The sequence below is a fragment of the Clostridium sartagoforme genome, assembly GCF_004794105.1.
Taxonomy (GTDB): domain Bacteria; phylum Bacillota; class Clostridia; order Clostridiales; family Clostridiaceae; genus Clostridium; species Clostridium sartagoforme_B.
In genome coordinates, this window is record NZ_SRYR01000013.1 from 1 (window position 1) to 57671 (window position 57671).

The window sequence follows — 57671 nt, forward strand, 5'->3', positions numbered from 1 at the left end:
ATATTTAGCTGACTGATACTAATAGGTCGAGGGCTTGACCAATAAATTTTGGAAATGTTAAAAATTATTCATATGCAATTTTCAGAGAACACTCTGAAATCTGGTGATGATGGCGTAGAGGAAACACTCCTTTCCATTCCGAACAGGAAAGTTAAGCTCTACAGCGTCGATGGTACTGCACGGGCGACTGTGTGGGAGAGTAGAACGTTGCCAGGTTTTTTTATATGGGGGTATAGCTCAGTTGGGAGAGCACTTGCCTTGCACGCAAGGGGTCAAGGGTTCGAATCCCTTTACCTCCACCAAGAAGTTATGTATGACATAGCTTCTTTTTTTTATAAAAATTTATATTCTCATGAGGAAGTAAATAAAAGGCATATATAATTGATAATAAAAAAATATAATGTTATTATTTTTATTATAGTAAGTATAGTAAAATATATTTATAAGGATTAAATAATATATTTTGGATTACTTATTATAGTAAATATTAATAAAAAAGGTGAAAAGATGTCTTTTTATAGAGTGAAACAATTTATTTGGGGATTTTCTTCTTTATTTAAAGAAATAGATTATACATATGTAACTAAATTTTTAAATGAAAAGGAAATAAATATTTTTAATAAATTAAAACATAATGATAAGCATCATTGTATTAGGGTTTGTAAAGATTCTATAAAGATGAGAAATGATTTAAATATAAATGTAGATATGTATAGGCTAGGAAGAGCTGCACTATTACATGATGTAGGAAAAAGTTATAGGCATTTATCATTAGTAGAAAAATCAGCCGTTGTTTTGCTAGATAAAGCTACTAAGGGGAAAATAAAAAGGTATAATAATATAAAACAGATAAATGTATACTATAATCATCCTAAGATAGGAACTGATATACTTAAGAGTAATGGGTTTGAGAATGATAAAGAATTACTTCAAGTAGTAAGATATCATCATAATAAAATAATTGATGAGAACAATGAAATTCTTAAAATAATAAAAACATGTGATGATAAAAATTAAATTTAAAGAGGTGAGGTTATGACTTCTAAAAAAAGAAGAGAAGAGATAATAAAGTTGTTAATTAATAATAATTCTGCTATTAAAGGAACAAAGCTTGCAGAATTATTTTCTGTAACTAGGCAGATAATAGTTAAGGACATTGCAATTTTAAGGGCAGAAGGAAAAAATATTATTGCTACTCCTGATGGATATATACTTAATAAAGATATAAATAAAGTTAAAACAATAATAGCAGTTAATCATAATAGTAAAGAGACTATGGAAGAACTAGAGATAGTAGTTAAGTACGGTGGAATGATAGAAGATGTTATTATAGAACATCCTCTTTATGGAGAATTAAGAGGAAACTTAATGATTAAAAACTTAAATGATTTATATAAATTTGAAAAGAAATATAACAATAATAATGCTAAACCTCTTTCAAACTTAACTAATGGTGTACATCTTCACACTATTGCGGCAGATAGTGAAGATAATATTGAAGAAATAAAAAGGGAGCTAAAAGAAAGAGGATTTTTACTATAGGGGGTTTTGAATTATGGATTATGATATTCTAATCTTAGGTGGAGGCATAATAGGATGTGCTGTAGCTTATGAGTTATCAAAATATAATTTTAATATTGCACTAATTGAAAGAGATTATGATATTGCAGATGATATTTCTTTTGTAAACACCTCTATTGTTTATGATGGCTCTGAAACATCAGATGATATTATGGCTGGTCTTGAGTATATAGGAAACTATATAATGGAAGAGACTTGTGAAAAGTTTAATGTGCCTTTTAAAAAGATTGGAGCATTAAGAGTGGTTAATGATGATAATGGTGTTAAAAAGCTTGAAGAGATGTATGAAAGAGCAAAAAGAAGAGGCATTAATGGAGTATATTTAATAGATGATAATGATGCATATGATATAGAGCCAAATATAAAGCATAATATAAAGAAAGGGCTTTATTCTGAGAATATTGGAATTGTTGCACCTTATGACTTAGCAATAGCCTATGCGGAAGTTGCTGCAGATAATGGGGCTATATTTAGACTAGAAGAGGAAGTATTAAATATACAAAGTTTAACTAAAGGATTTAGAGTTACTACAAACAGAAATAAGTTTACTTGTAAGGTTGTAATAAATACTATACCCCATGAAATCTACATTAGAGAAAATGGAAAAGTAGAAGATAAGGAACTTAAAGGTGAAGGTAGCAAATTTAAAAATATGAGCTATTTATTAGTTGATGATAATTATAAGAATAAATTCAATAAAATTGTTATCGAGACTTTTGATAAAGATACTTTTGTTTTAAGCACTCCAACAACAACTACTGGATCATTAATTGGAATAAAAAGCACTGAGAGAACAAGCTTAAGTGATAATTTAGAGTATGCAAATCAATTACTTGAAGATCTAGAAAAAAGTAATATTAATAATTTATTTAGAGAAAGTTATAATAAGGATTCAATGCTTATAGATGAGAGTGAAATAGATAAGGGATATATAAGAGTTACTGGAACTCATTATGGAAAGATAACTATAGCTCCAGCAATAGCAAAAATGCTTTGTGATACTATTGCTAACAATTTAAACTGTACATTAAAGAAGAATTTCATAGATAAGAGAAGAGAAGTATATAAATTTAGAGAATTAAGTAAAAAAGAAGCAAATGAAATAATTGCATTAGACAAAAGATATGGAAAGATAATATGTGTATGTAATAATATTTCAGAGGGAGAGATAGTTGACTGCATAAGAAGGCCATTAGGAGCAAGAACTGTTGAAGGAATTAAGAGAAGAACTGGATCTGGATTTGGCAATTGTCATGGTTCTTATTGTTATGACAAGATAGTGAATATACTTGCTAGAGAGTTAGATAAAAAAGTAACTGAAATAGTAGACGACTCAAAGAATTCTAAAATAATTTCTAGTAGAATAAAGGAGTTTGATGATGTGTAATTTGGATTGTAAGAATAACAGTAAAGATATATTTACATCTATAGTAAGAGTAAAAGGAAGCCCAAAATATAAAGTAGTGCCAGTAAAATCAAGTGAAGAGGTAGACAGAAGCCTTTGGATAGAATTATCAAAGGTTCTTGCTAGAATATACGTAAGTACTCCTATAAAGGTAGGAAATATAATATGTAAAAATATATTAAATACGGGTATAGATATTATTTGTACAAGGGAGTTAACTGATTAACAAATAATGTTGACATAAATATTTTTTTATAATATATTAAGATTAATATAATAAAAACTATTGAAGAGGCTAGTAATATTAATAATTATTTTTAGAGAGTCGATGGTTGGTGTAAATCGATAATAATGTTATATGAATCCACCTCAGAGGGACTGTGATGAGCAGTACGGTATAAACCGTTAAATTTTTGAGTGAATAGCAATTTTTTTGTTATTAATTAGGGTGGCAACGCGGAATCTTTCGTCCCTTTATAGGGAAGATAGGTTCTTTTTTTATTTAAAAAAACAAATCCAGGGAGGAGATATAAAATGTTAGATATAAAATTTGTAAGAGAAAATCCAGATAAGGTTAAGGAAAATATAAAAAATAAGTTTCAGGATAATAAACTTCCATTAGTAGATGAAGTAATAGAATTAGATAAAAAACTTAGAGAAGCTAAACAAGAAGCAGAAGCTTTAAGGGCTAACAGAAATAAGTTCTCAAAGCAAATTGGAGCTTTAATGGCTCAAGGAAAGAGAGAAGAAGCAGAAGAAATGAAGAAGAAGGTAACTGCAAATTCAGAGCGTTTATCTGAATTAGAAGTTATCGAGAATGATTTATCTGAAAAAGTTAATAAAATAATGATGACTATACCAAATATAATAGATCCAAGTGTTCCAATTGGTAAAGATGATAGTGAAAATGTAGAAGTAGAACGTTTTGGAGAGCCAAGAGTTCCAGACTTTGAAATTCCATATCACACAGAGATAATGGAAAAGTTAAGTGGATTAGATTTAGATAGTGCTAGAAAGGTAGCAGGAAGTGGATTTTATTATTTAATGGGTAATGTTGCAAGACTTCACTCTGCAATAATATCATATGCTAGAGATTTTATGATAGAACGTGGTTTTACTTACTGTATTCCTCCATACATGATTCGTAGTGAAGTTGTAACAGGTGTAATGAGTTTTGCAGAAATGGATGCTATGATGTATAAAATCGAAGGCGAAGATTTATACTTAATTGGAACAAGTGAACATTCTATGATAGGTAAGTATATTGATACTATATTACCTGAAGAATTACTACCACACACTTTAACAAGTTATTCTCCTTGTTTTAGAAAAGAAAAGGGAGCACATGGAATAGAAGAAAGAGGAGTTTATAGAATTCATCAATTTGAAAAGCAAGAAATGATAGTTGTATGTAAGCCAGAAGAAAGTATGGAATGGTATGAAAAGTTATGGGTAAATACTGTAGATTTATTCCGTTCTTTAGATATACCAGTTAGAACTTTAGAATGTTGTTCTGGAGACTTAGCAGATCTTAAAGTTAAGTCAGTAGATGTTGAAGCTTGGTCACCAAGACAAAAGAAGTATTTCGAAGTAGGAAGTTGTTCAAACTTAGGAGATGCACAAGCTCGTCGTTTAAAAATCCGTGTAAATTCTAAGGACTCAAAATACTTTGCTCATACATTAAATAATACAGTTGTTGCACCACCAAGAATGTTAATAGCATTCTTAGAAAATAATTTAAATGAAGATGGTTCAGTTAATATTCCAACTGCACTTCAACCATATATGGGAAATTTAAAAGTAATTAAATAAAATGTGAATATAATGACAAAAGTAAATAGAATATGTGAAATAAGCATATTCTATTTATTTTGCTAGTAGTTAGCTATTTAAAAAGAAATAATTCAATAATTAAGAGGATCTTTGCTAGGTAAAACTCTTTTTTATTTATATGGATATGTCTTTATAAAGATTTTTCTAAGTAAAAGATCACTTTGCAATCTTTTACTTATTCTTATAAAAATAATTTATAAAAATGTTGACATAATATTTTTATGTTGATATAATCATATTTGTCGAAAGACGGAATGAGGAGAGATGGTCGAGCTGGCTTAAGGCACCGGTCTTGAAAACCGGCGTACCTTTGCGGGTACCGTGGGTTCAAATCCCACTCTCTCCGCCAATTAAAGAACATCTAAATTAGGTGTTCTTTTTTAATAAAAATATGAAGTTTAGTAATATATAATTTATGGAATAAGCTATATATTATTAATGAAATACTATTTTAAATATAAGTATAAATGTAGAAAATTTTTATATAAGTTTAAAATAATAAAATTTATTAAAAAAAATTAAAAATAATAATTGACAATATATATAGTGGTTGCTATAATAATATTTGTCGCAAGACGGAATATGGAGAGATGGTCGAGCTGGCTTAAGGCACCGGTCTTGAAAACCGGCGTACCTTTGCGGGTACCGTGGGTTCAAATCCCACTCTCTCCGCCAATTAAAGAACATCTAAATTAGGTGTTCTTTTTTAATAAAAATATGAAGTTTAGTAATATATAATTTATGGAATAAGCTATATATTATTAATGAAATACTATTTTAAATATAAGTATAAATGTAGAAAATTTTTATATAAGTTTAAAATAATAAAATTTATTAAAAAAAATTAAAAATAATAATTGACAATATATATAGTGGTTGCTATAATAATATTTGTCGCAAGACGGAATATGGAGAGATGGTCGAGCTGGCTTAAGGCACCGGTCTTGAAAACCGGCGTACCTTTGCGGGTACCGTGGGTTCAAATCCCACTCTCTCCGCCATATAACCTTTATAGAAGGCACATGGAGAAATACTCAAGTGGCTGAAGAGGCGCCCCTGCTAAGGGCGTAGGTCGGGCAACTGGCGCCCGGGTTCAAATCCCGGTTTCTCCGCCAAAAGCATCTAATTTATTAGATGCTTTTTTTTATTGTATTTAAAATTATAAATTTATTGAATTTATACAAATATGCTTCTTTATGGGAGTGTAAAATATATAATTATATAAATTCAAAATAATATATAAATTAGGATAAAAAATATAATTTGAGATTAAATAATATAAGATATAGAAACTGAGATTAAATAATATAATATATATAAAATGAGATTTAACAATATAAAATATATAAATTGGAATGAAGTAATATAGGATAAATAAATTTATATGAATTAAAAATAATATGGATAAAGCAATTATATAGTTAGTCTTCAATAAAGTACATATAACAAAATAATTCAATGATGTTGTAAGCAATATACTAAAATGATATACTGTCCTTATTAAAAGAGAAATTTAAAATGCTATATAGGGGGATTAAAATGGATAAGAAGTATGTAGTTGGTGTTGATTTAGGCGGAACAAAAATATATACTGCGCTAGTTGACTTAGATGGAAACATGATAAATGAAATAACAGTAAAAACTGAAGCTCATAAAGGGGATAAAGCAGTATTAGAGAAATTAATAAGCACTATAGATACAGTTTTAGAAGGTATAGATATTAATGAAGTTAAGGCTATAGGAGTTGGTTCTCCAGGACCATTAGACATAAAAAAAGGATTAATTGTTTATACTCCTAATCTACCTTTTAAGAATTTTAATATAGTTAAGCCTATAAAGGAAAAATATAATATACCTACTTATTTAGATAATGATGCAAATGCAGCTACATTAGGAGAGTTTATGTTTGGTGCAGGAAAAGGAAGCACAAATATGGTTTATGTAACTGTAAGTACTGGAATAGGCGGCGGAGCTATAATAAATGGTAGCTTATTCAGAGGAAGCACTGCTAATGCATTAGAAATAGGCCATACAACTGTTATGAAGGGCGGTCCAAGATGTGGATGCGGTAACACTGGATGTGCTGAAGCAGTAGCATCAGGAACGGCTATAATGAAAAGAGGAAGAGAAGCTGTAGAGAGTAAGGTAGAAACATCATTAAAAGATTATGATGAAGTTACAGCAAAAGAAGTTTTCATAGAAGCTGAAAAGGGAGATAAAGTATCTCAAGATATACTAAATGACGCATTATCTTATTTAGGAATTACAATTGCAAATATAGCTAACTCATTTGATCCAGACAAGATAGTTATGGGGGGCGGAGTTAGTCAAGCTGGTAATATAGTTTTTGAAAAGATAGATTATGAAATGGAAAGAAGATGTCTAAAAATAATCTATGATAACTGTAAAATTGAAAAAGCTGTTTTAGGTAGTAAGGCAGGAGTATTAGGAGCTGCTGCATTAGCAATTTTAGAAAGCAAATAAGGATATTAACTTCCAATAATATACTTAATTCATTAGATACATAGAATATTTAATGGATTTATATTATTGGAAGTTTTATTTTCATATAACCTTTTCTAATTTCAATTTCATAATAAAAGAACTATAATAAAATAGAAAACGATAATTTGGATATAATTTAGATATAATTTAGATATAAAATAAATAGGAGAGTAAATATGGGTATTAGATTTATTTTTGGTAGGGCAGGTACTGGAAAAAGTCGATTTTGTTTAGAGCAAATTAAGAAAAAAATAGATAGAAATGATAACAATAATAAGCTTATATTACTAGTTCCAGAGCAATACACCTTTGATACAGAGAAAAAGTTTTTAGAGGTAGTAACAGAAAAAGGTTTCTTAAGAGGTGAAGTATTAAGCTTTAAGAGAATGGCACATAGGGTATTTGAAGAATGTGGGGGAAGAACTGATATAAGAATAAGTGATTCTGGAAGGAATATGCTTATATATAAAATATTAAAGAATAAAACAGAAGAACTTGAATATTTTAATAGAATGACTAAAGAGCAGGGTTTTTCTTCAGTAGTATCTAAACTTATAACAGAATTTAAGAAATATAACATTTCCACGGAAATATTAAATCTTAAAGAGGAAGAAATAAATGATGATGAGTTAAAGAAAAAACTTAAGGATTTAGGTTTAATATATAGTGAGTTTAATAATGCTCTTCATAAGCAATTTATTGATGGCGATGATGAATTAACCCTGTTATATCATAAGCTTATAGACTGTAACATATACGATGATGCAGAAATATGGATAGATGAATTTACTACATTTACGCCTCAACAATTAGAAGTAATAAAAATACTTGCTAAGAGGGCTAAGACAGTAAATATAACTTTATGTAGTGATAGTCTAAGTAATGGAGTAGATATCGATTATACAGATGTATTTGATGCAATAAAGAATACTGAAAATTCTATTTTAAATATAATGAAAGAAGGAAACATATCTTATTTAGAGCCTATTAATTTAAATAAAGGAACTCCATATAGATTTTTAAAAAATGATACATTAAGTCATTTAGAAAAACACTTTTTTACTTATCCATTTAAACCTTATAAGGAAGAACCTAATAATATAAGATTATATAAGGCTAATAATAGCTATGAAGAAGTTGAGACTGTTGCTAAGGATATTTTAGAGATGGTAAGGGATAAGGGTTATAGATTTAAAGATATAGCCGTAGTATGTAGAAATATCTCTGAATATGAAAAAATAACTACAGTAATATTTAATGATTATAATATACCGTTTTTTATAGATAAGAAGAGAGAAATTTTAGATAATCCGCTAGTTGTACTTATTATTTCATCTTTAGAAATATTAATAAATAATTGGTCTTATGAAAGTGTATTTAAATTTTTAAAAAGTGGATTAATTAATATAGAAGAAAGATATATAGATGTATTAGAAAACTATGTATTAGCAAATGGAATTAAGGGATATAAATGGACCAGAGACTTCTATGATAAAGAAGAGATATCTGATGAGGAAAATACATTATTCGAAATTATGGAAGAGGTTAGAGAACCTTTAATAAGTCTCCATAATAAAATAAGAGGAAAGAAAACTGTTAAGGAGATAACTACAAGTCTTTATAACTTTTTAGTTGAACTTAAGGTTTTTGATACCCTTGAATCATGGCTTGAAGAGTTTGAAAGTATAGGACTTCAAGATAAGATAAAAGAATATATACAAGTACCAGAAATGGTAATAGAAATATTAGATCAAGTAGTTGATGTATTAGGTGATGAAGTAATAGATATAAAAGAATTTACGAAGATATTAATATCAGGTTTTGAAGAAAAAGAGGTTGGTGTTATTCCAATGGCCTTAGATCAAATAAATATTGGAGATATATCTAGAGTAAAAGGAAGAGAAGTAAAAGCTTTATACTTAATAGGAGTAAATGATGGAGTATTGCCTTCTGTTAATAAAGAAGAGGGAATAATAAGTGATAGAGAAAGAGATATTCTTAGAGATATTGGGCTAAGATTGGCATCTGATACTAAAAGTAGAGCCTTTGAAGAGCAATTTATAGTATATACAGCTCTAACTATTGCGTCTGAATACTTAATGGTTACTTTCCCTATGGCAGATTTTGAGGGAAAGTCTTTAAGACCATCTATAATAATACCTAGGCTTAAAAAGATTTTACCAAAGCTAGTTGAGGAAAGTGAAATATATAATTTAAAAGAAAATAATGATAAGTTTAGTAAAATAACAGCTCCTATACCTACATTTAATGAGCTTATTTCTGCCTTAAGAATGGAATTTGAAAAAGAAGAAATAGATGAATATTGGGCTGAAGCTTTTAAATGGTTTGAAGAGAATGAAGAATTTAAATCTAAATCAAGTAGGATGTTTAAAGGATTAACATATACAAACTTAGTAGAAAAGGTTCCTAGGGAGAAAATAAGAAGACTTTATCAGGCCGAAAATAAAAAGCTTATATTTAATGTTTCTAGGATTGAGAAATATGCACAGTGCCCATTTTCTTATTATGTTCAATATGGATTAAAGGCAAAGGATAGAAAGGTCTATGAATTTTCAGCACCTGACTTAGGTTCCTTTATGCATAATATATTAGATGATTTTACTAATAAAATAAGAAATGAAAAAATATCTTGGTCAGAGCTAAATAAAGAAAGATGTAAGGTAATAGTAAATGAATTAGTAGATAAGAAGTTAGAAAGTGATACTAATTCAATTTTAAATAGTACCAAAAAGTACAAATATTTTGCTGATAGATTTAAAAGAACTATAACTAAATCTGTTATGGTAATTTCTGAACAAATGAGAAAAGGAAGCTTTGAGATATTTAGGAATGAATTTGAATTTGGTGGATTTAAGGATGGTGAACCTATAAAAATAGATTTACCTTCAAAGGAAACTGTTTATTTAGTAGGTAGGGTAGATAGAATAGATACTCTAGATTTAGATGGGAATACTTATATTAAGATAGTTGATTATAAGTCAGGAGCAAAGAAATTTAACTTAACAGAAGTATATTATGGTCTACAAATACAACTGTTAGTGTATTTAGATGCTCTAATTAAAAATTCAAAATATATATTAAAGAATCAAGCTATGCCAGGAGCAATTTTATACTTTAGAATAGACGATCCTATAATAAAGTCAAAGAAGCAATTATCAGAAGAGGAAATCAAGGAAAATATATTAAAAGAGTTAAAGATGAGCGGGTTATTATTAAAGAATATCGATGTAGTTAAAGCTATGGATAATGATATGGAAACATATTCGTTAATAATTCCAGCAAGTATAAAAAAGGATGGAGATTTTTCTTCTAATAGCTCAGTAGTTACAGAAGATCAATTTAACATATTAAGAAAATATGTTAATGATAAGATGGCAGATTTATGTGAAGAAATGTTAAGTGGAGATATTAAGATAACTCCTTGTAAAAATAATAATACTCCATATTGTAATTACTGTGATTATTCATCAGTTTGCCAATTCGATACTTCAATTGAAAATAATAAATATAAGATAATATTAAAAAAGAATAATAATGATGCATGGAAGTTAATAAAGGATGAGGTTGAGAAAGGGGGAAAAGCATAGGATATGGGTAGTACAAAATGGACTGAAGATCAATTAAAGGCTATTACTACTAGAGAATGTAACCTTTTAGTTGCAGCTGCAGCAGGTTCAGGTAAAACAGCTGTATTAGTAGAAAGAATTATAAGGATAATAACAAATGAAGAGAATCCTGTAGATATAGATAGGCTATTAGTAGTTACATTTACTTCAGCAGCTGCTGCTGAAATGAGAGAAAGAATTGCAGATGCAATATCTAAGGCTTTAGAAGTTAATCCTAATTCAAAGGTATTACAAAGACAACTTACATTATTAAGTAGAGCTAATATTACAACTATGCACTCCTTTTGCTTAGATGTAATAAAAAATAATTATCATGTAATTAATTTAGATCCAACCTTTAGGATTTCTGACGAAACAGAAAATACACTTTTAAAGCTTGAAGTAATAAATGATTTATTTGAAGATTATTATGAAAGTGAAGATGAAGGCTTTAGGAATTTAATTGAAGCTTATAGTTCTTCAAAAAATGATGATAGATTAAAGGATATAATTCTAGATTTATATAGATTTTCTATGAGTGGACCATGGCCAGAAAAGTGGCTTATAGATAGTGCTGAAGGCTTTAATATAAATAATATTGAGGATTTAGATAATACACCATGGATACAGATACTTAAAGAAAGTATATGGATTGAGATCGATGGTTATATTAAGACCTTAGAAAAGGCAATAGTATTAATAGAAGAAACAGAAGGGTTAGAATCATACCTTCCTACCTTTTCTGATGAACTAGAAATGTTTAAAAGAGTATTGAATTCATTAGATAATGGAATACAAGAAATTTATAAGGAAGTAAGTAATGTATCCTTTGGTAAACTAAAAGCTGTAAGAAAAAATAATGTTAGTGATTTAGATGCATTAGAAATAGTTAAATCTATAAGAGATAGTATAAAAAAGAAAACTGCTAAGCTCATAGAAGATAGTTTTTCTATGCCAATTGAAGGTGCATTAGAAGGATTAAAAAATTCTTATCCTTATATGAAGATGCTTAGTAAATTAACTTTAGAATTTATAAGTAGATTTAAAGATAAAAAGAGGGAAAAGAATATTTTAGATTTCAATGACCTTGAACACTTATGCCTAAAGATATTAATTAATAATGATGAATTAGCAGATTCAGAAGAAAATGTAAGTAAAGATTATATGGAAACTTTAGTACCATCTAACGTAGCTATAAGTTTTAGGGATTATTTTGATGAAGTATTAGTAGATGAATATCAAGATTCTAATAATGTCCAAGAAGCTATTATTGAATTAGTATCTAGAAAGAATTTAGAGAATCCAAATGTATTTATGGTTGGAGATGTAAAACAAAGTATATATAGATTTAGGCAAGCAAAGCCAGAATTGTTTTTAGATAAGTATAATAATTACTCATTAGAAGCTGGTGGTAGAGATAGAAAGATACAGCTTTATAAGAATTTTAGAAGTAGAGAAGAAGTAATTAATGGAGTAAACTATATCTTCAAAATGGTAATGTCTAAAACAGTAGGAGAGCTTGAGTACAATGATGAAGAATCCTTAAATTTAGGTGCTAGCTTTAAAGAAAATGAAGATGATAATGTAGAAATAGCAGGTCCTATAGAACTTCATATATTAGATAAATCAGGTATTGAAGATGAAGGTATAAATGAAGAAAATTCAATAGAAGATAATGAGGGGTCTAATGAAGAAGAGGAAGACGTTGACTCAATAACATTAGAAGCAAGAATTGTAGCATCTAGAATAAAGGAACTTATGCTAACAGAGAATAATGATAAAGTTTTTAAGGTATTAGATAAAGAAACAGGAGAATATAGGGAATTAAAATATAAGGATATAGTTATATTACTAAGAGCAACTAGAAATTGGTCAGAAATATTCTTAGAGGAACTAGGATCCTTTGGAATACCTGTCTATGCTGATACTGGTAGTGGATATTTTGAGACTATAGAAATAAGAACTATAATGTCACTATTAAAAGTAATAGATAATCCTATGCAAGATGTTCCTATGATTTCTATATTAAGATCTCCTATTGTTGGATTTTCTGCTGAAGAATTAGGTGATATAAGATTACTAAGTAAAGATAAATACTTCTATGAAATTATAAAAGAAGTAACTGAAGATATACATGAAGTTAATGAGGAGCTTAAAAATAAATGCAAAATATTTATAGAAAGTCTTAAAAAGTGGAGAAGAAAATCAATATATACTCCTATAGATGAGTTTATTTGGTATTTGTATATGGATACAGCTTATTATGGATATGTAGGTGCAATGCCTAATGGTAAGCTAAGACAAGCAAATTTAAAAATTCTATTCCAAAGAGCTAAGCAATTTGAGAATACTAGCTTTAAAGGATTATTTAACTTTATTAATTTTGTTAATAAGTTAAGAAATTCTTCAGGGGATATGGGTAGTGCTAAAGTCCTTGGAGAAAATGAAGATGTAGTTAGAATAATGAGTATCCATAAAAGTAAGGGACTTGAGTTTCCAGTAGTATTCACTTCAGGATTTGGAAAGCAATTTAATCTTATGGATTTAAATAAATCAATATTGTACCATGATGATTTAGGCTTTGGTCCAGATTATGTAGATTTAGAGAAAAGAAATTCTTATAGTACTCTGGCAAAGGAAGCAATAAAGAAAAAGATTCTATATGAAACACTATCAGAAGAAATGAGAATATTATATGTTGCTTTTACTAGAGCTAAAGAAAAATTAATAATAACAGGGGCAGTTAAAGACTTAGAAAAATCAATTAATAAATGGATGACTGCAGCTGCCTTAGATAATGATATTATTCCTGCTTCAGAAGTGCTAAAGGGTAAAAACTATTTAGACTGGGTTGGTATGGCTTTATGTAAACATAGAGATGGAGAAGAATTAAGAAAAGTTCTTGGGAATAAGAGTAGCTTAATAATTAATGATGAATCCATATGGAAAGTGAATTTGTGGACTAAAAATAAATTAATTGTGGATAAAGATGAAGTGGCTGTTGATGAAAATTCAGAAGATGAGTTATTTATTAATTCTCATATAGATTATATTGATAAAGAAATTGAAAGAAGATTAGGCTATAACTATAAGTATAGCTTAGCAGGAGGATTGCCTAGTAATGTTTCTGTATCTGATTTAAAAAGGGCCTTATATGAGCATGAGGATGATAGTATAATGACGGTAAATATATTTAAAGATAAAGAAGTATTAAAGCCTAAGTTCCTTCAAGAAAAAAGAGGATTATCAGCTTCTGAGAGGGGTACAGCAGTTCACTTTGTAATGCAAAGGTTAGATCTAAGCAAGGTATCTACTAAAGAAGAAATAGATAATCAAATATATGAAATGAAGGAATCTAGCTTACTTTCAGAAGAGGAAGTTAAGGTAATAGAAAAGGTTAATTTCTTAGGATTCTTTGAAAGTGAGTTAGGAAACAGAATGCTATCAGCATTTAAATCAGGTAGTTTAGTAAAAAGAGAATTAGCCTTTTATACTGAAATAAGCAGTTTAAATGTAGATAACTCATTACCAGAAGAAGTTTATGAAAATGAAAAGGTAAGACTTCAAGGGATAATAGACTGTATATTCGAAGAAGAGGATGGAATAGTTTTATTAGACTATAAAACAGACTATGTGGAAATTGGAAATGAAAATAAAGTTATTGATAAGTATAGAGTCCAACTTAAATATTATAAAGAAGCGGTTGAAAAAATAACTGGTAAGAAGGTTAAAGAGAGTTATTTATATCTATTTGGTATAGGTAAGGAAGTTTTATTATAATACAAATAATAAAGGAAAGTATTAATAGCCATATCAATATTCTTAAGAATTTGATATGGCTATTACTCTCTATATATTTATTTTATGATATCATTTATAGACATATTAAATAGAAAAATGTTATATTAAAAAATAATTTTATAGCTAAATATTTAATTAAGGTGGTTGAATTATGAAAAAAGAATGCGCTATATGTAATATAAAGATTGGATTATTTAAACCAAAATTTAATTTGATTGATGGAATTATTTGTCCAGCCTGTGCAAGTAACGCCATGGCTAAAGATAGAGTTGCCTTAAGATCTGGAAGACTAAGTAGTGAAGAAGCTAAGGCAAGTATATTAAGCAATAAAATACATAGAGATAATATTAATAAATTTATACCAACTTCAAATCCTCATCCTAATATTGAAGTAGACATAAATAATAAGAAGATTAAGTTAGCAAGTAAAATAAATGGAGAGCATTTTGAGGAGATATTAGATTTTGATAAGATAATTTCTTGGGAAGTCCTAAAAGATTCTGAAACAATATATAAAAAAGAAGGGGTAGGTAGAGCAGTAGTTGGTGGAATACTATTTGGTGAAACTGGAGCTGTAATTGGTGCAGTAACTGGAGATTCTAAAAATAAAACAATGATAAAAAGTATTAAGCTTAGGATAACTATCTCTGATATGGATAATCCCATAAGATTTATTCATATTCATGAGGGGACAGATTTAGAGGTGGGAAGTGAAAAATATAAACATATTGTTGATAGTACGCAGAAACTTATAGGTATAATTGAAAATATACAAAACTATTAAAATAGTAATATGAAATAAAAATATAATAAGTACCAATAATTAATCTAATTTATTTGATAAATTATGTAGTAAGGAGGAAAGAGAGTTACTCTTCCTCTTTATTTAAGAAGTTTTTAGCTAAAGTCAATAGTGTTTCTTTTGAATTAAGATCAGGTTTTTCTAAAACTATATTTAAGAGATGGTTTAAAACATCACCTAATATTTTGCCAGGTTTCAAGTTAAGATTAGAGATTAAATCTCCACCACTAATATTTAAATCTTTTATGATTAATGGTTCCCTATTATTAATTATTTCATTAACTAAGTTCTCAGTATATTTTACTTTTTCTAAAAATACTTTTGGATTATCTAGAGAGTTTATATCAGCTCTTTGAAGAGAAAATAATAAGTTTATATTATTAACTCCCATTTCATTTAATAATATTTTCACCTCATATTTAGTTGGCATTGTAGTTGCGTTTAATACTAGATGATGTTCTATAAGTTTTGATATTACTTTAATAGTGTTATTATCAAATCTCAATCTAGATAATATTTTTTTCACCATTATTGAACCTTCGAGGCAGTGTCCAGGAAAGCCGTAGAAGGTTCCATTATTAAGTGGTGTTAAAGTATTCAGTTTACCTACATCATGGAAAAGAGCAGATAACCTTAATAATAAATCATTTTCTGTATTATCTATAACTTTTAAAGTATGAGCAAAAATATTTCTATTATGATTAGTACACTTAGGTGAAAAATTATATAATGCATTAATTTCAGGTAATATAATTTCTAGTAATTTCGTATCTCTTAGAATTTCTAGTCCTTTAGATGGATTTTCTGAAATTAATATTTTACATAGCTCATCTCTTATTCTTTCTGAACTTATATTTTTAATTAATTTATAATTATTCTTAATTGCAGTATAAGTATTTTCCTCTATATCAAAGTTTAGTTGACAGCTAAATCTAACTGCCCTAAGCATTCTCAATGCGTCTTCTTTAAAGCGTTTATCAGCATTTCCTACACATCTTATAATTTTATTTTTAATATCATCAGTTCCATTAAAGTAATCAATAAGTCCTACTTTTTGGTTATATGCTAAGGAGTTTATTGTAAAATCTCTTCGAGATAGGTCTTCTTTAATATCTGTGACGAAATCTACAGAGGATGGACGTCTATTATCTATATATTTTCCTTCTGTTCTGTAAGTTGTAACTTCATAAGGCTCATTATTTATAAGGACGGTAACAGTACCATGCTTTAATCCAGTAGGTATTGTTTTATCAAATAAAGATATAGTTATTTCAGGCTTAGCAGAGGTAGTTATATCATAATCTTTAGGTAGATTACCTAATAATATATCCCTAACACATCCACCTACCATAAAGGCTTCAAAATTATTTTTATAAAAAGTGTCAATAATAAGTTTAACTTCCTTTGGAGTATTTATATTCATTGCTTATCCTACCTTTAAAAAAATATATATATGTTTCAATAAATAACCTATATCTTGAGTAATTATTTTATCTTTAGTGAAAAACAGTTTTGAAAGTAAATTACATCAATTGAAAGCATATATTTTTTAATTTTTATATAAGTTGTTTGTGTAATTTCCTAACTAAAATATTTTGAGTATAAAATATAACTGAATAAAATGTAAAAACTTTATTACAACTTATATATAAATAAATGATACCATAAAATAAAATTAGTCAAAAGTTCCTAGAAATTAATATGATATAATATTCATTAAAGTATAAATAGGGGGAAATAGATATGAGAAAGAAAAAAGTTATAATTTCAATAACAGCTATTTTATCAGTTTTATTCTTACTTTTTCTTAGTAATTCTATGTATAAATCTAACAAAGAAAAGTTGAAAATAGAAACTGTAGAAAATCTTATAATAAATGGAGATTATGAAGAAGCTTTAGAGAAAATAAATGATGATAAAGATAATGAAAATTTAATATCTTATAAGAATTTAATTGAGGATTTCTTAAACTTAAGAGATTATGAGGATATTGAAGATAAGAAGGAAGTACTAGAAATCTTTAAAGAAAAATATAAAGATGATATAACAGGTGATATTTTTGAAAGCTTAAATAAAGATCTTTCAAAAATAGAGGAGAGTATTAGTAATTACTATAAGGAAATTACTATTGAAAAAGAGAAAATTAATAAAGCTATAGAAGAGGATATAGATAGTGTAGGAGATTTAATCAAATCCTTTAAGGAGAAATATCCTAAAGAAAATATTACTGAAATAGAAGATACATATAATAAAAAATTAGAAGAAATAAATAATAGTATTGAACATAATAATAGTGATGTTACATCAGAAAATAGCAGTTCACCTAATATTACGTCAAATAGTAATAGTAATAGTGGAGTAGTGGGAATAGGCAGTACAAATGCAGCTAAAAACTCAAGTCAAATTGTAACTGTAGTAAGTACTGGAGGATCATATGGTGAATTAGTAGTTTGGGAAAAAGATAGACTAGGTAACTGGATTGAAGTAGATAGGGTAGCAGCTAGATTAGGACAAAATGGATTAAAAAGTGCTAGTGAAGTCTATGAAATGGATAAATGTACACCTACAGGAATTTATACTTTAACAGAAGCATTTGGAATTAATTCTAATCCAGGAAGTGGAGTTACATATAGGCAACTTGATGGAACAGAGTATTGGGTTGATGATGAAAATTCTCAATATTATAATACTATGCAATTTGGTGATCCTAATGGAAGATGGTCATCAGCAGAGAAGCTTACAGATTATCCTGGATATTATAATTATTCATTAGTAATTGATTATAATAGATGGCCTGTAGTTCCTGGTAAAAGTTCTGCAATATTTATACATTGTGATATGGGAATATATACTTATGGGTGCGTAGCGATTCCACAACAAAATTTAGTTAATCTATTAAAAAGATTAGATCCAGCTAAAAACCCAGTAGTTATTTTAGATTTTAGTTATGATAGTATCTATAATAATTATTAATATAGGATAAATAAGTTAGAAGTTTAAGAGAATTAGAAGCTTAAAATAATTAGATATAAATATATTAAAAGGGTCTGTTGTACAATGGAAAATACAACAGACCTTTGATTTTTAGATTAATTTATTATAACTTTTGTATCATCGTCTATATTATCATATATCCATTTAGAGTCCTCGACTTCAAGTCTTATACAACCGTGAGAGGCAGGCGCGCCAAGGGTATAATCTACTATTTCACTTTGATCTTCGTTAAATGGAAGTGAGTGAAATAAGTAATCACCCATAAATTGAACCCAGTACTTTCCTCCTTGCTCATAATCAGGGGAGTAAAACCAATCGCCCCTACCAGTTACAGAAAAAATACCCTTAGGAGTTTCCTCACCCTCAATTCCAGTTGAACTAGAGAATTCTTTTAGTAGAGACCAATTATTTTTTTCACCACTATAAATATAAGTCATCTGCTTATTTAAGTTTAAGTAAATTAAATAAGGGGTTTTACTAGCTATAGATAAGGTGTTTATATTGCTAGGTGTTATTTCTTGGAGTATGGCATTTGAAGTATACTCTGAATCCTCACCTTGATATTCTTCTCTAAATTGTCTTATTGAATTAATTTTATTATCAATTTCAGTTATATCATCTTTAGTTAATTTACTTTTATCATAATCAGATAATATTTCCAAAGCCTTAGTGTAATATTTATTAGCGACTAATTCTTCAACACTATCTAATAAGTAATCCTTATAATTTGAATAATAATCATTAATATAATCCTGGGCCATTTCATAGTCTTTAGGAGTATCCTTTGATACTAAATTAAAATAGGAAATAGCAGTACTATAATCTTTAGAATTAAAGGCTAATATTCCTAAATTTAAATAGCTATTTTCATTTTGAGCACTATTAGTTTTAGGGGGCTTATATTCTTCTGGGGAATTTGTATTAGCTACAGCTGTATTCTTAGGGGATTCTAAAACTGAAATCAATTTATTTAATGAATCTCCAAGAATATTATAGCTATCAACTTCCTTTAGTACTTCTAATGCACTAGAATTATTAATTTCACTATTAGATAAAGCTATAAGTACTTTATTTACTACATCAGTAAAGTAATTTTCTAAATCGGTATTTAGCTTATTTTTAGAAACTAATAGTAATTTACTATCTAATAAAGATTTAGCATTTGAGTAATCTTTATTATTAAAGGATAAATAGAACTTAGAAGTTGTTTCTCTATAGTTTGAATTAATATATATATTAGTTGTAAATCCTACTAACATAATGAAAATAATAATTGACATTAATTTAAATATAGAGAACTTTTTCTCTCTACCTTTATTGATTTTAAACATAAATTCTCCTCCTTGACTTATATTATAATCATTAACCAAATTCACAAAAAATAAACTTATTCATAGAAAATTTAAAAATTGGCTTTGTTTATAAAACCTATTTTCTATGATAGAATAGGTAGTAATTACTAAAATAGAAGGAGTTATAAATATGAAGGATAGAATAGGCTTCTTTAATAAAATTATAATTAGTGTAGCCAATGTAAAGAGATATAAAGAGTTAATAAATGAAAAATTATCAAGAGCTATAATATACTCCATACTTTTTTCCCTTATAATAGGTTCAGCTATTGGTGGGTTCAGTTATGCAGCCATTGCTTCTATGCAAAAGAGTATAGAAAATATAATGTCTACAGAGGAGCTTAAGTTTACTTTAGAAAATGGAGTTTTAGATTTTGAAAATTCACCACTTAAATATGAAGAAGGGCAAAATATTATTTATATAGATACTAGTCTATCGTTAAGTGATGTTAACAATATTAGAAAAATAGTTGTACATAAGGATTTTTCAGTATCCTTTTTAAAGGATGGTATTTCATATAGAGCTAATGGAGAAGAATATAACTATAAATATACAGAAATGAACTTAGTAGATAAGATTGATAATAATGATTTTATAAACTCACTTGGTATTTTTAGTATTATTAAATATATAGTGTTTATACTTAGTATATTAATGACTTATCTTAACTTTATGTTTAATGCTTTTATATTATCAATTCTTGGAGTTATTTTAAATAAGATAAATTATTTAAATTTAGGATATGGTAATATACTCAAGATATGTATTTATGCAACGACACTTTCGACAATTTTAGGTTCGTTTATAAATCTAGGGGCATTCTCTATGCTTATATCTGGAACTTATTTAACAATGGTAATTAACAATTTAAGAAGAGAAGTGGAATTATAAACAGATAAATACCCTTAAGAATATAAAACATGAGTATTCTTAAGGGTATTTTTGCATATTTTAATAAGTAGATATAAAAATATAAATAAATATATAATTAAAAAGGTAAAAATATCATAAAGATGCATAGAAAAATTGGAAAAAACTGCAAAATATGTTGTTAGAAAAATTTTCATATGGTACACTTATAATATGGGTTAAAAAATGCTAAGGCTGGTATGAAAGGAAATATGAAGATGATTAACAATGAATTTATCACTAGGGAATTGTTACTTAAAAAAGATAATTTAAATGATTTTTTTTCAAAAAAAAATAATAGCCTTACAAATGATGAGTTAATAATGGTCATAACTGAATTATTAAATAAAAGTAGTAGGCAAGATAATTTTCTATCAAACATATCACATGACTTAAGAGGACATCTAAATGTTATCTTAAGTATAATGCAGTGCATAGACTATGGAAGCGTATCCATAACTGATAAAAAAGTATTAGAGTATATGAAGATGGTTAAAAGAAATAGCTTAAAAATGCTAAAGCTTATAAATAATCTTATAGATACTACAAAGCTTGAAAATAATTATTATGTTTTAAATATGAAAAATATAGATGTTATTTCAATAATAGAAAGCACAATAAATTGCATAGATAAATATGCAAAGCAAAAAAACATTCAGTTAACTTTTGATACTAATGAGGAACAGTGTATAATGGCAGTGGATCCAGAGGTCTTAGATAGGATAATTATGAATTTACTATCTAATGCAATAAAATTCTCATATAGTAATTCAGATATATATATATATATTAATGTTTTAGGAGACTCAATATCAATATCTATAAAAGATGAAGGGCCTGGAATATCAAAGGAAAATCAAGGGAAAATATTTAGCAGGTTCTATCAGATATCAAATGATAATAATAGGGAATCTTCAGGAAGTGGTATAGGACTTGATTTAGTAAATTATCTTGTTAAGTCCATGGGGGGAGAGATAATTTTAAATAGTGAAGAAAATAAAGGGTGTGAATTTATAATTACATTTCCAATAACATTGGTTGAAGAAAGAGAAGACTATTGTTTAAGAGGTGATGAAGGAAAAATTCAAATGTTAGAAATAGAGTTTTCAGATTTATATAATAATTAGCATATTTACCTAATAGAGATAAGTTACTTGATTTATTTATGGACTTATGATAATATAGTTTTGTTAAAATTTAATATGCGGTGGTAGCTCAGTTGGATAGAGTAGCTGGCTACGAACCAGTTGGTCGGGGGTTCGAATCCTCTCCGCCGTACCATAGAAAGCCTTGTAAATACTAAGTTTACAAGGTTTTTTTATTTTACTTAAAATCAGTTGACTTATAAGTTTTACTTCTTATTTTCTCCCTTATAGCATTTTTAAAGAAAGAAGAACATTAATTAGAGGCTATTTTGCATTCTAAGAAAACAACTTTATTTTTTCATCATAATAGTAAAAATTTAGAGTCTTTAAAATCTATAAAAAAATATATGAGGGGAATAATAAAATTAATAAGAAAAGATAAAAAGGATAAAATTATGAAAATAGATTTACTTATCAATCAGATAGATAATCATAATGAAGCAAATATTTTAGCAACAAAAAAATATAGGCCAAGAGAAGTGATACTTATATATAGAAAAGAAGATAAAGAAAAATTAAACTCCCTTATAGATTATTATAAGAATAATTTTAATGAAGTTACTTTAAAAGACATAAATATAGAAGAGGGGAATATGGAATTATTAGAAAATCTAATAAAAAATAATAAAGATAAAGAGATATTAGTTAATTTAACGGGTGGAAGTAGAATTAACTCCTTACTATTATTAAATATAATAAAGGAACTGGATATTAAATCTGTTTATTTAGATATCAAAAATAGAGATATATATACTTTTCATAGAGGTGTAAATATAGATAAAGAAGATTTTGAGGATATGGAGTTAAATACTATTCTTAAAGCTTCTGGGGGAGAGTTTATAAATGACAGTACTGATTTCTCTAAAAAAGAAGATTTAAAGTTGTTTACAAAATCCATATATAAGAACCTTGAACTTTGGCATAAACATAAACAAAAGTTATATGATAGTAATATTTTTACTCATGATATTAATAATCCAAAGAGTATAAAAATAAAAGTAGGCTTATTTAATAAGGATGAAAAGAAGTTATTAAATCAGATATTGTTAAAGCTTAAAAGTATGGGAGAAATACAGTATATAGAAGATAGAAATGAAATAAATGTAGAGTTTATGAATGACTATTTAAAATCCTTTATTTTTAAAAGTGGAACATGGCTAGAAATTGCAACAAATAATATGATAAAGGAAATTAAGGAAATAGATGAAGTTAAAAGTGGAGTTATGTTTTTATGGAATGATAAAAGTAAGGTAGTGAGAAATGAAGTAGATGTAATAGCTATAAAAGACTCTATTCCTATATGTATTTCATGTAAAGATAGTGATAAATATAATGAAGATACTTTAAATGAATTAGAAGTTTATAGTAAACAGATTGGAGGTGATAATTCTTATAAGGTATTAGTTGCAACTAAGGAACCAATAAAGCTTTCTGTGAAGGAGAGAGCAAAAGAAATGAATATTAATATTATTATTTTTGAAGGAGATGAAGAAAAATTTAAAAAAACCATTAAAAATATAATATTTAAGAATTAATTTGAATTTTCAAAATTTGAAATTGTTTAATCTTTTATGTAAGTATAATAAAGTTATAAGCTAAATAAAATAATGAAATTAGGGGGTCATTTGTATGGGAAAGAAACCTTTAAAGATTGTTACAATAGGTGGAGGATCAAGTTATACACCTGAGTTAGTAGAAGGATTAATTAAAAGATATGATGAAATGCCAGTAAGTGATTATTGGTTAGTAGATATTGAAGAAGGTAAAGAAAAACTAGAAATAGTAGGAGCACTTGCTAGAAGAATGGTTGAAAAAGCAGGAGTTCCAATGAATATACATTTAACATTAGATAGAAGAGAAGCATTAAAAGATGCAGACTTTGTTACTACTCAATTAAGAGTTGGATTATTAAAGTCTAGATGTAAGGATGAAAGAATTCCTTTAAGTCATGGATTCTTAGGTCAAGAAACTAATGGAGCTGGTGGGTTATTTAAAGCTTTAAGAACAGTTCCAGTAATTCTAGATATAGCTAAGGATATTCAAGAATTATGTCCTAATGCTTGGTTAATTAACTTTACAAACCCAGCAGGAATAGTAACAGAAGCCTTATTAAGATATGGAGTTCATAAGAAGGTAATTGGAGTATGTAATGTTCCAATAGGATTACAATTCTCATTTGCAGATATATTAGGGGTGGATAGAGATAAGGTAACAGTGGATTTTGCTGGATTAAACCATATGGTTTACGCTGAAAGAGTCTATAATGATGGAAAAGATGTTACAGCAGAAATTATTGATAGATTAACTGCTCCAGACACTAAGAGTCAAACAATGGCAAATATAAAAGACTTAGACTGGGATGTTGCTACAATAAGGGCATTTGGAGTAATACCTTGTCCATATCACAGATATTACTATAAGACTAAGGATATGCTTAATGATGAGTTAGAAGAATTCAAGAAGGGCAGAACTAGAGCTGAAGTAGTAATGGATGTTGAAAAGAAATTATTTGAAATGTACAAAGACGTTGATTTAAAAGAAAAACCAGAAGAATTATCTAAGCGTGGTGGAGCACACTATTCAGATGTTGCTTGTAATGTAATCAACGGTATATATAATGATAAAAACACTATAATTGCAGTAAATACAAAGAATAATGGAACTTTAAAGCAATTTGAAGATGAGTCAGCAGTTGAAGTAAGTTGTTATATTGGGAAGAATGGTCCAGTGCCAGTAGAAACTGTTACTGACCTACCAGTATTTGCTCAAGGCTTAGTTGGTCAAATTAAATCATTTGAAAGATTAGCAGCTGAAGCAGCTTATACAGGAGATTATAACACTGCATTATTAGCAATGGTAACCAATCCATTAGTAGCTGATGATGTAAGAGGTAGAAAGTTATTAAATGAAATGTTAGTTGCTAATAAAGAACATTTACCACAATTTAAAAATGTTATAGAAAAGATAGAAGCTGTAGAAAGAGCTGAATTCTAAAATTATTAAAAAGCCCTTAGTTCATAGCTCATCTTAAATATGAGCTATGAATTTAAATAAATTTACCCTTGAAAAAATTGTGAACTACAAAAGAATTAAACAAAAGAAGAAATGAGAAACAAAGGATAACATAATAATTAATATAGCGAAATATTAACCTCTTTAATTTTATGTAACTAATTAAAGTTAATATTTCGCTATATTTTTTATAGATTCTTATATAGAATCCCATATCGTAAATAAATATACTCAATTAAGAAGCTTAAATCATGGGTATGAGTTTGAATATATTCAGTAGTAGCTTCTCGCTTTGGTAAATAAATTATGTAATTGCTTCTCTTAGTATACTTTGGATTTTCTTGTTCAGTAATAACTACTAAGGTAGCAGGACTAGCCGCAATTTTTTTCCAAAGCCTTTCATGATAAATAGTAAATCTCCCGGTAGGGGATATTAATATTGCAAGAGAAGACTCATCCATTTCTGCTGCAAGTTTTTCTTGTTCTTGTACATCATTTGCATGATATATTAATTTAGATAATCTAGCTAAATTATTTTGAAGATTTTGAGCCATAAGTTGAGAGTATTGAGTACCAAAAATATATACATTTTTAGAACTATATATAAGTTCAATAATGCTATCAATTAATTTTAAGTCTACAGTATTCTTAAATGAATTTACCTCATCAGCAATCTCATTAGACATATTATTTAATAAATCTTCTCTATCAATATCATAGTTAATTGCTCTTGGCCTTATAAGGCTTTGATTATAATTATTAATATTAATCTTCATATTTTCTTTAAATTCTATAAAGCTTGAATAGCCAAGTTTATGGCAAAATCTAGTTATAGCAGCTGGAGAAGTATAGCATAAATCAGCTAATTTATTTATGGACATATTAGGTATAATACGTACATTTCTAAGCAATGTAATAGCTATACTATGATTGATATCATTTGATTTGCTACTATTTAAAAATAATAATAATCTGTAAATTAAATCCCCCATAAAAACTCACTCCTTACTATAGATTATATAGTGTAATTATATCTACATTAAGTTATTTTTTCTTACCAATTACTTCTCCTAATAACACCATAGATTCATATCCAAGGTTTGATTGTTCTACTATATCTTTGTCAATTTCTATAGCATCTTTTTCAAATACAAGAATAGTTGTAGAACCTCCAAATTTGAAATAACCTTTTTCTTCTCCTCTAGATACTTTCTTATTTTCCTTATAACTTTGAATAATTGTACCAACACAAGTTGCACCAACTTCAATATGAAGAATATCACCAAAGTTTTCTGATTTAAACTCACACCATTCCCTTTTATTTTGGCAGTATAACTTAGGAATTCTCTCTAAGGCTACTGGATTTACAGAATAGTAGTTACCTTTAATAAAGTGATTTTCTAAAGGAATCCCATTATCAACGAAGTGGAATCTATGATAATCAGTAGGGCACAGTCTTAAAACTAAACAGGTTCCCCCTTCATACTTTTTAGCAATATCTTTATTTGCAAGTAACTCTTCTAAACTATAGTTAATCCCCTTAACTTGGATCAATTTATCTATAGAAATATTTTCGTAAGCAAATAATCTACCATCTCCAGGAGACATAAGTAAATTATTATCCCTAGGAATGGGCCTAGCATCAGCTTTTAAAGTTCTAATAAAGAAGTCATTAAAACTAGAAAAACTATCAATTGAATTCATACTTATATCCATATCTATATTAAAGCCATCTATAAACTTCTTAATCTTCTTTTTACTTAAAGGTGAATCACAGAAAGCACCATAAAGTCTTGAAAATATTTTTTTCTTTACTAAGAGTTCAGTAAAGCCTTTTCCAATAGGAGATTCATAAGACCATTTTATATAATTTTCTCCTGCAACTTTTTCTATTTCATATTTTTTAGATTTTCTATTATATATGCGTATCATTTGAAACCTCTTATTCTTAATTATTAAACTACAGAATTCTATTAATAATTCATATAATTATGATTTAGTAAAATCATAATTTAATAGAATCGATTAAGAAAAATATCAAAATTAAACTGTAATTTTTTATGAAGGTAGTATAAGTAATATCATTATTTAAAAATCATTAAATTAAATATGACTGTATATAAAATAGCTACTACAACTTCTATATTATATTATCATAAAATACGAATAAAAATCCCTCTATTTATTAATTTTGCTTTACTTATTATAAATTATACAAGATAATAAGTATGTTGGATTAATACATTTATGGGAGGGATTATCATGGAAGGTTTTGTAGAACTAATAACGCCATTAGCCATACATAGTTTAGAAGCTATGGGTATAATAATTATTATAATCGGGGCAATTAAAGGCTTTTATAAGTTTATTTTAAACATAATTACTAAAAATGATTATCCCATTAAAGTAGAATTTGCTCAATCTTTAACCTTAGCGTTAGAATTTAAATTAGGAGCAGAAATATTAAAAACAGTAATAGTAAGATCTTTAGATGAAATGTACATATTAGCAGCAATAATTGTATTAAGAGCTATTTTAGCTTTTGTAATCCATTGGGAAATGAAAGCAGATACCAAAAATGGTCATTAAATATGCAAATAAAAAATAGGCATTAGGAAGTAATGTCTATTTTATTATAATTTTAACTAAAGGATAGTAATTATTTATAAATTATAGTACAATAATAATTGTTAATAATGTAACAATTATTACATTCTTTACAAAGTAATATAGGAGGCAAAAATGATTAAAGTAACTATAAATGGAAAAGAAGTTTTAGTAAATAATGAGGATAACTTATTAAAAGCTGCAAAAAGTAATGGAATAGATATTCCAGCATTATGCTTTTTAGAGGACTGTGGAAATGTAGGGCAATGTGGAGTTTGCCTTGTTGAAATAGAAGGTCAAGATGATTTAGTTAAAGCCTGTTGTGTAACTCCTGAAGAAGGAATGGTTATTAATACAAATACTGAAAGAGTTCAAGAAGCTGTTAAAGCTACAGTTGCAAGCTTATTAGATAAGCATGAATTTAAGTGTGGACCATGTAAAAGAAGAGAAAACTGTGAGTTTCTGAAGCTAGTTATTAAAACTAGGGCTAAGGCTACTAAACCTTTTGTTGTTGCAGATAAATCAGAGTATGTTGATGATAGAAGTAAGTCTATTGTAATAGATAGAACAAAGTGTGTTACTTGTGGAAGATGTGTCGCAGCTTGTAAGACTAAGACAGGCACAGAATCTATTAAGTTTATTGAAGTAGATGGAGAGAAAATAATTGGACCTGAAAACTTAAAATGTTTTGATGATACTAATTGCTTACTATGTGGGCAATGCGTAGCGGCATGTCCAGTTGATGCGTTATCTGAAAAATCTCATATGGATAGAGTTAAGGATGCATTAGAAGATGAAGAAAAGCATGTTATAGTTGCTATGGCACCTTCAGTAAGAACTGCTATGGGAGAGCTATTTAAGATGGGTTACGGGGTAGACGTAACAGGAAAGACATATACTGCTTTAAGACAATTAGGATTTGATAAGATATTTGATATAAATTTTGGGGCAGATATGACAATAATGGAAGAGGCTACTGAATTAATTGAAAGAATTAAAACTGGTGGACCATTCCCTATGTTTACATCTTGTTGTCCAGCATGGGTAAGACAAGTAGAAAACTACTATCCAAATCTTTTAGGGAACTTATCTACGGCTAAGTCACCTCAACAAATATTTGGAGCAGCTAGTAAAACTTATTATCCAATAATATCAGACATAGATCCAAAGAATGTATTCACTGTAACTATAATGCCTTGTACTGCTAAAAAATATGAAGCAGATAGAGCTGAAATGGAGAACAATGGATTAAGAAACATAGATGCTGTAATCACTACTAGAGAATTAGCTAAGATGATTAAGGATGCTAAGATTGACTTTGCAAAGCTTGAGGATAGTGAAGCTGATCCAGCTATGGGAGAATATACTGGAGCAGGTGCTATATTCGGAGCTACTGGTGGAGTTATGGAAGCAGCACTAAGAACAGCTAAGGACTTCGTAGAAGGAAAAGACTTAGAAAATATAGAATATGAAGAGGTAAGAGGATTAGCTGGAATTAAAGAAGCTACAGTAGAAATAGGTGGAGAAAACTATAATGTAGCTGTAATTAATGGTTCATCTAGTTTATTTGATTTTATAAATAGCGGAAAGCTAGAAGAGAAGAAATATCACTTTATTGAAGTAATGGCTTGTCCTGGTGGATGTGTAAATGGCGGAGGACAACCTCATGTTAATCCTTCAGATAGATTAACTATGGATATTAGAAGCGTTAGAGCATCAGTATTATACAATCAAGATAAGAATTTAAAGAAGAGAAAATCTCACGAAAATGGTGCTTTAAATAAGATGTATGATACTTACATGGGTGAACCAGGACATGGTAAAGCTCATGAATTACTTCATATGAGTTATAAAAATAAGTAGTGTAAAACTAAAACTTAATATATTAAATAGAAAAGTGTGAAGTATAATATTATATTTCACACTTTTTTATAAATTTTATACATAATATTAATCTATAGATTGCTCTTCAAATATAGAAAGGCAAGCTATTACCTAAATTATTAGAGAATTTCTTTGATTTCTTGGACTATAAAAACACTATTTTCAAAGTATTGTAAGGTACATAATTATAGTTACTGTAAATAGTCTAAATTGAGAAAAAAAGGGCGAATTTAATATAAATAGTAAAATTGATAGTAAATATAATTATCCATATAATATGAATTATTATGTTCTTTGAATAAAAAGTGGATGGTGTATTATGGATATTACAATTATTATTAGTCTTATTTTTTCTTTTGCTTGTATAATATTAGGATTTACATTAGAGGGGGGAGCTTTAGGTGCGTTATTACAACATACCGCAGCAATTATAGTACTTGGTGGTACCATTGGAGCAGTAGGTATTTCTACCCCAGGAAAGATTCTGAAGAGATTTCCAAAGGTGTTATCAGCAGCTTTTAAGAAAAGAGAAAGTAATACTATAGAAAATATCAAGTTTTTTAAGGAAATTGCTACAAAGACAAGAAAAGATGGACTACTTAGCATAGAATCAGATGTAAATGATACGAGTATGGATCCTTTTATTAGAAAGGGGCTACAAATGATTGTAGATGGAGTTAATCCTGATATAATAAAGAGTTCCTTAGAGACAAGACTCGAACAAATATCAGAAAGACATCATCAAGGTATTGCTATATTTGAAGCAGCAGGTGGATATGCACCTACTATGGGTATTATAGGTACGGTTATGGGACTAGTTCAGGTATTAGGAAGCCTGGATGACCCTGATGAGCTTGGACCTAAAATAGCAGTAGCATTTATAGCAACGCTTTATGGTATAGCAACTGCTAACTTAATCTGGTTACCTATAGCAAATAAATTAAAGGCTTTAAATGATGAAGAAATAATTGAAAAGGAAATGTGTATAGAAGCATTATTACTTATTCAAGAGGGTGTCAGCCCTACAGCTATAATGGGCAAGCTGGAAGGATATTTAACTGAAAGTGAAATAGAAACACTGTACTTGGGTGAGGAAGTTTAAAATGAAGAAGAGAAAAGAAAAACCAGAAAATAGTGAAAGATGGCTTCTTACATACTCTGATCTTATAACATTACTTATGGTATTCTTTGTAGTTTTATATTCAGCATCGAATATAAATCAAAAGAAATATGAGAAGTTAGCGAGCTCTATGAACTCTGCTTTTACTGGAGGTACGGGAATTGGTGATTCTGGGGAAGGAGGCGCTAATGAAGGTTCTAGTGATGAAGGAGAATTAAAACCTTTAGTTCAAAGTGAAGAAGAAAAGCTTCAAGGAATAGAGGGACAAGTTGATGAGATGATTAAAGAAATGGGTTTAGAAGGAAGTGTATCTACAAGTATAGAAGAAAGGGGATTAGTAATAAGTTTCAATGATAGTATATTCTTTGAGAGTGCAAAGGCAGAGATAATGGAAGATATGAAATTAAAATTAGTTTCGCTATCTACAGTATTAAATAAAATTGATAATTATATTAGGATAGAGGGACATACAGATAATGTTCCAATAAGAAATGAATATTTTAGTTCAAATTGGCAATTATCTTCTACTAGAGCATCTAATGTAGTTGAATATTTAATTAATAATGGAGGAATATCTCCAGATAGGTTGTCTGCAGTTGGTTATGGAGAATATAGACCTGTTGCAGATAATAGTACTAATCAGGGAAGATCTAAAAATAGAAGAGTAGATATACTTATATTAAATAATAAGTATGACAATATAGAAAATAATAATTAAATTAAAAGGATTGCCTATACAGGCAACCCTTTTAATTTTATCTTATCCAATGCCTTGGTTTAGTTATGTTAAGTGGTAGTTTAGTGTTTTTATCACCTTTAGCTGAATTAATTTGTGATTGAGTAAGAAATATACTTCTGCTAAGATCGGCGCCACTGAAATCAGCATCACGTAAATCCGCACCAATAAAGTCAGCTCCAGTTAGATTCATACCTTTAAGATTTGCTGCTATAAGAAATGCTCCTCTAAGGTCAGCTCCTCTGAGATCAAAGTTTCTAAGGTCTTTACCAAAATAAGATTTTGATTTAGGACTATTACTTGATTTTGATGATTTTCTACGAATAATATCACTAGTTTTTCTAATAAAAACATTAACCTTATCTCTATGGTTATCAATATTAATTTGTAAGAGTGAATCTGCATCTAATAATGTTAAGTTATTAGTGGAATCTATTAGACTCTTAATTTCTTCTTTTAAGGTTGTATCCTTTTGTAAATTAAAAGCTTCATTAAGATACCATAGCATTTCATGAAGTTGTCTCATTACATAAAATGATTCAAACATTTTTTTACTATGCTCAGAATTACCTTTCCAGTCCTCACCATTAAAGGTTATTTGGGAAATTTTTTGGCCTGCTCCAAAACAATCATAGCCGATACAGCCCTTTAAGCCATTAGTATAAAGACTATTATGAACAGAGCATTTAAAATCACTTTTTAAATTTATACAAGGCTTACCTGCATCTTTATTATGAGGAAATCCATCTGACTTTGAGAAGTATAGTGATACACAGCATAGACCAAAGCACTTTTCACAATCTATTTTTAAATTTTTAATATAATCATTTTCGTTATTCATATTTATTTACTCCATAGTTTTATTTTTAGTCTTTTTATATACAAGATAAGTTGGAATCAAGGATATGGGTAAAGATAAAGATATATTAGAACTAAAGGTCCTTATATAGTATTCTCTTAATTTATCTGCTATTGTTACTCCTTCAATCCAGTCAATGATAACAAATAAGTTAGAATTTAAGTAATCTATAATTAGGTATGAGATAATAAGAGAAAATATAAATATAAAAATTACCTTTTTATTAACCATAAAACTCTCCTTGTTAAATACACTATTATAGTTTAATTATATATTAGTATGGATAAAAATTACATATTTACTTACTTAAATGAGTTAATTTTATATATTAAAAATCTTATCCTAATTATTATGTTATAATCTTTAAGGAATAATTATTGGGAGAGTGGAATTTAATGAAGTATTTAGCTTGCGATTTAGACGGAACATTATTAAATGAAAACCATGGTATTAATGAGGGAAATATAAAGGGGATTATTGAATTTAAGGAAGCAGGAAATAAATTCATTATTTCAACAGGAAGAAGTTTATCTTCAATATATGACTTATTTAGTGAATACCCAGAAATAGAATATGATTATATAGTAGCTTGTAATGGAGCTATAGTATTAGATAAGGATAAGAATGTAATACATAGTAAGTTTATAGGAAGTGAGGTAGCTGAAGGCATATTTAAGGAGTTTTTAGACAATGAAGATGTATGTGTACATTTTGAATCTGAGGGGGAGCATTATCTAGTTGATTCTAATGTACCTAACTTAGAAGAGGTGCCTGAAGATATGAGGGGACTATATAGTCATTTTAAAGATAGAGTTTCTATAGAAGATTTATTTAAAAGTATAAATGAAAGAAATTACTCAATAATAAGTTTGTTTTCTAAAAATGGAGATAGAAATGTTGCAGAAAAAGCAAAGGATAAACTAGTTAAAAGTTTAGGTGATGATCTAGAGGCATTTAGAAACCAATTTTTTGTTGATATAGCTCCAAAAGGTTGCACTAAGGGAAGTGGATTAAAAAAGATACTTGAATTAAATAATGTAAATGAGGACAAGTTATATGCAATTGGAGACTCATTTAATGATATTTCTATGTTTAATTTAACAGAAAATAGTTTTACTTTTCATTATGCTGAGGATGGTGTAAAGGATATAGCAAATAATCATGTTTCTAGTGTTGAGGAATGCATTAGAAAGATTATGGATTAATTATAAAAAATATTGACAGTATCAATATATTATTATAAGATTTTATAAAATGAAGAGTTTTAAATAATAGTATCGCCGGATATATTATTTGTATAACAAGCATTAGAAATTTATACCGTTAGGCCTTGGGTATAAGTTATCTAGTGCTTTTTTATTCTTTATTTAGTGAATTTATTAGATATTATAGGAGGATATTTTCTTGAAAGTAGAAGCTAAGAATAATATTTTAAATGATTTTATAAAATATGTATCTCTAAATGTGTTTAGTATGATAGGACTTTCTTTTTATATACTTGCAGATACATTTTTTATAGCTAATGGGGTAGGAAGTATAGGACTTACAGCTCTTAATATAGTTTTACCATTATGGAGTTTAATAAGTGGTATTGGATTGATGATTGGAGCAGGAGGCGGAATAAAGTATTCTATCCAAAGGGGTAGGAATAATGAAAGTGGAGCTAATAAGGTCTTTACCCACTCTATAGTAATAGGAACAGTAGTAGGTGCAATAATAACTATAGTTGGAGTGTTTTTTTCTTATGATATTGTAAGAATATTAGGTGCAGATAATGAGGTAATACCATTAGCAGGGAAGTATTTAAAAACATTATTATCTTTTTCCTGTGTGTTTATATTAAACAATATATTAACATCATTTATTAGAAATGATGATGAGCCTAACTTAGCTATGATTGCAATGATTGTAGGGAGTTTAAGTAATGTAGTATTAGACTATATTTTTGTTTATCCTCTTGGAATGGGTATGTTTGGAGCAGCTCTTGCAACAGGAGCAACACCTATATTAAGCATATGTATTCTATCACTTCACTTTGTAAGAAAGAAGAATAAATTTAAGCTTATAAAGTGTAAAATTAAATTAGGATATATTAGAAATATTATATCCTTAGGATTACCATCCTTTGTTACTGAGTTTTCATCAGGAATAATTATATTATTATTTAATTTCACTATATTAAATATATCTAACAATACAGGGGTAGCAGCATATGGGATTATTACTAATATAGCATTAATAGTAGTTGCAATATTTACAGGTGTAGCACAAGGAATTCAGCCAATTATAAGTAAGAGTTTTGGAGAAGGTAATACTCATGATATAAAAGTTATATATAGGTATGGATTAATAACAGCTGTAGCGCTTGGACTAAGCTGCTATGCAATATCTTTTGCATTTTCCCAGGAAATAGTAAACTTATTCAACAATGAAGGAGATGTTTTACTTTCATCAATGGCAGTTGAAGGAATGAAAATTTATTTTATAGGATTTATTATAATGGGAATTAATATAGTTACAACATCATTACTAGCATCTATAAGCAAAGCTAAAGAATCTTTTACTATTTCAATATTAAGAGGATTTTTAGCAATAGTACCTTTAATATTAATTCTACCTAGATTTATAGGAATGACTGGTGTTTGGCTTACTATTCCTTTAGCAGAGGCTATTACTATTTTAATTATTATATTTGTTTTTAGAAAAACTATTTTATTGAAGAATTGAAAGAGTAAATAGTAGATGTTAAAATTTACAATATGGGATAAAATAAACATAATAGGAATATGACAAATATATAAATGAAATTGATAGTAGGATTTTATATAATTAAAAAAGAATATATAAGGAGGGGTATATATGGCGATTAAAAGCTGTGAAGATTGCTCAAATAAGTTTACTTATGCTGATTCTTTTAAAGCTGCATGGGGATTAGGGATAGTTCAGTGTGATACTTGCAACACCAAATATATTATGGGAAAAGGGTGGAGACTATTAACATATGTACTACTTATATTGCCATTGATATTACAAGGATTTTTAAAGACTTATTTAAAATCAGCTACACTAGTAGTTATTATGGTTTATTTAGTAACAGTTCTAATAGTAGTTCCACTTCTAACTAGTTTTAATAGAAAATTAAATTAAGAATAAGTATAGATATATTAGTATAAGAAAATTGACTGTAGATTTAGAATAGTCTATAGGTAATTGATTATGGAGGCAAAATGGATAATCTTGAATTTGTAACTGGGGCTAAGGAGTTAATTGATTTAGTAAAGCCATTATGGGAAAAATTAAATAAGCATCATGAGGTTAACTCAATTTATTTTTCTGATAAATATAAAAACAATACTTTTGAAAAAAGAAAAGTTAAGTTTTTAAGTGATAAGACTTCAAAGGTTAAAGTTGATTTAATAAGAGATATAGAGAAAGACATATATGTAGGATATTGTGTTAGTACTGTAGATGTAGACTTAGTTGGAGAAATTGATTCTTTATTTATTGAAAAGGAATATCGTAAGTATGGATTAGGAGACAAGCTGATGCAGAGAGCTATAGAGTGGCTTGATGATAATAAAGTAAAGTCCAAGATTTTAGGGGTAGTAGAGGGAAATGAAAATGTATTAGAATTTTATAAGAGACATGGATTCTACAAAAGAACAATAGTTTTAGAGAGAATTTGATATATGGAAGGCGATTAGATTAATCAAAGGGGATTAGGGATGAATATAGAATTTGGAGAGATTGATAGAAATAATTATAATGAATGTATAGAATTAAAAATAAGTGAGGATCAAAAGATGTTTGTTGCTTCAAATATGTATTCTTTAGTACAAGCAGCCTATGAGCCTAATTTATATCCACTTGGTATCTATAAGGATGATAACATGGTAGGATTTATTTTATATGATTTCGATGATGATATTAATGGATGGTCAATGAGTAGGTTTATGATAGATAAAAAATATCAAAATCAAGGAATTGGAAAGATAGCAGTACAGAAATTTTTAGATTTCTTCGTAGATAAATATGGACATATAGAACTTTATACAAGTGCTGAAGTTGATAATATAATTGCAATTAATTTGTATGAAAAAAGTGGCTTTGAAAAAAGAGAAGCATTTGAGTATGAGGCCTCAGGAGTAAAATATAGAGAAATTAGAATGGTTATTCAACTATAAACAAGTAATTGAATAGATTTTGAAGTATATAGAGAGTTTTATTAAAATATAGTTATCTGCTTATATAAAAAAACAGTAGGTAGTTTTGATATTAAACAAAACTACCTACTGTTTTTATTTAAGATCCTATAAAGGAATCATCAATACATTTTTAGTAATTCTAAAAGAATTACATCCTAAATTGTTAATTATTAATTGCCAATTATTAATTGTACTAGGCTATTTAGTTTTACCTGCAAACTCTAGGTATTCATCGTAGCTCATAGTTCTATCTACAATTGATCCATCTGCTTTTATATCAATTATCCTATTAGCTATAGTTTGAATAAATTGATGGTCATGAGAAGCAAATAAAACAACGCTCTTATAATCTCTTAATCCGTTATTTACAGCAGTGATTGATTCAAGGTCTAAGTGGTTAGTAGGTTGATCTAAAACTAATACATTAGCATTTGTAAGCATCATTCTAGATAACATACATCTAACCTTTTCTCCCCCTGATAATACGCTAGCCTTCTTTAAAGCTTCTTCTCCTGAGAATAACATTCTTCCAAGGAAACCTCTTAAGTAAGATTCAGATTGTTCTTCTACAGTAGTACCTGAATATTGTCTAAGCCAGTCTACTAAGCTTAAATCACTACCATCAAAGAATTCATTATTATCTTTAGGGAAGTAAGCCTTAGTTATAGTAATTCCCCATTTGAATTCTCCTGAATCAGCTTCCATTTCTCCATTTATTATTTTAAATAGAGTTGTTATAGCAATTTCATTATCTCCAACGAAAGCAATCTTATCATCTTTGTTAACTCTAAAGCTAACGTTATCTAAAACCTTAACTCCATCAATAGTCTTAGTTAAGCCTTCAACAGTTAGTATTTCGTTACCAACTTCTCTGTCAGGTTTAAATCCAACGAAAGGATACTTTCTGCTTGAAGGTTGAATATCATCTAAAGTGATTTTATCTAATAACTTCTTACGAGAAGTTGCTTGCTTAGATTTAGAAGCATTAGCACTAAATCTTGCGATAAATTCTTGTAATTCCTTGATTTTTTCTTCTTTCTTCTTGTTTTGATCTTTAGCCATTTGTGATGCTAATTGGCTTGATTCATACCAGAAATCATAGTTACCAACGTATAATTTGATTTTTCCAAAGTCAACGTCAGCCATTACAGTACATACTGTATTTAAGAAGTGTCTATCATGGGATACAACTATAACAGTTCCTTCAAATCTTAAAAGGAAATCTTCTAACCAGTTAATTGATTGTAAATCTAAGTGGTTAGTAGGCTCATCTAGGATTAGTATTCCAGGGTTTCCGAATAAAGCTTGAGCTAAAAGAACCTTAACTTTTTCTCCCCCAACTAATTCTGACATCTTCTTATAGTGCATGTCAGTTCCTATACCTAAACCTTGAAGAAGAGAAGAAGCATCTGATTCAGCTTCCCAACCATTCATATCAGCAAACTCGCCTTCTAATTCAGAAGCTCTTATACCATCTTCATCAGAAAAGTCTGGCTTTGCATATAAAGCATCCTTTTCTTCCATTATTTCATATAATCTCTTATTACCCATTATTACAGTTTGTAAAACTTCATATTCATCATAAGCAAAATGATCTTGCTTTAAAACAGACATTCTTGTATTTGGAGCAATACTAACATCACCTGTATTTGGTTCTATTTCACCAGATAATATTTTTAAGAAGGTACTTTTTCCAGCTCCATTAGCACCTATAACTCCATAACAATTACCAGGAGTGAATTTTATATTTACGTCTTCAAATAACTTACGTCCACCAAATCTTAAACTTACGTTTGATACAGTTATCACTAAAAACCTACCTCATTTCTAAAATTATTCATTTCGTTATTATATCACAAACTAAGTATAATTTCATTTAAAGGTATGATAATATTTAGAAAATTTAATGGAAACTAAGTAAATTATTAAAATTTAGGCTTTTTTGGCATTTGACACTGAGATAATATAATGGTAATATTTATAAAAATGTAGTATTAGGAGAACAGTAATGACAAGAGCAGTTAACTTTAAAAGCAAAAAAGTTAATAAAAATTATTATTATGGCTATTATAGGTAGGTCTTGTATTTATAATTAATTTATAGATGCAGGCCGGTAGTGAAATTAAGGTTTGTATCTATGATGGTTGTAATTATTAGTTATGCTCAAAGTAATTTAGTTAATTGACCACATAGATAAGTCTATGTGGTATTTTTATTTAGATAATTAGCCACATAGTAAGAACTATGTGGTTTTTATTATTTTTACACAAGAAGGAGAGTAGGTTATGAAGAAGAGAGAACACTTCACAAGTAGGGCAGGATTTATAATATCCTGTATAGGAGCAGCAGTAGGACTAGGGAATATATGGATGTTTCCATATAGGCTAGGGCAGAATGGAGGAGCAGTATTTTTAATTCCATACTTCATATTTGTTTTAGTCTTAGGGTCTGTAGGTCTTATCACAGAATTTGCCTTTGGGAGGTCAGCTGAGGCAGGCTCATTAACAGGAATAAAAAATGCATTTGAGAGAAAGAAGTTAAAAGGTGGATTATTAGTAGGGGCTATACCTGCAATAGGATTAGCCGGAGTATTTATGTTTTATAACGTAGTTGTAGGATGGATAATCAAGTACTTTACATTAAGTGCAACTGGAGAATTAAGTAGTATAGATATAAATTCATATTTTGATAACTTTGCTGGAAGTAAGGAAACTATAATATGGAATGTTATTGCTATATTTATTGCACTTATTATTGTTATTGTAGGAATAAATAAGGGAATAGAAAAAGCTAATAAAATAATAATGCCTATGCTTTTTATAATTTTTATATTATTAGCTATTAGGTCTTTAAGTTTACCAGGATCTATTGAAGGAGTTAAATACCTTTTAACACCTAAATGGGAATACTTATTTAAGGTAAATACCTGGGTAATGGCACTTGGACAAGCATTTTTTACTGTTTCCTTAAATGGATGTGGGATGGTTGTTTATGGAAGTTACATTAGGAGAGATATGGATATTCCAAGATCAGCATTAGCCACAGCAATTTTAGATACTATGTCAGCATTACTAGCATCATTTGTAATAATGCCAGCAGTATTTGCTTTTGGATTAGATCCAATGTCAGGACCACCACTATTATTTATAACATTACCAACTATATTTAAATCAATGCCAGCAGGTGGATTAATATCAACATTATTTTTCTTAAGCGTAATTTTTGCAGCTGTAAGTTCATCAATTAATATGTTAGAGGGGCCTGTGGAAGCATTAATGTCTCAAAGTAAGTTAAGTAGAAAGAAGGCAACTATTTTAATATCGATAATATTATTTGTTTTATCTATACCATTAAACTTAAATATGGATTTATTTAATAAATTCTCCGATGTTATTACAATAGTAGTTTCACCATTAGCAGCCTTAATAGTACTTATTGTATTTTACTTTATGAGAGATAAGGAAGAAGTTCTTAATGAAATAAATATGGGTGCTAAAAGAAAAGTAAATAATAAATTTATTATATTTGCTAAATATGGATTTACTTCAATAACTATCTTAGTAATAATTTTAGGGATTATTTATGGTGGAATATAAATAAAAAGATATAGTAGATGGAAATTATAATTTAGTAAAGAATACAGTTTTAAATAAAGGATTCTGATAAAACTCGCTTAGGGTTTTTATCAGAATCTTTTTTAGTATTAAGGAGTTTATATAATTAAAACATCATTGTAATTCACTGATAACTAAGGTTTTAGAAATACTTTTAAAATTTATTTAATATATGTTGACAATTATATCCATAGGATATATAGTTAATTACATAAGTAATGAACCAAATAACAAGGGAGACATATAATATAGTATAAATTTAAAAGGAGGTAGCTATGAATTTAGATTTTTCTAGTGAAATACCTATATATATACAAATAGCTCAATCAATAGAAGATGGAATTTTAAATGGGATATTTAAAGAAGACGAAGTTATTCCATCTACTACTGAAATATCAGTAAAGTTTAAAATTAATCCTGCAACTGTTGCCAAAGGATTTAATTTATTAGTAGATGAAGGAATTATTTATAAAAGAAGAGGTGTTGGAATGTTCGTTTCAAGTGGAAGTAAGGGTAAATTAGTACAGAAGAGAAGAGATAACTTTTATTCAAGTTATATTATTTCACTAATAGAAGAGGCAAGGAAGCTGAATATTTCAACTGAAGATATTATAGAAATGATTAAAAAGGGGGAGTAACTAATGGCATGTATTAAGATATCTAATCTAACAAAGGAATACGGGAAGCATAGGGTTTTAGATAATGTTTCATTAACTATAGAAGAAAATAAGATATATGGTCTTTTAGGGAGAAATGGTGCTGGGAAAACAACTCTACTTAATTTAATTACTAATAGAATTTTTCAGACAGAAGGTACGATTACTATAGATGATGAGAATGTAGTTGAAAATGGAGCAGCTCTTGAAAAAATATATTTTATGACTGAATTAGATTTATATCCAGAAGGTATGAAGGTTAAGGATTTATTTAAATGGACAAAAGAATTTTATAGTAATTTTGATACGGATTATGCTATGAAATTAAGTAAAAAGTTTGGAATTAATATAAATAAAAAATTTAAAGAACTATCAACAGGATATTCATCAATATGTAAAATAATAATTACTTTAGCATCAGGAGCTGAAATATTAATCTTCGATGAGCCTGTTTTAGGTTTAGATGCTAATCATAGGGATATGTTCTATAAGGAGTTAGTGGCTAATTATATTGATGAACCTAAAACAATAATACTTTCAACACATATTATTGAAGAAGTTTCAGAGATATTAGAGAAAGTAATAATAATAAAAGATGGAAAGCTTTTAGGGGATAAGGAAGTAGAGAGTCTACTAGGGGGAGCTTATTTAGTTTCAGGATCATCAGAGAATGTAGGAAAATATATAGCAAATAAGAAATGCATTAATATAGAAACTATAGCTGGATTTAAGGAAGCTACAATTATTGGAGAATTAAGTGAAGAGGATAATAATCAAATAAAGGAACTAGGATTAGAAACATCGAAGGTTGAGCTTCAAAAATTATTTATCCACTTAACTGGAGAGGAGGAAGTTAAATAATGAAAATCAAATCAGTTTTTAAATATAGCCTTACTAATATGGTTAAATCAATAGGTGCTTTCTATGGAATATTTATAAGTGTATGTATATTATTAATTATCCTTGCAAACTCTAGTGGAGGTACTGTTAGCTCATCTGGAGTAGAGTTATCTTCAGCAATATTTATTTTTATAGCAGGATTAAATAGTTTTAAAGAAAATTTTTATTTTATGAAGAGTAATAATGTATCAAGAAGGGATTTTCTATATGGAACTATACTATCAATGATTCCCATAGCATTTGGTATGTCTTTTATAGATGTAATAATTAATAGAATACAAAATATTTTTATATCTAGTCCAACTAATTATGATATGATATATGGGAATATGAGAACATTAGGGATAATGACAGAAGTAAATAAAGGAATATGGGTACAAAATAATAGCATTGAAACCTTATTAAACACCTTCTTATTTCAAGGCGTAGTTTATGCCTTTGCATTTGCACTTGGTTTTGTAATTACAATTTTATATTATAAATCTAATAAATTAACAAAGGTAATAATATCTGTAGCACCAGTAGCTTTAATAGTTCTTTTAAATCTAATTATTGATATATATCCAGGCATATTAAGTGGAGGAATTAAATTTATTCAATTCATATTTGGATGGAATACATTAAATCCTTATGCAGCTATTTTAACCTTTATAATTTCATTTATTAGCTTATCTTTAATTGCAAGACTATTAACTAAAAAGGTTGTTTTAAAGTAATATAGAGTTCAACTTAATATTTTTAATTTAGTATTGGAATTTAAAAATAAACAATTAATTTCTTTCAAAACTCCTTCGGGAGTTTTTTTGTTGATTTTTAACTATTCATTCTTAACTTTTCGTTATGCTACATAACTGATTAGCCCCAATAGTATTAGAGTAATTAACTCAATAATATTGGGGCTAATGTATTTTAATAATAAATTGAAAGCTTTATTTTATAATAAATATAAGAATACACAAATAAAGTGACATAGGCTTCCTAGTATAATAAATATATGGAATATTTCATGGAAACCAAACTTGCCAAGTTGAAGTTTATTAGGTTTAAGACCATAAATAACTCCACCAACAGTATAAAGGACTCCACCTAATACTAGTAAAAATAAACTTACAGGGCTTAAAACTGCTGATAAAGGTTTAATCATAAATATAGCAGCCCAACCCAGGCCTATATAAAGAGCTGTTTGTAACCATCTTGGACAGTCAAACCAAAGCATTCTAAATAGTATGCCAGCTATTGCAATAGATGCTATAGTTGCAAAGAAGATAGTACCTTTAGAGCCTCCAAGTGCAATTAAGCAAAATGGTGCATAAGATCCAGCTATTAATATAAAAATCATTGAATGATCTAATTTTCTAAGTCTATTAATTATCTTATCACTAGTTATAACTCCGTGATATGTTGCAGATACACTATATAATAGAATTAAACTAATTCCAAAGATTACTACAGATACAATTTCTACAGAAGATGCATCGTTAACTACACCTTTAACTAACATTGCAATTAATGCAAAAAGTGAAAGAATGGCACCGGCTAAATGAGTTAAGCTATTTACAGGTTCTCTAAAATACTTTTCCAAAATCAACACCTCTTTACATATAGTTTTGAAAACTACGTCTTATTACTTATATAGTAATAAACCATATTTTAAAAGTCAAAGTTTAAAAATCCTTGAATTTTCTGAAAAATATATATAATTTATGAATTATCTTGAATTATCTAATGATTACGAGTAATATTTAAATATAGATATATTAATAAGTAGTTTATAAAACTACATGGAGGAATTAATGAACAAAAATGAATTAATGGAAAAATTCAAAGAACTGAACTTACAAAATCAATTAACTTTAGATGAAATACCAGAATTAGATTTATATATGGATCAAGTTACTCAATTATTTGATAACAAATTTAATAAATCTAAAAGAACAGACGAAGATAAGGCATTAACAAAAACAATGGTAAATAACTATGCTAAGGGAAAACTACTAATGTCAATAAAAAATAAAAAGTATAGCAAAGAACATTTAATTTTAATGAGCCTTATATATAATTTAAAGGGTGGATTATCAATTGGTGATATAAAAAGTTCATTAGATAAAATAGTTAAAACTTTTGAAGCTGGTGAAGAATATCCAATAAGAGATTTATATAGTTTATATTTAAAACAACATAATGAAGATTTACAAGATGTTGAAAAAACCATAGTAGAAAAATCAGACAATATAGAAAATATGATGGCAAGTGATAAATCAGATGAAGATAATGAATTCCAAAGAAACTTTCTTCTACTATGTTCATTTATAAATATGAGCAATATGTATAGAAAAATGGGAGAAAAGTTAATAGACGAATATTTTAGTAAGTTTTAAGGGGTAGATGAATGAAGAACTCTATTTATTTAAAGGATGAATTAAAAAGAATAGATGGAAGAGGATATAAGGCATATAAGGATATACAAGATAAATATGACTTTAATGATTACATATTAAGCATTGATCATGTTCAAGGAGATCCTTTTGCATCGCCTTCAAGGTTAAGAGTTATTATTAATAAAAGTAAAGCTAAGTTTCCGGAAGAATTACTTAATGAAGAATATAAGAAAGTAGCTGTATCTGACTTTTTAACTAGATTATTTTATACTAATGTTAATAAATTTAGTGAAAAGATTTTTGGATCTGGAAAAAGCGGATTAATATCAATAAGTAGATGCACTCAAGAGATTTTAGAAAGAACTTCAATAGTTATTAATAAAGATAATATAGAAGCAAGGTTTTATGTTGGGTTTCCTGCTAGGGGAAGGACAGTACTAGCTAAGGAATTAGAGAAAATATTATTCAATGTTATTCCTAATATAGTTGCAAATACATTAGTATATGAAAATATTAATAAGGCTAAGATTATAAACAGAATTAAATTAGTTGAAGATCAAGAATATATAAGAACAAAACTTAAAGAAAAAGATTTAATTGCCTTTATAGCAAATGGATCAATACTTCCAAGGGAAAGTGGAGTATCACAAAAACCATTAATATATTCGATACCTTTTAAATCACCTAAGACATTAGAAGTTGAACTTGACTTACCTAATAGGGGATTAGTTAAAGGAATGGGAGTTAAAAAAGGTATAACAGTAATAGTTGGTGGAGGATATCATGGAAAGTCTACACTTTTAAATGCATTAGAACTTGGAGTATATAATCATATTGAAGGTGACGGAAGAGAGTTAGTAATTACTGATAACTCAGCCATGAAAGTAAGAGCAGAAGATGGAAGAAGTATTAAAAATACAGATATATCATTATTTATAGATAATCTTCCTAATGGGAAGGATACTGTAAGCTTCACTACTGAAAATGCTAGTGGAAGTACATCACAAGCTGCTAATATAATAGAAGCTATTGAAGCTAAATCTAAAACTTTATTAATTGATGAAGATACATCAGCAACTAATTTTATGATTAGAGATGATTTAATGCAAAAATTAGTATCTAAAGAAAAGGAACCAATAACACCATTTATTGAAATAGTAAAACCTTTATATAGTCAAAAAGATATATCAACTATTTTAGTAATAGGTAGCTCTGGAGATTACTTTGATGTAGCAGATTATGTTATTCAAATGGATAATTATGAAGTTAAAGATGTTACAAAAGAAGCAAAGTCCCTTATGAGAGGTGAAATAAATAAGAGAATTAAAGAAAAGAATATTTTAATAGATATAAACCTTGATAGAAGACTTCAAAAAGGAACTATAGAAAGTACATATAAGGGCGTAAAAATCAAGACTATGGGAGTAAGCAGCATCAATATAAATAATGAAAATATTGACTTACGAGCAGTTGAGCAAATAGTAGATAATGAACAATTAAATGCTATAGGATCAATTATGAAGTGGATAGAAGATAATATGATGATTAAAAACTTATCTTTAGAAGAAGCAGTAAATAAAGCCTATGATGAGATAAATAAAACAGGGTTAATTTCCATAGATAAGACTAAGGGTGGAAATGGAAGTATGTCATTGCCTAGAAAGCAAGAAGTTATGGCAACTTACAATAGATATAGAAATTTAAAGGTAAAGTAGTAAAATATACTAATTATTTGATATAATATAATTAACTAATATGACAATGTTTATTTTAATATAGGCATTGTTTTATTTTTGTGTAAATTTATTTTAGGAGTAGAAAAATGGATATAATGAATAAGTTTAATAAAGCTATAGACTTATTAAAAACAAAATACTTAATGAGGTTTAAACAAAAAACTTTTGTAGGTAATAATTATAAGATTAATTATCTATTAGAGAAAAATAGTAAATCAAATGATTTACTTATAGTATTTTCAGCTTGTACTAAGCTAGGACAAAAGGCAAGATACAACTATATAAGGACTTTAGATGAATTTAAGTGCAATAAGTTATTTATTTTAGATGACTTTGGTTTTGATGGAAGAGGTGCTTATTACCTAGGAAAAGATAAGGACTTTAAAATTGAAGAAGATGTGAGAGCTTTAATAAAAAAGATAGGAGAAGAAGTAAACCCTAAGAATGAAATATATATTGGTTCAAGTAAAGGGGGATACTCAGCCCTATACTTTGGATTAGAAAGAAAAAATAGCCATATAATAACGGGAGCTCCTCAATATAATCTTGGTGATTACTTAAACCTACCTAATCATCAAAATATAATGAAATATATTATGGGAGATTGTAGTGATGAATCTATAAATAAGCTTAATAACTTAATGAAGGACAAACTTATTTCAAATAAAGATAATAATAACTCTATATACATTCATTACTCAACAGAGGAAGAAACTTATGACTCAGATATTAAGCCTTTATTAGACCAAATGAAAAATATCAATTTAAAAGTTAACCATGATAAAAGGGAGTATAGCAGTCATGCAGAGTTAACTTTATTTTTCCCTGGCTATATTAAAAGTATGGTAAATAAGATAATAGAAAGATAGAAAAAAATAAATACATAAGATAAGGAAAAAACAAATGAATATAACAAAAGAAATAAAAGGTAGAAATTTAAACATAGATATGCTAAGAGTTATATGTTCAATAGCAATAGTTGTAATGCATGTAATAGATTTTTATGTACTAAGCTATAATGAAGTTGGAGAAGTTTTTTGGACATTTATAAATATACTTGAATCCTTTATTAGATTTGCTTTACCAATCTTTTTTATGATTAGTGGAGCACTTTTAATAAAGAATTTTAAAGAAAGTGCAATGACATTTTATAAGAAGAGATTAGTTAAAATAGTTGTTCCTTATATATTAAGCTCAATAGTATATTCAATAGGTAATCAAATATTAAAAACAGGTGGAATAGCTTTAGAAACTGTAGTAAGAGATATTATAGAATTTGAGGCTCATTATCATTTATGGTTCTTTAGGCCACTAATAATTATGTATATATTAGTTCCAGTAATTAGAAAGATAATCTCATATATAGAAACTAATAATAAAATATATATAATCAATTGGTATTTAGCTATATGGACAGTATTAGGAATAATAATTCCAACTATAGTTAATATATATAATCGTACTGGTATTATATATGGTATAGAATCAATTAATTATATGGGATATTTTATACTTGGTTACGCTATAAGCAATTATTATAAAGATTTATTAAAGAATAAAGAGAAATTATTTGTATTTACATATGTTATTGCAGTAATAGCAACTATTATAGCAAATAACTTCTATTTAAATAGAGTTATAGGAGTATTTAATAATTACTTTATACATCCTATGACATTTAATATTTATATACAAGCAGTTAGTATTTTTACTTACTTTAACTTAAAGACAATAAGGTTAAGTGAGAAAGTAATGACAGTAGTACAAGTTGTAGGGGTTAGTAGTATTTACATTTATATATTGCATCCACTACTTATATTAATAGTAAGAGATGTATTTAATATAGATTTCTTTACAGGGAACTTATATTTTAAAAGTATTTTAGTTACTCTAGTGGTTTGTATATTAACTGTAATAGCATCCATAATATCAGCTAAAGTATTTAATTTCTTTACTAAAAAATTAATATAATATATATGTTTCAATGATTAATCTACATTTTGATGACTTATGTTATTTTAAGTGAAAAATAATCTGAAATTAAATTAAATTAATTGAAAGCATCGATATTTTGATTTTTATATAAGTTGATTGGGTAATTACATAACTAAAATATTTTATATATGAACTAACTTGATAAAAGGTAAAAAAATATTGCAACTTATATACATATAGATTTCTTATGAATTATCATATTATATCTCCAGCAAGAAAATTAAGTGGGTATAATATGATAATTCATTTTTTTACATAAAATCTAATTCTTCAGCTATTTCCTCGTTAACATAGAGATTTTGTCTTATAGGATTCCCATTAATATATTTCCATATTTTAATCTTTTTTGGAGTAACCTTATAGACAACTTGACCATCAAGAAGCCCATAAGCATTGAAGGAACTTAAATGTACTGATTTATAAAGCTCCATTAATTCTTTATTTTTTTCGTCCTTCCAATCTCCAATTTCTTCTGCTACCCCTTCAATAGATATGTTATTAAAACATAAGGCAACGTTATTGTTTTTATTAATTTGATTATGCTTAATGTAGCACTTATTTGTTTGGAAATATATATTTAGTCCCTTATTTATGATACTCATGGATCTAGATGATACATTTCCGTCTGAGGCTGTAGATAATACCCAAGTTCTATTATTTTCTAAGTTGAAAATAACTTCATTTTTTAATTTCTCAAAATCAATTCTCATAAAATCTCCCCCTTATTTTATACTTATATTATAACAATTTTTAACATTATTACATATAAGATATAAAACTATTGTCATTTAAATATTAGGTAAAGAGACTTATATCTCATTAAAGAAATTATATCTAATTAGATTAAGTAATAATTCTAGTTATAAAAGGTTAAGTATTGAGAAGATAAGATTAAGAAGATAAAAATTTGCTTTAATATAAAAAATAGTAGATAGAAGCTGTAGTAAAAAAGTGATAATTCTTCATTTTTTATCACTAATTGTGCTACAGAAGCTTGTCTACTATTTTTGGTTTCTAATTTAGAATTTTAATTATATCCATTAAATTTGAAATTTCGTAGGTAGGTTTAATTGATGTTGAGTTCTTAACTTTATTTAGGTTTACCCAGCAAGTATCGATCTCAAAATTGATTCCACCTTTTATATCTGAAGTTAAGCTATCGCCTATCATTAAAACTTTACTCTTATCATTAAAGTTTAATCTATTTAGAGCAATTTCAAATATTTCAGGATTAGGTTTTGATACTTGAACTTCTTCAGAAATAACCATTGTCTCAAAATATTCAGCTATTATAGATTGTCCTATTCTTTTAGACTGTACGTCTTTAAGACCATTTGTAACAATAGCTAACCTATAAGTTCTACTTAATTCTTTTATTAATTCAATGCTATCTTTATATAAGAAAGAAGTATTAGCTAGATGTCTTATATATGCATTAGAGAACTCTTCTGGATCAAAAGGGGTATTTAACTTTTCAGATAATCTTTTGAATCTTTCAACCTTTAGTTTCTTTTGTGTTATTAATCCTTGTTCAAATTCTAACCATATATTTTTATTTATTTCTTCATAAACTTTTAAATGATAGTTTTCATCATAATCCATATTAAATTCACGAATACTGTTTTCAAAAGCTTGTTTTTCAGATTTTTTAAAATCAAATAATGTTTCATCTGCATCAAATAATATAACTTCGTATTTCATATATAGCCTCCATATGTATAGTCTTATTGACATAATTATACATCAAAAAGATTGTATATGTTATAAAAATTGAAAATTTAGAATTAAATTAAACTATAGGATAATTAATACAGATTGAAAGTAAAAAACCTTAGTAACATAGGCACTAAGGTTTTTATTTATGATATAAATCATATCATAAAATATAAATTTGATATTTAATTTATATTTATAGACTTATTTTCATAAACAATAAATATTATATTTTATAATGTTTTTAATAAAGCTTTCATTTCAGTTACACCCTTGCTTTGTGTAGTTATTATATTTTCAGCTAACTTTTTAAGCTCTGGATCTTTAGTAAATTTTAAGATATCTTTTGCCATACCAATAGCACCCTCATGGTGATATATCATTTGTTGAAGGAAGTTAGCATCAACATTATCTGTAACTCTTACACCTTGCATTTCTTTAAACATCTTATCCTTTATGGAATTGTATGTTTTAAGATATTTTTCTGAATCCTTCTTATCTGAAAGAGGTTCTTTTTCAAATTTAGTTTTTAATTCCTGCATAATTGGAATTTGAGCTTCTTGTGATTTAATGATATTTTCAGCTATTTTCTTAACATTTGGATTAGAGCCGTATTTAACGATTGCCTTCGCCATATTTATACCGCCCTCATGATGAGGTATCATTTCTAATACAAAATCTAAATTTACATTTCCAGTATTAGGTGCAGCATTCATTTCTTTCATCATATTATTAAATATAATAGTATATTCTTCATTATATCCTTTTTCTGCTTTAGCAAGTGTAGAAATATTAACATTAGCAGATACAGGCTGAGTAGGTAAAATCAATTTTGTATTTGTAAGTGGTGCTAATATTAATAGTGTTAAAAGTAGTTTTTTCATAATTGCCCTCCTAAAATGTATTTCTAGCTTAGTATTTCATAAAAGAAAATATATATACTTAAGATAAATATATATACATAAAATGTGAAAACTTAATTACAACTTATATATTATCTTTATCCTTCTAGATTTTAATTATCCAATAAGTTAATTTAGCTGAGAAAATTTAAGGTATTTAAAATATATAAATATTTGAATTTAATACAAATATAAAATGTATGATATAATTTAAATTATTTTAAAAATATGTAATATGAAGTTATTAATTGATATAATATTTATAGTTTAAACTTGAGAGGTGAAGATATGAGAGAGCTGAAGGGGATAGAAGAAAGAATCTTAGATAGGGCATTATACCTTTTTGGTAAGAATGGAACTACTAATGTTCCAATTAGGACTATAGTAAAAGAGGCTGGAGTAAATGTAAGTGCAATAAACTATTATTTCGGCAGTAAAGATAGGATGATAAAATACATAAAAGAGTTTTATTTAGAGAATATAACTCAAGCTTATGCACCACTTTATGATGAGAATCTTAGTGATATGGATAAGTTAGTTAAATGTGCTAATGAGATAATAGAGTACTGCTTAAGATATCCTGGGGTTTTAGTTATGAATGAAGAAGCTTCTGCTAAAATAGATAAGGATGAAATTGATATACAGATAATTGAGAAGTCAAAGGAAGAAAATAAAAATTTATATTTTGCTTTAAGAAAAGTTTTAAATTGTAGTGATGAGGAATTTATTTATAAGAGAATAATATTTATTTCTTCAATTACATATCCAGCGACTAATGAAGATAATCAATATGACAAAGAAGTTATAAGCACTGAGGAAAAAAGAATTAATTATGTTACCAATTTAATTAGATTATTAAAAGAAAACAAATAAGTTATAAAAATACTTCTTGAAATTTAGGAGTATTTTATTTTTTTTGCTAAAATTAAAACAAAATGTTTTAAACATATTGATTTATTTTTAACAAAGAAATATAATATATGTAGGGGAAAAATTAAAATAATAAAAATTTTGGAGGTAGCAAAATGGCTTTTGAGAATGTTTTTAGCCCTATCAAGATTAGGGGAATGGAAATGAAGAATAGAGTTATATTCCCAGCTATGGGAACTAAGATGGCTGGAGATGATAAGATGGTGACAGACCAACTTATTAATTATCATGCAGCTAGAGCTATTGGTGGAAACGGTTTAAATTTTACTGAAGTTTGTTCGGTTTATGACAAAGCTTCACCTAAAACTTTCCTGGCAATTTCTGATGATAAATATATACCAGGTTTGAAAAGGTTAACAGATGCAATTCATGCAGGTGGTGCAATGGCTGGAGTTCAATTATGGCTTGGTGGTTCAGCAGTATTATTTGGAGATCCAACATCAATGGTAGTAACTCCAAGTGATTTTAAAGTTCAAGATAATTATGTAATTCCTGGAGCAAGTAAAGAAGTTATTACTGAGGCTATTAAGGCTTTTGGAGATGCAGCTAGACGTGCAGTTGAAGCTGGATTTGATGCTTTAGAGTTCCATGCAGGACATAATTACACACCACATTCATTCCTAAGCAAAGCTTTTAATAAGAGAACTGATGAGTATGGTGGAAGTTTAGAAAATCGTGCTAGATTCTTATTAGAATGTATAAGATCAATTAGGGCTAACGTACCAGAGGACATGCCACTATTTATGAGAGTAGATGCTTTTGATGACGATCTAGAAGATGGTCTTACTATAGAAGATACTATTCAATTCTGTAAATGGGCAAAGGAAGCTGGTGTAGATGCATTAGATGTATCTCGTGGAAACTTCTCAAGTGCAGCAATAAAATATGAAGTACCTCCAGTAGATTTACCAAGAGGTTTTAATGTAGATAATGCAGCAAGAATTAAAGAAGAAACAGGAATGCTCACTGTTGCTGTTGGAAGAATTAATGATCCAGCACAAGCAGATGAAATAATAAAAAGTGGTAAAGCTGATATGGTAGTAATAGGTAGAGCACAATTAGCTGATCCAGAGTTTTGTAATAAATCAATGAATGGAAAAGTTGAAGACATAATACGTTGTGTAGGATGTAATCAAGGATGTTATGATGGATTCTCATCACCAGAAGTACCATTCATAACTTGTTTAAGAAATCCAGCATTAGGAAGAGAAGCAGAATTTACTTTAAATAAAACAGAAAATCCTAAAAAGGTGTTAGTAGTTGGGGGTGGAGTTGCAGGACTTCAAGCAGCTATGGAATTAAAGGATAGAGGACATAATCCGATATTATGTGAAGCTTCAAGCTCTCTAGGAGGGCAATTTATTTTAGCTGGAGCAGCTCCAAGAAAAGAAGAAATGAAAGAAGCTGCTATATCTATGGGAGATATAGCTAAGAGAAAAGCAGTAGAGATCAGACTTGAAACTCCTGTTACACCTGAAGTAATTAAAGAAATAAATCCAGATGAAGTAATAATAGCAACTGGAGCAGAACCTATGAAATTAAGAGTGCCAGGAGCAGATTTACCTCATGTAACGAATTCTCACGATATACTTGCAGGAAATTCAATGGTAACAGGTGAAGTTGTTGTTATTGGTGGCGGATTAGTTGGATTAGAAGTTGCTGAGTATTTATCAGGAAATGTAAATAAGATAACAGTAGTTGAAATGCTTAGTGAAGTAGCTAAAGATCTAGGTCAATTAAGAAAAATCTGTGTTATGGAAAGCTTATATCATGAAGGAATTAAGACTATAACAGATGCTAAATGTACTGAAATAAAAGAAAAATCAATAGTAATAGAAAAAGATGGTGAGCTTCAAGAATTACCTTGTGATTCAGTAGTAGTTGCAATAGGTGCAAGATCTCGTGACTTTACTGACCTTTCTAATTACTGTGAAGATAAGAATATTCCTTGTCATGTAATTGGTGACGCAGTAAGAGCTCGTAGAGCATTAAACTGTATTGAAGAAGCTGTGAATGTAGCTAGGGAAATTTAAGCTATAATTAATCTTAATAATATAAATTTAAAAGCTGTATATGTCTATCATAAGGATAAACATATACAGCTTTTTTAGTAAATAAATTATATTATTTCTTTGAATTAAGATATAATAGTTGTATTGTAATAGATTATAGGATAGAGGGATGATACATGGCCAGTAATTATAAGGTACAAAAGCCTAAGTTTTTAGAGGAATTAGAAGAAGTCATAGATATATATGATGAAATATTAGATAGTGATAAGCTACAGAATAAAATAATTGAAAATGAGACTATAGAAGGTTTAGTTAATAAGGGGACTACAATAGATTCTTGTGTATTTAAAAATATTGTTTTTAAAGGGACTTCCCTTAGAAACGTAGACTTATTAGATACAAGGTTTGAAAATTGTGATCTTTCTAATATTGATTTAGGTGATGGAAGTATCCATAGGGTAGAATTTATAAATTGTAAGTTACTAGGAGCAAGGTTAGATGAATGTAATATTAGAGATGTAAGGTTTAGTAATTGCCTTGGTAAATATATTAATTTATCATACTCTAAGATGAAAAATGTTATTATTGATGAATGTGATTTTACAGAAGGTACTTTTCAGCAAGTAAAATTAGATAAGGTTAACTTTAATAAGTCTAATTTGATTAATTCATTTTTTAACAAAACATCTCTAAATAAAATAGATTTAACAACCTGTGATATTAATGGAATAGATATTGAGATAAGTGATTTATCAGGAGCTGTTGTAAATAGTATGCAAGGACTAGATTTAACAAGATTATTAAATATCGTAATTAAGTAATAAAGAGAGCTGTCACAAGGACAACTCTCTTAAATTATAGAAAGATTTTAACTAATTTTTTCCCAAGCACCCCATTGGTTAGCGCCTGGAGTTTCTCCTAAAGTCCACCATTTAGCTTTATATTTTACTCCATTATACATAACTATATCGCCACCTACATAAGTCTTAGTTGGACTATAAGCTTGAATTTCAGGAGTAGAATTATCAATTACTGTTATTGTTGCTTTAGCAGTAGTAACTAAACCTTTACTATCTGAAACAGAATAAGTTATTTCATAAGAACCAACTTTAGAAGTATCAACAGTTCCAGTAACAGTAATCTTACTAGTTAAGTCTCCATCTTCTTTATCAATAGCAGTAACTCCAACTAGAGGATTAAAGCTTGCTCCTTTATTGATTTCTTTATTAGAAACACCTGATATAACTGGAGCTGTATTTGTTGTAGATTTTTCAGTTATTGTAATTTTAGCTGATGCAGTAGCCTTTAAGCCTTTACTATCTGTAACAGTATAAGTTAAGTCATAAGAACCAACTTTAGAAGTATCAACAGTTCCAGTAACAATAATCTTACTAGTTAAGTCTCCATCTTCCTTATCAGAAGCTGTTACTCCACTTAAAGGATTAAAAGTATCTCCAACAAAAATTTGCTTATTAGAAACACCATTTATTACAGGCGCTGTATTATCCTCTGGAGTTGATGGATCAGGTAATACCTTAACTAACTTCCAGTAGCTAGGGTTATTTGGAGAAACATCACCTGTAGGAGGTATATACCAAGCAATACATTCATATAGGGCATCTTTATAAACTACTTGATCACCATACTTATAAGTTTTAGCGGGATCATAGAATTGCTGCCCAGGTTCTAAAACTCTAAGAACAGTTATTATTCTTTCTTTTGATGTAGATAAGCCTTTACTGTCTGTAACTGTATATTTTAGAGTGTAGTCACCTGTCTTAGATGTATTAACGGAACCAGCAACAGTGATTTTACTAGTTAGATTTCCATCTTCTTTATCAGTAGCAGTAACTCCAGCTAAAGGATCAAAAGTATTTCCTACAGTTATGGATTTATTTGCAATACCTGAAAGTGTAGGAGCATAATTCCCGTTTACAGGAACATTTGAAGGTCTCATACCATTGAAGGTTAAGTTTCTAACACCACCAAAGTTAAGTTTTATTGTACCTGCTAATGAAGCTGATTCTCCAACTCCAAGGTTTTGCCATCCAGAGGAAGTAATAGTAATTCTATTAAAATCACCAACATCTTCGATAGTAGCAGATCCTCCTTGAGGTTGTCCGAATATTGCGGATTTAGGTAAGTCAAAGCTTACTTTCCAACCTGTATCTATAGCCTTATCAGTTTTATTTGTAACTTTTATATCGTAAGTGTAATTTGGATGATCATATTTACCACCAAAAGTAACTTCTACATCAGTTTGATCTAGGCCTTTTATAGAATCATCAGTAACTTTAGAATCACCTATTGCATCAAGACCAGCTCGTAATCTACTAGTTAAAGTATCACCAAAAGTATACTTTCCTTCATTAATATCTGTAGAACCAGGTTTATAGTTAGGGTTTGGACCATAATCACCATTCATTACCCAAATTAAAGCTCCACCTAAGTTTTTCTCTTTAATATATTCTAATCTGTTATCAATAGATCTTTCATTTTCAAAAGATAAGAATACTTTTTTTTCATTTTGCCAAACATAAGGAACTCCGCCTACTTCATCAAAATGAACATTTAAGTTTGGATCAGTTTCCATTAAGTTTAATACATGCCATAATGGATTAGCTCCTGCAGGATCTATAGTTCCATCTTTATTATCATCATCTCCCCAGATATTATAAATACCAGTAGCTGGTGTTTTACTAGAACCATGCAATCCGTTAGTTCCACCTTGGACATTCTCCCAACCCCTTGTATAATAAGGAATTCCCATTATAATTTTTTCAGGAGGAAGAACACCTCTATAATATCTATAAGCCCAATCCATATTTAATGTAGGCATTGCCATATTTACAGTTTCTCTATCAGCTGGGTCAGGATAAATATTAGCTAGATTTTCAACATATTCATTCCAGCCACCATGGAAGTCATAAGACATTACACTTAGAAAATCTAAGTATTGAGCATATGAATTGTCACTCATTCCACCAAGAACCCAAGAGGAAGCTGTTACAGCAGCAGTTTGAAGATATTGTTTACCATCTTCTTTACTAGCAGCATCTAACTTTTCTCTAAGAGTCTTCATCATTAAGTTATATCTTTCATTAAGCTTAGCTCTTCTAGGTTCAGCTAAATCTTTATCATCTGGATTACCAGAAGTAGCAGTTGCTGATGGATATTCGAAGTCTATATCTATACCATCAAAATTATATTTTCTTAAGAATTCAACAGCAGAGTCAGCAAAGGTGTTTATACCTTCATCTGTATCTAGCATAGTATAGAATCCTCTACTACCTGCCCATCCACCAACTGATAATAAAAGTTTAACATTAGGATATTGTTTTTTCATTGTTTGAAGAACGTTAAAATGTCCTTTATACGGAAGTGTAGTATCTAAAGTTACAGTCTTTCCGTTATGTGTTAATGGATGATTTTCAAAGGTTTCTTCTATAGCAGCATATTTATCTCCAAAGGCTAATTTATTAGTAGCTGGGTCTATCACACCAAAGGAGTACTGAATATGAGTTAGAGATTCCCATTGTAAATCAGCTGCATCAAAATTTCCTTGAACTTCATTTTTATATGCCCATTCAGGGAAATATCCTATTACTTTTTTGCTTAAATCTGTACTCTCACTACTTGCTGTATTAATATTAGTAGTTGCTGTTTCTAAAGTTTCAGCCTTAGGGTATAGAGAAATATTAGATAATGTAAAAAGTGAAAGAGTTATTGTAGCAAATAAACTTTTTATTTTAAATTTCTTCATTTTAACCCTCCTATTATTAATAACTAGCTGCTATTAAGTTTATTAGTAGTAGCTAGTTAAGATTATTTAAAAGGGCTGATGCTAATTTCTTAATTGGCTACAGCCCTTTTAAGATAGTTAGCTTATTTTTTCCCAAGGACCCCATTGAGTTGCTCCAGGAGTTTCTCCTAAAGTCCACCATTTAGCTCTATATTTTACTCCGTTATATAAAACTATATCTCCAGCTACATAAGTCTTAGTTGGACTATAAGCTTGGATTTCAGGAATAGAATTATCTACTACTGTTATTGTTGATTTAGCAGTTGTAGTTAAACCCTTGCTATCTGAAACAGAGTAAGTTAATTCATATGATCCAACTTTAGAAGTATCAACAGTACCTTTAACAGTTATTTTATTAGTTAGATCTCCATCCTCTTTATCGGAAGCAGTAATACCTGCTAGAGGATTAAAGATATCGCCTTTATTAATTTGCTTATTAGAAACGCCTGATATAACTGGTGCAGTATTTGTTGTTGACTTTTCTGATACTGTAATAATAGCTGTTGCAGTAGTTTTTAAACCTTTACTATCTGTAACAGTGTAAGTTAAAGTATAAGAACCAACTTTAGAAGTATCAACAGAACCAGTAACAGTAATCTTACTAGTTAAATCTCCATCTTCCTTATCAAAAGCAGTAATTCCAGCTAGGGGATTAA

47 protein-coding genes, 6 tRNA genes, 1 rRNA gene and 1 other annotated feature (1 of these 55 running past the window's edge) are annotated in these 57671 nt (G+C 28.2%); of the genes, 41 read left to right on the plus strand and 13 right to left on the minus strand.

Going from position 1 to position 57671, the window contains the following annotated elements; translation table 11 throughout:
• Positions 1–99 precede the first annotated feature (99 nt).
• The 15 genes from rrf (at position 100) to E5347_RS15015 (ending at position 15535) form a co-directional block, all read left to right on the plus strand.
• Positions 100–216, plus strand: a 5S ribosomal RNA gene (gene rrf, locus E5347_RS14945).
• A gap of 10 nt (positions 217–226) precedes the next feature.
• A tRNA-Ala gene (locus E5347_RS14950) sits at positions 227–302 on the plus strand.
• A 205-nt stretch (positions 303–507) separates the two neighbouring features.
• Positions 508–1017, plus strand: a complete 510-nt coding sequence (locus tag E5347_RS14955) for an HD domain-containing protein (RefSeq protein WP_136008036.1) — start codon at positions 508–510, stop codon at positions 1015–1017.
• Positions 1018–1035: 18 nt separating this feature from the next.
• Positions 1036–1542, plus strand: coding sequence for a transcription repressor NadR (locus tag E5347_RS14960; protein ID WP_136008037.1), 507 nt, complete (start codon positions 1036–1038; stop codon positions 1540–1542).
• A 13-nt stretch (positions 1543–1555) separates the two neighbouring features.
• Complete coding sequence (locus E5347_RS14965; protein ID WP_136008038.1) at positions 1556–2968, plus strand: NAD(P)/FAD-dependent oxidoreductase; 1413 nt, start codon at positions 1556–1558, stop codon at positions 2966–2968.
• On the plus strand, positions 2961–3212 hold the full coding sequence (locus E5347_RS14970; RefSeq protein WP_136008039.1) for a DUF1667 domain-containing protein: 252 nt from the start codon (positions 2961–2963) through the stop codon (positions 3210–3212). Before E5347_RS14965 ends, E5347_RS14970 begins: the two co-directional genes overlap by 8 nt.
• A gap of 51 nt (positions 3213–3263) precedes the next feature.
• Positions 3264–3463 (plus strand) — a binding site (T-box leader).
• Positions 3464–3520: 57 nt separating this feature from the next.
• The gene (gene serS, locus E5347_RS14975; RefSeq protein ID WP_136008040.1) at positions 3521–4798 is read left to right on the plus strand and encodes a serine--tRNA ligase; all 1278 of its coding nucleotides are present in this window, start codon (positions 3521–3523) and stop codon (positions 4796–4798) included.
• Between the two features lie 279 nt (positions 4799–5077).
• Positions 5078–5168: transfer RNA gene (locus tag E5347_RS14980), tRNA-Ser, on the plus strand.
• 235 nt (positions 5169–5403) lie between these two features.
• A tRNA-Ser gene (locus E5347_RS14985) sits at positions 5404–5494 on the plus strand.
• A 235-nt stretch (positions 5495–5729) separates the two neighbouring features.
• Positions 5730–5820: transfer RNA gene (locus tag E5347_RS14990), tRNA-Ser, on the plus strand.
• Between the two features lie 23 nt (positions 5821–5843).
• A tRNA-Ser gene (locus E5347_RS14995) sits at positions 5844–5934 on the plus strand.
• A 424-nt stretch (positions 5935–6358) separates the two neighbouring features.
• Positions 6359–7303, plus strand: a complete 945-nt coding sequence (locus E5347_RS15000; protein ID WP_136008041.1) for an ROK family protein — start codon at positions 6359–6361, stop codon at positions 7301–7303.
• Between the two features lie 197 nt (positions 7304–7500).
• On the plus strand, positions 7501–10932 hold the full coding sequence (gene addB, locus E5347_RS15005; RefSeq protein WP_136008042.1) for a helicase-exonuclease AddAB subunit AddB: 3432 nt from the start codon (positions 7501–7503) through the stop codon (positions 10930–10932).
• A 3-nt stretch (positions 10933–10935) separates the two neighbouring features.
• The gene (gene addA, locus E5347_RS15010; protein WP_136008043.1) at positions 10936–14730 is read left to right on the plus strand and encodes a helicase-exonuclease AddAB subunit AddA; all 3795 of its coding nucleotides are present in this window, start codon (positions 10936–10938) and stop codon (positions 14728–14730) included.
• 172 nt (positions 14731–14902) lie between these two features.
• On the plus strand, positions 14903–15535 hold the full coding sequence (locus E5347_RS15015) for a DUF4428 domain-containing protein (RefSeq protein ID WP_136008044.1): 633 nt from the start codon (positions 14903–14905) through the stop codon (positions 15533–15535).
• 85 nt (positions 15536–15620) lie between these two features.
• Here the strand turns inward: E5347_RS15015 and E5347_RS15020 are convergent, their stop codons facing one another.
• Positions 15621–16976: a CCA tRNA nucleotidyltransferase gene (locus E5347_RS15020; RefSeq protein WP_136008045.1), complete on the minus strand. Its 1356-nt coding sequence runs from the start codon at positions 16974–16976 to the stop codon at positions 15621–15623.
• Between the two features lie 320 nt (positions 16977–17296).
• On the opposite strand from E5347_RS15020, the gene E5347_RS17120 reads away from it, so the two are divergent.
• Positions 17297–18526 (plus strand): L,D-transpeptidase family protein, encoded by a 1230-nt coding sequence (locus E5347_RS17120; RefSeq protein ID WP_243109797.1) that lies wholly within the window; start codon positions 17297–17299, stop codon positions 18524–18526.
• Between the two features lie 116 nt (positions 18527–18642).
• Here the strand turns inward: E5347_RS17120 and E5347_RS15030 are convergent, their stop codons facing one another.
• Positions 18643–19878, minus strand: a complete 1236-nt coding sequence (locus tag E5347_RS15030; protein WP_136008046.1) for a L,D-transpeptidase — start codon at positions 19876–19878, stop codon at positions 18643–18645.
• A gap of 151 nt (positions 19879–20029) precedes the next feature.
• Here E5347_RS15030 and E5347_RS15035 point away from each other — a divergent pair, with 151 nt between their 5' ends.
• The 5 genes from E5347_RS15035 to E5347_RS15055 all read left to right on the plus strand — a co-directional run bounded on the left by E5347_RS15035 (position 20030) and on the right by E5347_RS15055 (position 24948).
• The gene (locus E5347_RS15035) at positions 20030–20791 is read left to right on the plus strand and encodes a DUF1189 family protein (protein ID WP_136008047.1); all 762 of its coding nucleotides are present in this window, start codon (positions 20030–20032) and stop codon (positions 20789–20791) included.
• 236 nt (positions 20792–21027) lie between these two features.
• Positions 21028–21936 carry a sensor histidine kinase gene (locus tag E5347_RS15040; RefSeq protein WP_136008081.1) on the plus strand — a complete coding sequence of 303 codons (909 nt, stop codon included), beginning with the start codon at positions 21028–21030 and terminating at the stop codon, positions 21934–21936.
• Positions 21937–22013: 77 nt separating this feature from the next.
• Positions 22014–22090 (plus strand) — tRNA-Arg (locus tag E5347_RS15045).
• Between the two features lie 259 nt (positions 22091–22349).
• Positions 22350–23489 (plus strand): Card1-like endonuclease domain-containing protein, encoded by a 1140-nt coding sequence (locus E5347_RS15050; protein WP_136008048.1) that lies wholly within the window; start codon positions 22350–22352, stop codon positions 23487–23489.
• 94 nt (positions 23490–23583) lie between these two features.
• Positions 23584–24948: a 6-phospho-beta-glucosidase gene (locus E5347_RS15055; protein WP_136008049.1), complete on the plus strand. Its 1365-nt coding sequence runs from the start codon at positions 23584–23586 to the stop codon at positions 24946–24948.
• Between the two features lie 206 nt (positions 24949–25154).
• Here the strand turns inward: E5347_RS15055 and E5347_RS15060 are convergent, their stop codons facing one another.
• Both E5347_RS15060 and E5347_RS15065 read right to left on the minus strand, forming a co-directional pair.
• On the minus strand, positions 25155–25958 hold the full coding sequence (locus E5347_RS15060) for a MurR/RpiR family transcriptional regulator (protein ID WP_136008050.1): 804 nt from the start codon (positions 25956–25958) through the stop codon (positions 25155–25157).
• A 52-nt stretch (positions 25959–26010) separates the two neighbouring features.
• Positions 26011–26898: a phosphatidylserine decarboxylase gene (locus tag E5347_RS15065; RefSeq protein WP_136008051.1), complete on the minus strand. Its 888-nt coding sequence runs from the start codon at positions 26896–26898 to the stop codon at positions 26011–26013.
• Positions 26899–27228: 330 nt separating this feature from the next.
• Between E5347_RS15065 and E5347_RS15070 the strand changes: the two genes are divergently transcribed.
• The 4 genes from E5347_RS15070 (at position 27229) to E5347_RS15085 (ending at position 31295) form a co-directional block, all read left to right on the plus strand.
• Entirely contained in the window at positions 27229–27555 is a 327-nt protein-coding gene (locus tag E5347_RS15070) for a DUF1622 domain-containing protein (protein ID WP_168354981.1), read from the plus strand.
• A gap of 153 nt (positions 27556–27708) precedes the next feature.
• The gene (locus E5347_RS15075) at positions 27709–29436 is read left to right on the plus strand and encodes a ferredoxin hydrogenase (RefSeq protein ID WP_136008052.1); all 1728 of its coding nucleotides are present in this window, start codon (positions 27709–27711) and stop codon (positions 29434–29436) included.
• A 340-nt stretch (positions 29437–29776) separates the two neighbouring features.
• A complete protein-coding gene (locus E5347_RS15080; RefSeq protein WP_136008053.1) occupies positions 29777–30559 on the plus strand; it encodes a flagellar motor protein in 783 nt (260 codons plus the stop codon).
• 1 nt (position 30560) lies between these two features.
• Positions 30561–31295 (plus strand): flagellar motor protein MotB, encoded by a 735-nt coding sequence (locus tag E5347_RS15085; protein ID WP_136008054.1) that lies wholly within the window; start codon positions 30561–30563, stop codon positions 31293–31295.
• A gap of 37 nt (positions 31296–31332) precedes the next feature.
• Here the strand turns inward: E5347_RS15085 and E5347_RS15090 are convergent, their stop codons facing one another.
• Both E5347_RS15090 and E5347_RS15095 read right to left on the minus strand, forming a co-directional pair.
• Complete coding sequence (locus E5347_RS15090) at positions 31333–32154, minus strand: pentapeptide repeat-containing protein (protein WP_136008055.1); 822 nt, start codon at positions 32152–32154, stop codon at positions 31333–31335.
• Positions 32155–32160: 6 nt separating this feature from the next.
• Positions 32161–32403 carry a hypothetical protein gene (locus E5347_RS15095; protein ID WP_136008056.1) on the minus strand — a complete coding sequence of 81 codons (243 nt, stop codon included), beginning with the start codon at positions 32401–32403 and terminating at the stop codon, positions 32161–32163.
• A gap of 164 nt (positions 32404–32567) precedes the next feature.
• Here E5347_RS15095 and E5347_RS15100 point away from each other — a divergent pair, with 164 nt between their 5' ends.
• From E5347_RS15100 to E5347_RS15120, 5 genes are all read left to right on the plus strand, one after another.
• Entirely contained in the window at positions 32568–33377 is an 810-nt protein-coding gene (locus E5347_RS15100; RefSeq protein ID WP_136008057.1) for a Cof-type HAD-IIB family hydrolase, read from the plus strand.
• 199 nt (positions 33378–33576) lie between these two features.
• The gene (locus E5347_RS15105; RefSeq protein ID WP_243109798.1) at positions 33577–34899 is read left to right on the plus strand and encodes an MATE family efflux transporter; all 1323 of its coding nucleotides are present in this window, start codon (positions 33577–33579) and stop codon (positions 34897–34899) included.
• A gap of 132 nt (positions 34900–35031) precedes the next feature.
• Positions 35032–35319 carry a TIGR04104 family putative zinc finger protein gene (locus tag E5347_RS15110; protein ID WP_136008058.1) on the plus strand — a complete coding sequence of 96 codons (288 nt, stop codon included), beginning with the start codon at positions 35032–35034 and terminating at the stop codon, positions 35317–35319.
• 80 nt (positions 35320–35399) lie between these two features.
• Complete coding sequence (locus tag E5347_RS15115) at positions 35400–35858, plus strand: GNAT family N-acetyltransferase (RefSeq protein ID WP_136008059.1); 459 nt, start codon at positions 35400–35402, stop codon at positions 35856–35858.
• A 39-nt stretch (positions 35859–35897) separates the two neighbouring features.
• Entirely contained in the window at positions 35898–36356 is a 459-nt protein-coding gene (locus E5347_RS15120) for a GNAT family N-acetyltransferase (protein ID WP_136008060.1), read from the plus strand.
• 219 nt (positions 36357–36575) lie between these two features.
• On the opposite strand, the gene E5347_RS15125 is transcribed toward E5347_RS15120, so the two are convergent.
• The gene (locus tag E5347_RS15125) at positions 36576–38186 is read right to left on the minus strand and encodes an ABC-F family ATP-binding cassette domain-containing protein (protein WP_136008061.1); all 1611 of its coding nucleotides are present in this window, start codon (positions 38184–38186) and stop codon (positions 36576–36578) included.
• 476 nt (positions 38187–38662) lie between these two features.
• Here E5347_RS15125 and E5347_RS15130 point away from each other — a divergent pair, with 476 nt between their 5' ends.
• The 4 genes from E5347_RS15130 to E5347_RS15145 all read left to right on the plus strand — a co-directional run bounded on the left by E5347_RS15130 (position 38663) and on the right by E5347_RS15145 (position 42263).
• Positions 38663–39973: a sodium-dependent transporter gene (locus E5347_RS15130; RefSeq protein ID WP_136008062.1), complete on the plus strand. Its 1311-nt coding sequence runs from the start codon at positions 38663–38665 to the stop codon at positions 39971–39973.
• A 293-nt stretch (positions 39974–40266) separates the two neighbouring features.
• Positions 40267–40629 (plus strand): GntR family transcriptional regulator, encoded by a 363-nt coding sequence (locus E5347_RS15135; RefSeq protein ID WP_136008063.1) that lies wholly within the window; start codon positions 40267–40269, stop codon positions 40627–40629.
• Positions 40630–40632: 3 nt separating this feature from the next.
• Positions 40633–41508: an ABC transporter ATP-binding protein gene (locus E5347_RS15140; protein WP_136008064.1), complete on the plus strand. Its 876-nt coding sequence runs from the start codon at positions 40633–40635 to the stop codon at positions 41506–41508.
• Positions 41508–42263 (plus strand): hypothetical protein, encoded by a 756-nt coding sequence (locus E5347_RS15145; protein WP_136008065.1) that lies wholly within the window; start codon positions 41508–41510, stop codon positions 42261–42263. Before E5347_RS15140 ends, E5347_RS15145 begins: the two co-directional genes overlap by 1 nt.
• A gap of 218 nt (positions 42264–42481) precedes the next feature.
• On the opposite strand, the gene trhA is transcribed toward E5347_RS15145, so the two are convergent.
• Positions 42482–43129: a PAQR family membrane homeostasis protein TrhA gene (gene trhA, locus E5347_RS15150; RefSeq protein WP_136008066.1), complete on the minus strand. Its 648-nt coding sequence runs from the start codon at positions 43127–43129 to the stop codon at positions 42482–42484.
• 211 nt (positions 43130–43340) lie between these two features.
• Between trhA and E5347_RS15155 the strand changes: the two genes are divergently transcribed.
• The 4 genes from E5347_RS15155 to E5347_RS15170 all read left to right on the plus strand — a co-directional run bounded on the left by E5347_RS15155 (position 43341) and on the right by E5347_RS15170 (position 47632).
• Positions 43341–43925 (plus strand): DUF1836 domain-containing protein, encoded by a 585-nt coding sequence (locus tag E5347_RS15155; RefSeq protein WP_136008067.1) that lies wholly within the window; start codon positions 43341–43343, stop codon positions 43923–43925.
• An 11-nt stretch (positions 43926–43936) separates the two neighbouring features.
• Positions 43937–45640 carry an ABC-ATPase domain-containing protein gene (locus E5347_RS15160; RefSeq protein ID WP_136008068.1) on the plus strand — a complete coding sequence of 568 codons (1704 nt, stop codon included), beginning with the start codon at positions 43937–43939 and terminating at the stop codon, positions 45638–45640.
• A gap of 107 nt (positions 45641–45747) precedes the next feature.
• Complete coding sequence (locus E5347_RS15165; RefSeq protein ID WP_136008069.1) at positions 45748–46530, plus strand: accessory Sec system protein Asp2; 783 nt, start codon at positions 45748–45750, stop codon at positions 46528–46530.
• Between the two features lie 34 nt (positions 46531–46564).
• Positions 46565–47632, plus strand: a complete 1068-nt coding sequence (locus tag E5347_RS15170) for an acyltransferase (protein WP_136008070.1) — start codon at positions 46565–46567, stop codon at positions 47630–47632.
• Between the two features lie 275 nt (positions 47633–47907).
• On the opposite strand, the gene E5347_RS15175 is transcribed toward E5347_RS15170, so the two are convergent.
• From E5347_RS15175 to E5347_RS15185, 3 genes are all read right to left on the minus strand, one after another.
• On the minus strand, positions 47908–48366 hold the full coding sequence (locus E5347_RS15175; protein ID WP_136008071.1) for a pyridoxamine 5'-phosphate oxidase family protein: 459 nt from the start codon (positions 48364–48366) through the stop codon (positions 47908–47910).
• Between the two features lie 304 nt (positions 48367–48670).
• Entirely contained in the window at positions 48671–49357 is a 687-nt protein-coding gene (locus tag E5347_RS15180) for a YjjG family noncanonical pyrimidine nucleotidase (protein ID WP_136008072.1), read from the minus strand.
• 245 nt (positions 49358–49602) lie between these two features.
• On the minus strand, positions 49603–50253 hold the full coding sequence (locus E5347_RS15185) for a DUF305 domain-containing protein (protein WP_136008073.1): 651 nt from the start codon (positions 50251–50253) through the stop codon (positions 49603–49605).
• 306 nt (positions 50254–50559) lie between these two features.
• Between E5347_RS15185 and E5347_RS15190 the strand changes: the two genes are divergently transcribed.
• The 3 genes from E5347_RS15190 to E5347_RS15200 all read left to right on the plus strand — a co-directional run bounded on the left by E5347_RS15190 (position 50560) and on the right by E5347_RS15200 (position 54034).
• Positions 50560–51144, plus strand: coding sequence for a TetR/AcrR family transcriptional regulator (locus tag E5347_RS15190; protein WP_136008074.1), 585 nt, complete (start codon positions 50560–50562; stop codon positions 51142–51144).
• A gap of 152 nt (positions 51145–51296) precedes the next feature.
• Positions 51297–53234 carry an FAD-dependent oxidoreductase gene (locus tag E5347_RS15195; RefSeq protein ID WP_136008075.1) on the plus strand — a complete coding sequence of 646 codons (1938 nt, stop codon included), beginning with the start codon at positions 51297–51299 and terminating at the stop codon, positions 53232–53234.
• Between the two features lie 155 nt (positions 53235–53389).
• A complete protein-coding gene (locus E5347_RS15200; protein ID WP_136008076.1) occupies positions 53390–54034 on the plus strand; it encodes a pentapeptide repeat-containing protein in 645 nt (214 codons plus the stop codon).
• A 47-nt stretch (positions 54035–54081) separates the two neighbouring features.
• On the opposite strand, the gene E5347_RS17125 is transcribed toward E5347_RS15200, so the two are convergent.
• Together E5347_RS17125 and E5347_RS15210 are read right to left on the minus strand one after the other, a co-directional pair.
• The gene (locus tag E5347_RS17125; RefSeq protein ID WP_136008077.1) at positions 54082–56976 is read right to left on the minus strand and encodes a glycosyl hydrolase family 18 protein; all 2895 of its coding nucleotides are present in this window, start codon (positions 56974–56976) and stop codon (positions 54082–54084) included.
• A gap of 117 nt (positions 56977–57093) precedes the next feature.
• Positions 57094–57671: the 3' portion of a glycosyl hydrolase family 18 protein gene (locus E5347_RS15210; RefSeq protein WP_136008078.1), read on the minus strand. The gene runs 1954 nt beyond the window's last position; only the last 578 of its 2532 coding nucleotides appear in the window; its start codon lies beyond the right edge, outside the window; it ends in the stop codon at positions 57094–57096.

Bases quoted from the DNA above. Each gene is read 5' to 3' on its own strand.
- E5347_RS14955 (WP_136008036.1), top strand. From the start codon at position 508: ATGTCTTTTTATAGAGTGAAACAATTTATTTGGGGATTTTCTTCTTTA.
- E5347_RS14960 (WP_136008037.1), top strand. From the start codon at position 1,036: ATGACTTCTAAAAAAAGAAGAGAAGAGATAATAAAGTTGTTAATTAAT.
- E5347_RS14965 (WP_136008038.1), top strand. From the start codon at position 1,556: ATGGATTATGATATTCTAATCTTAGGTGGAGGCATAATAGGATGTGCT.
- E5347_RS14970 (WP_136008039.1), top strand. From the start codon at position 2,961: ATGTGTAATTTGGATTGTAAGAATAACAGTAAAGATATATTTACATCT.
- serS (WP_136008040.1), top strand. From the start codon at position 3,521: ATGTTAGATATAAAATTTGTAAGAGAAAATCCAGATAAGGTTAAGGAA.
- E5347_RS15000 (WP_136008041.1), top strand. From the start codon at position 6,359: ATGGATAAGAAGTATGTAGTTGGTGTTGATTTAGGCGGAACAAAAATA.
- addB (WP_136008042.1), top strand. From the start codon at position 7,501: ATGGGTATTAGATTTATTTTTGGTAGGGCAGGTACTGGAAAAAGTCGA.
- addA (WP_136008043.1), top strand. From the start codon at position 10,936: ATGGGTAGTACAAAATGGACTGAAGATCAATTAAAGGCTATTACTACT.
- E5347_RS15015 (WP_136008044.1), top strand. From the start codon at position 14,903: ATGAAAAAAGAATGCGCTATATGTAATATAAAGATTGGATTATTTAAA.
- E5347_RS15020 (WP_136008045.1), bottom strand. From the start codon at position 16,976: ATGAATATAAATACTCCAAAGGAAGTTAAACTTATTATTGACACTTTT.
- E5347_RS17120 (WP_243109797.1), top strand. From the start codon at position 17,297: ATGAGAAAGAAAAAAGTTATAATTTCAATAACAGCTATTTTATCAGTT.
- E5347_RS15030 (WP_136008046.1), bottom strand. From the start codon at position 19,878: ATGTTTAAAATCAATAAAGGTAGAGAGAAAAAGTTCTCTATATTTAAA.
- E5347_RS15035 (WP_136008047.1), top strand. From the start codon at position 20,030: ATGAAGGATAGAATAGGCTTCTTTAATAAAATTATAATTAGTGTAGCC.
- E5347_RS15040 (WP_136008081.1), top strand. From the start codon at position 21,028: ATGATTAACAATGAATTTATCACTAGGGAATTGTTACTTAAAAAAGAT.
- E5347_RS15050 (WP_136008048.1), top strand. From the start codon at position 22,350: ATGAAAATAGATTTACTTATCAATCAGATAGATAATCATAATGAAGCA.
- E5347_RS15055 (WP_136008049.1), top strand. From the start codon at position 23,584: ATGGGAAAGAAACCTTTAAAGATTGTTACAATAGGTGGAGGATCAAGT.
- E5347_RS15060 (WP_136008050.1), bottom strand. From the start codon at position 25,958: ATGGGGGATTTAATTTACAGATTATTATTATTTTTAAATAGTAGCAAA.
- E5347_RS15065 (WP_136008051.1), bottom strand. From the start codon at position 26,898: ATGATACGCATATATAATAGAAAATCTAAAAAATATGAAATAGAAAAA.
- E5347_RS15070 (WP_168354981.1), top strand. From the start codon at position 27,229: ATGGAAGGTTTTGTAGAACTAATAACGCCATTAGCCATACATAGTTTA.
- E5347_RS15075 (WP_136008052.1), top strand. From the start codon at position 27,709: ATGATTAAAGTAACTATAAATGGAAAAGAAGTTTTAGTAAATAATGAG.
- E5347_RS15080 (WP_136008053.1), top strand. From the start codon at position 29,777: ATGGATATTACAATTATTATTAGTCTTATTTTTTCTTTTGCTTGTATA.
- E5347_RS15085 (WP_136008054.1), top strand. From the start codon at position 30,561: ATGAAGAAGAGAAAAGAAAAACCAGAAAATAGTGAAAGATGGCTTCTT.
- E5347_RS15090 (WP_136008055.1), bottom strand. From the start codon at position 32,154: ATGAATAACGAAAATGATTATATTAAAAATTTAAAAATAGATTGTGAA.
- E5347_RS15095 (WP_136008056.1), bottom strand. From the start codon at position 32,403: ATGGTTAATAAAAAGGTAATTTTTATATTTATATTTTCTCTTATTATC.
- E5347_RS15100 (WP_136008057.1), top strand. From the start codon at position 32,568: ATGAAGTATTTAGCTTGCGATTTAGACGGAACATTATTAAATGAAAAC.
- E5347_RS15110 (WP_136008058.1), top strand. From the start codon at position 35,032: ATGGCGATTAAAAGCTGTGAAGATTGCTCAAATAAGTTTACTTATGCT.
- E5347_RS15115 (WP_136008059.1), top strand. From the start codon at position 35,400: ATGGATAATCTTGAATTTGTAACTGGGGCTAAGGAGTTAATTGATTTA.
- E5347_RS15120 (WP_136008060.1), top strand. From the start codon at position 35,898: ATGAATATAGAATTTGGAGAGATTGATAGAAATAATTATAATGAATGT.
- E5347_RS15130 (WP_136008062.1), top strand. From the start codon at position 38,663: ATGAAGAAGAGAGAACACTTCACAAGTAGGGCAGGATTTATAATATCC.
- E5347_RS15135 (WP_136008063.1), top strand. From the start codon at position 40,267: ATGAATTTAGATTTTTCTAGTGAAATACCTATATATATACAAATAGCT.
- E5347_RS15140 (WP_136008064.1), top strand. From the start codon at position 40,633: ATGGCATGTATTAAGATATCTAATCTAACAAAGGAATACGGGAAGCAT.
- E5347_RS15145 (WP_136008065.1), top strand. From the start codon at position 41,508: ATGAAAATCAAATCAGTTTTTAAATATAGCCTTACTAATATGGTTAAA.
- E5347_RS15155 (WP_136008067.1), top strand. From the start codon at position 43,341: ATGAACAAAAATGAATTAATGGAAAAATTCAAAGAACTGAACTTACAA.
- E5347_RS15160 (WP_136008068.1), top strand. From the start codon at position 43,937: ATGAAGAACTCTATTTATTTAAAGGATGAATTAAAAAGAATAGATGGA.
- E5347_RS15165 (WP_136008069.1), top strand. From the start codon at position 45,748: ATGGATATAATGAATAAGTTTAATAAAGCTATAGACTTATTAAAAACA.
- E5347_RS15170 (WP_136008070.1), top strand. From the start codon at position 46,565: ATGAATATAACAAAAGAAATAAAAGGTAGAAATTTAAACATAGATATG.
- E5347_RS15175 (WP_136008071.1), bottom strand. From the start codon at position 48,366: ATGAGAATTGATTTTGAGAAATTAAAAAATGAAGTTATTTTCAACTTA.
- E5347_RS15180 (WP_136008072.1), bottom strand. From the start codon at position 49,357: ATGAAATACGAAGTTATATTATTTGATGCAGATGAAACATTATTTGAT.
- E5347_RS15185 (WP_136008073.1), bottom strand. From the start codon at position 50,253: ATGAAAAAACTACTTTTAACACTATTAATATTAGCACCACTTACAAAT.
- E5347_RS15190 (WP_136008074.1), top strand. From the start codon at position 50,560: ATGAGAGAGCTGAAGGGGATAGAAGAAAGAATCTTAGATAGGGCATTA.
- E5347_RS15195 (WP_136008075.1), top strand. From the start codon at position 51,297: ATGGCTTTTGAGAATGTTTTTAGCCCTATCAAGATTAGGGGAATGGAA.
- E5347_RS15200 (WP_136008076.1), top strand. From the start codon at position 53,390: ATGGCCAGTAATTATAAGGTACAAAAGCCTAAGTTTTTAGAGGAATTA.
- E5347_RS17125 (WP_136008077.1), bottom strand. From the start codon at position 56,976: ATGAAGAAATTTAAAATAAAAAGTTTATTTGCTACAATAACTCTTTCA.